The sequence below is a fragment of the Pullulanibacillus camelliae genome (assembly GCF_014642655.1).
Classification (GTDB): domain Bacteria; phylum Bacillota; class Bacilli; order Bacillales; family Sporolactobacillaceae; genus Pullulanibacillus; species Pullulanibacillus camelliae.
The window spans coordinates 57,672-115,342 of record NZ_BMIR01000004.1 but is presented as its reverse complement, the minus strand read 5'-3'; the positions used below and the strand labels follow the sequence as shown (position 1 = coordinate 115,342).

Annotated in this window: 54 protein-coding genes, 3 pseudogenes and 1 riboswitch (1 of these 58 only partly in view); of the genes and pseudogenes, 42 read left to right on the top strand and 15 right to left on the bottom strand. The window is 39.6% G+C overall.

From position 1 onward, the window contains the following. Positions 1-187 precede the first annotated feature (187 nt). On the bottom strand, positions 188-1,084 hold the full coding sequence (locus IEW82_RS06130) for a LysR family transcriptional regulator (RefSeq protein ID WP_188690818.1): 897 nt from the start codon (positions 1,082-1,084) through the stop codon (positions 188-190). Positions 1,085-1,318: 234 nt separating this feature from the next. Here IEW82_RS06130 and IEW82_RS06125 point away from each other — a divergent pair, with 234 nt between their 5' ends. Continuing rightward, positions 1,319-2,494 (top strand): MFS transporter, encoded by a 1,176-nt coding sequence (locus IEW82_RS06125; RefSeq protein ID WP_188690815.1) that lies wholly within the window; start codon positions 1,319-1,321, stop codon positions 2,492-2,494. A 365-nt stretch (positions 2,495-2,859) separates the two neighbouring features. Next, positions 2,860-2,960: riboswitch (guanidine-I (ykkC/yxkD leader) on the top strand. A gap of 379 nt (positions 2,961-3,339) precedes the next feature. Here IEW82_RS06125 and IEW82_RS06120 read toward each other — a convergent pair. Continuing rightward, on the bottom strand, positions 3,340-3,759 hold the full coding sequence (locus IEW82_RS06120; protein ID WP_188690812.1) for a hypothetical protein: 420 nt from the start codon (positions 3,757-3,759) through the stop codon (positions 3,340-3,342). 45 nt (positions 3,760-3,804) lie between these two features. After that, positions 3,805-4,298, bottom strand: a pseudogene (locus IEW82_RS20555) (YycP family beta-propeller protein). Between the two features lie 554 nt (positions 4,299-4,852). Between IEW82_RS20555 and hprK the strand changes: the two are divergent. The 9 genes from hprK to IEW82_RS06075 all read left to right on the top strand — a co-directional run bounded on the left by hprK (position 4,853) and on the right by IEW82_RS06075 (position 14,447). After that, entirely contained in the window at positions 4,853-5,767 is a 915-nt protein-coding gene (gene hprK, locus IEW82_RS06115) for an HPr(Ser) kinase/phosphatase (RefSeq protein WP_188690810.1), read from the top strand. Positions 5,768-6,327: 560 nt separating this feature from the next. Continuing rightward, complete coding sequence (locus IEW82_RS06110) at positions 6,328-7,113, top strand: enoyl-CoA hydratase/isomerase family protein (protein ID WP_188690807.1); 786 nt, start codon at positions 6,328-6,330, stop codon at positions 7,111-7,113. A 549-nt stretch (positions 7,114-7,662) separates the two neighbouring features. Further along, a complete protein-coding gene (gene katG, locus IEW82_RS06105) occupies positions 7,663-9,882 on the top strand; it encodes a catalase/peroxidase HPI (protein ID WP_373285701.1) in 2,220 nt (739 codons plus the stop codon). A gap of 457 nt (positions 9,883-10,339) precedes the next feature. Continuing rightward, complete coding sequence (locus IEW82_RS06100) at positions 10,340-10,555, top strand: aldehyde dehydrogenase family protein (RefSeq protein ID WP_308422133.1); 216 nt, start codon at positions 10,340-10,342, stop codon at positions 10,553-10,555. 281 nt (positions 10,556-10,836) lie between these two features. Continuing rightward, positions 10,837-11,691, top strand: coding sequence for an ABC transporter ATP-binding protein (locus tag IEW82_RS06095; RefSeq protein ID WP_188690801.1), 855 nt, complete (start codon positions 10,837-10,839; stop codon positions 11,689-11,691). Further along, positions 11,684-12,337, top strand: a complete 654-nt coding sequence (locus tag IEW82_RS06090) for an ABC-2 transporter permease (RefSeq protein WP_188690798.1) — start codon at positions 11,684-11,686, stop codon at positions 12,335-12,337. Before IEW82_RS06095 ends, IEW82_RS06090 begins: the two co-directional genes overlap by 8 nt. Beyond that, positions 12,337-12,708: a GntR family transcriptional regulator gene (locus IEW82_RS06085; protein WP_188690795.1), complete on the top strand. Its 372-nt coding sequence runs from the start codon at positions 12,337-12,339 to the stop codon at positions 12,706-12,708. The genes IEW82_RS06090 and IEW82_RS06085 overlap by 1 nt, the downstream gene beginning before the upstream one ends. 220 nt (positions 12,709-12,928) lie before the next feature. Next, positions 12,929-13,477 carry a TetR/AcrR family transcriptional regulator gene (locus tag IEW82_RS06080; protein WP_229672381.1) on the top strand — a complete coding sequence of 183 codons (549 nt, stop codon included), beginning with the start codon at positions 12,929-12,931 and terminating at the stop codon, positions 13,475-13,477. Positions 13,478-13,601: 124 nt separating this feature from the next. Next, the gene (locus tag IEW82_RS06075; RefSeq protein WP_188690792.1) at positions 13,602-14,447 is read left to right on the top strand and encodes an oxidoreductase; all 846 of its coding nucleotides are present in this window, start codon (positions 13,602-13,604) and stop codon (positions 14,445-14,447) included. A 258-nt stretch (positions 14,448-14,705) separates the two neighbouring features. Here IEW82_RS06075 and IEW82_RS06070 read toward each other — a convergent pair whose 3' ends face one another. The 5 genes from IEW82_RS06070 to IEW82_RS06050 all read right to left on the bottom strand — a co-directional run bounded on the left by IEW82_RS06070 (position 14,706) and on the right by IEW82_RS06050 (position 18,355). Further along, positions 14,706-14,861, bottom strand: coding sequence for a hypothetical protein (locus tag IEW82_RS06070; RefSeq protein ID WP_188690789.1), 156 nt, complete (start codon positions 14,859-14,861; stop codon positions 14,706-14,708). 130 nt (positions 14,862-14,991) lie between these two features. Then, complete coding sequence (locus tag IEW82_RS06065; RefSeq protein ID WP_188690785.1) at positions 14,992-15,540, bottom strand: MarR family winged helix-turn-helix transcriptional regulator; 549 nt, start codon at positions 15,538-15,540, stop codon at positions 14,992-14,994. A 294-nt stretch (positions 15,541-15,834) separates the two neighbouring features. Further along, positions 15,835-16,497, bottom strand: a complete 663-nt coding sequence (locus IEW82_RS06060) for a hypothetical protein (RefSeq protein ID WP_188690769.1) — start codon at positions 16,495-16,497, stop codon at positions 15,835-15,837. Positions 16,498-16,512: 15 nt separating this feature from the next. Continuing rightward, a complete protein-coding gene (locus IEW82_RS06055; protein ID WP_188690766.1) occupies positions 16,513-17,133 on the bottom strand; it encodes a hypothetical protein in 621 nt (206 codons plus the stop codon). Between the two features lie 469 nt (positions 17,134-17,602). Next, positions 17,603-18,355 carry an acyl-[acyl-carrier-protein] thioesterase gene (locus IEW82_RS06050; protein WP_188690761.1) on the bottom strand — a complete coding sequence of 251 codons (753 nt, stop codon included), beginning with the start codon at positions 18,353-18,355 and terminating at the stop codon, positions 17,603-17,605. Between the two features lie 212 nt (positions 18,356-18,567). Between IEW82_RS06050 and IEW82_RS06045 the strand changes: the two genes are divergently transcribed. The 9 genes from IEW82_RS06045 to IEW82_RS06005 all read left to right on the top strand — a co-directional run bounded on the left by IEW82_RS06045 (position 18,568) and on the right by IEW82_RS06005 (position 24,892). After that, the gene (locus IEW82_RS06045; protein ID WP_188690758.1) at positions 18,568-18,792 is read left to right on the top strand and encodes a hypothetical protein; all 225 of its coding nucleotides are present in this window, start codon (positions 18,568-18,570) and stop codon (positions 18,790-18,792) included. Between the two features lie 80 nt (positions 18,793-18,872). After that, positions 18,873-19,670, top strand: coding sequence for an aminoglycoside adenylyltransferase domain-containing protein (locus tag IEW82_RS06040; protein ID WP_188690754.1), 798 nt, complete (start codon positions 18,873-18,875; stop codon positions 19,668-19,670). A gap of 13 nt (positions 19,671-19,683) precedes the next feature. Beyond that, a complete protein-coding gene (locus IEW82_RS06035; RefSeq protein WP_188690749.1) occupies positions 19,684-20,145 on the top strand; it encodes an NUDIX hydrolase in 462 nt (153 codons plus the stop codon). Between the two features lie 258 nt (positions 20,146-20,403). Then, positions 20,404-20,826, top strand: a complete 423-nt coding sequence (locus IEW82_RS06030) for a VOC family protein (RefSeq protein ID WP_188690746.1) — start codon at positions 20,404-20,406, stop codon at positions 20,824-20,826. A gap of 272 nt (positions 20,827-21,098) precedes the next feature. Further along, positions 21,099-21,887: a hypothetical protein gene (locus IEW82_RS06025; RefSeq protein ID WP_188690744.1), complete on the top strand. Its 789-nt coding sequence runs from the start codon at positions 21,099-21,101 to the stop codon at positions 21,885-21,887. A gap of 5 nt (positions 21,888-21,892) precedes the next feature. Then, positions 21,893-22,351: a hypothetical protein gene (locus tag IEW82_RS06020; RefSeq protein ID WP_188691107.1), complete on the top strand. Its 459-nt coding sequence runs from the start codon at positions 21,893-21,895 to the stop codon at positions 22,349-22,351. A 623-nt stretch (positions 22,352-22,974) separates the two neighbouring features. Beyond that, complete coding sequence (locus tag IEW82_RS06015; protein WP_229672392.1) at positions 22,975-23,832, top strand: AraC family transcriptional regulator; 858 nt, start codon at positions 22,975-22,977, stop codon at positions 23,830-23,832. Between the two features lie 32 nt (positions 23,833-23,864). Next, positions 23,865-24,272, top strand: coding sequence for a transcriptional regulator (locus tag IEW82_RS06010; protein ID WP_188690740.1), 408 nt, complete (start codon positions 23,865-23,867; stop codon positions 24,270-24,272). 128 nt (positions 24,273-24,400) lie between these two features. Further along, the gene (locus IEW82_RS06005) at positions 24,401-24,892 is read left to right on the top strand and encodes an NUDIX hydrolase (protein WP_188690738.1); all 492 of its coding nucleotides are present in this window, start codon (positions 24,401-24,403) and stop codon (positions 24,890-24,892) included. A gap of 72 nt (positions 24,893-24,964) precedes the next feature. On the opposite strand, the gene IEW82_RS06000 is transcribed toward IEW82_RS06005, so the two are convergent. Then, positions 24,965-25,726 (bottom strand): SDR family oxidoreductase, encoded by a 762-nt coding sequence (locus tag IEW82_RS06000; protein WP_188690736.1) that lies wholly within the window; start codon positions 25,724-25,726, stop codon positions 24,965-24,967. Positions 25,727-25,963: 237 nt separating this feature from the next. Here IEW82_RS06000 and IEW82_RS05995 point away from each other — a divergent pair, with 237 nt between their 5' ends. The 3 genes from IEW82_RS05995 (at position 25,964) to IEW82_RS05985 (ending at position 29,360) form a co-directional block, all read left to right on the top strand. Then, entirely contained in the window at positions 25,964-26,206 is a 243-nt protein-coding gene (locus tag IEW82_RS05995; RefSeq protein WP_188690734.1) for a hypothetical protein, read from the top strand. Positions 26,207-26,829: 623 nt separating this feature from the next. Then, positions 26,830-27,966, top strand: a complete 1,137-nt coding sequence (locus IEW82_RS05990; RefSeq protein ID WP_188690731.1) for a 5-methyltetrahydropteroyltriglutamate--homocysteine S-methyltransferase — start codon at positions 26,830-26,832, stop codon at positions 27,964-27,966. A 992-nt stretch (positions 27,967-28,958) separates the two neighbouring features. Continuing rightward, positions 28,959-29,360 carry a hypothetical protein gene (locus IEW82_RS05985; protein WP_188690728.1) on the top strand — a complete coding sequence of 134 codons (402 nt, stop codon included), beginning with the start codon at positions 28,959-28,961 and terminating at the stop codon, positions 29,358-29,360. Positions 29,361-29,838: 478 nt separating this feature from the next. Here the strand turns inward: IEW82_RS05985 and IEW82_RS05980 are convergent, their stop codons facing one another. After that, on the bottom strand, positions 29,839-30,861 hold the full coding sequence (locus IEW82_RS05980; RefSeq protein WP_188690725.1) for a DUF3231 family protein: 1,023 nt from the start codon (positions 30,859-30,861) through the stop codon (positions 29,839-29,841). Positions 30,862-31,206: 345 nt separating this feature from the next. Here IEW82_RS05980 and IEW82_RS05975 point away from each other — a divergent pair, with 345 nt between their 5' ends. From IEW82_RS05975 to IEW82_RS05940, 9 genes and pseudogenes are all read left to right on the top strand, one after another. After that, the gene (locus IEW82_RS05975) at positions 31,207-32,202 is read left to right on the top strand and encodes a LacI family DNA-binding transcriptional regulator (RefSeq protein WP_188690722.1); all 996 of its coding nucleotides are present in this window, start codon (positions 31,207-31,209) and stop codon (positions 32,200-32,202) included. Between the two features lie 250 nt (positions 32,203-32,452). Beyond that, positions 32,453-32,683: pseudogene (locus IEW82_RS05970) on the top strand (transposase); the annotation flags it as partial. Further along, positions 32,676-32,859: pseudogene (locus IEW82_RS20395) on the top strand (transposase); the annotation flags it as partial. The pseudogenes IEW82_RS05970 and IEW82_RS20395, both read left to right, overlap by 8 nt. A 719-nt stretch (positions 32,860-33,578) precedes the next feature. After that, positions 33,579-34,940 (top strand): adenylosuccinate lyase, encoded by a 1,362-nt coding sequence (gene purB / locus IEW82_RS05965; RefSeq protein WP_188690719.1) that lies wholly within the window; start codon positions 33,579-33,581, stop codon positions 34,938-34,940. A gap of 50 nt (positions 34,941-34,990) precedes the next feature. Beyond that, the gene (locus IEW82_RS05960) at positions 34,991-36,160 is read left to right on the top strand and encodes a mandelate racemase/muconate lactonizing enzyme family protein (RefSeq protein WP_188690716.1); all 1,170 of its coding nucleotides are present in this window, start codon (positions 34,991-34,993) and stop codon (positions 36,158-36,160) included. 176 nt (positions 36,161-36,336) lie between these two features. Next, on the top strand, positions 36,337-37,662 hold the full coding sequence (locus IEW82_RS05955; protein WP_188690713.1) for a cation:dicarboxylate symporter family transporter: 1,326 nt from the start codon (positions 36,337-36,339) through the stop codon (positions 37,660-37,662). 282 nt (positions 37,663-37,944) lie between these two features. Next, positions 37,945-38,337, top strand: coding sequence for a VOC family protein (locus tag IEW82_RS05950; RefSeq protein WP_188690710.1), 393 nt, complete (start codon positions 37,945-37,947; stop codon positions 38,335-38,337). A gap of 72 nt (positions 38,338-38,409) precedes the next feature. Next, positions 38,410-39,213, top strand: a complete 804-nt coding sequence (locus tag IEW82_RS05945) for a fumarylacetoacetate hydrolase family protein (RefSeq protein ID WP_188690707.1) — start codon at positions 38,410-38,412, stop codon at positions 39,211-39,213. 658 nt (positions 39,214-39,871) lie between these two features. Then, entirely contained in the window at positions 39,872-40,774 is a 903-nt protein-coding gene (locus IEW82_RS05940) for a DMT family transporter (RefSeq protein WP_188690705.1), read from the top strand. A gap of 391 nt (positions 40,775-41,165) precedes the next feature. Here the strand turns inward: IEW82_RS05940 and IEW82_RS05935 are convergent, their stop codons facing one another. Then, positions 41,166-41,792 carry a cysteine hydrolase family protein gene (locus tag IEW82_RS05935; RefSeq protein WP_188690703.1) on the bottom strand — a complete coding sequence of 209 codons (627 nt, stop codon included), beginning with the start codon at positions 41,790-41,792 and terminating at the stop codon, positions 41,166-41,168. A gap of 267 nt (positions 41,793-42,059) precedes the next feature. Between IEW82_RS05935 and IEW82_RS05930 the strand changes: the two genes are divergently transcribed. The 5 genes from IEW82_RS05930 to IEW82_RS05910 all read left to right on the top strand — a co-directional run bounded on the left by IEW82_RS05930 (position 42,060) and on the right by IEW82_RS05910 (position 47,659). Next, the gene (locus IEW82_RS05930; RefSeq protein ID WP_188690701.1) at positions 42,060-43,109 is read left to right on the top strand and encodes a hypothetical protein; all 1,050 of its coding nucleotides are present in this window, start codon (positions 42,060-42,062) and stop codon (positions 43,107-43,109) included. A gap of 462 nt (positions 43,110-43,571) precedes the next feature. Next, positions 43,572-45,035 (top strand): FTR1 family iron permease, encoded by a 1,464-nt coding sequence (locus tag IEW82_RS05925; RefSeq protein WP_188690699.1) that lies wholly within the window; start codon positions 43,572-43,574, stop codon positions 45,033-45,035. A 2-nt stretch (positions 45,036-45,037) separates the two neighbouring features. Further along, on the top strand, positions 45,038-46,201 hold the full coding sequence (gene efeO / locus IEW82_RS05920; RefSeq protein WP_229672380.1) for an iron uptake system protein EfeO: 1,164 nt from the start codon (positions 45,038-45,040) through the stop codon (positions 46,199-46,201). A 27-nt stretch (positions 46,202-46,228) separates the two neighbouring features. Next, a complete protein-coding gene (gene efeB / locus IEW82_RS05915) occupies positions 46,229-47,452 on the top strand; it encodes an iron uptake transporter deferrochelatase/peroxidase subunit (protein ID WP_188690697.1) in 1,224 nt (407 codons plus the stop codon). 27 nt (positions 47,453-47,479) lie between these two features. Continuing rightward, on the top strand, positions 47,480-47,659 hold the full coding sequence (locus IEW82_RS05910) for a twin-arginine translocase TatA/TatE family subunit (RefSeq protein ID WP_188690695.1): 180 nt from the start codon (positions 47,480-47,482) through the stop codon (positions 47,657-47,659). A 914-nt stretch (positions 47,660-48,573) separates the two neighbouring features. Here IEW82_RS05910 and IEW82_RS05905 read toward each other — a convergent pair. Next, the gene (locus IEW82_RS05905; protein WP_188690693.1) at positions 48,574-49,494 is read right to left on the bottom strand and encodes a carotenoid biosynthesis protein; all 921 of its coding nucleotides are present in this window, start codon (positions 49,492-49,494) and stop codon (positions 48,574-48,576) included. A gap of 144 nt (positions 49,495-49,638) precedes the next feature. Between IEW82_RS05905 and IEW82_RS05900 the strand changes: the two genes are divergently transcribed. Next, positions 49,639-50,259, top strand: coding sequence for a TetR/AcrR family transcriptional regulator (locus IEW82_RS05900; protein WP_188690690.1), 621 nt, complete (start codon positions 49,639-49,641; stop codon positions 50,257-50,259). A gap of 35 nt (positions 50,260-50,294) precedes the next feature. Here IEW82_RS05900 and IEW82_RS05895 read toward each other — a convergent pair whose 3' ends face one another. Together IEW82_RS05895 and IEW82_RS05890 are read right to left on the bottom strand one after the other, a co-directional pair. Continuing rightward, positions 50,295-51,116 (bottom strand): class I SAM-dependent methyltransferase, encoded by an 822-nt coding sequence (locus IEW82_RS05895; protein ID WP_188690688.1) that lies wholly within the window; start codon positions 51,114-51,116, stop codon positions 50,295-50,297. A gap of 31 nt (positions 51,117-51,147) precedes the next feature. Next, positions 51,148-51,585: a MarR family winged helix-turn-helix transcriptional regulator gene (locus IEW82_RS05890; RefSeq protein WP_188690685.1), complete on the bottom strand. Its 438-nt coding sequence runs from the start codon at positions 51,583-51,585 to the stop codon at positions 51,148-51,150. Positions 51,586-51,726: 141 nt separating this feature from the next. Between IEW82_RS05890 and IEW82_RS05885 the strand changes: the two genes are divergently transcribed. The 5 genes from IEW82_RS05885 (at position 51,727) to IEW82_RS05865 (ending at position 57,059) form a co-directional block, all read left to right on the top strand. Next, entirely contained in the window at positions 51,727-51,975 is a 249-nt protein-coding gene (locus IEW82_RS05885) for a hypothetical protein (protein WP_188690682.1), read from the top strand. 619 nt (positions 51,976-52,594) lie between these two features. Continuing rightward, positions 52,595-53,314 carry a response regulator transcription factor gene (locus tag IEW82_RS05880; RefSeq protein WP_188690679.1) on the top strand — a complete coding sequence of 240 codons (720 nt, stop codon included), beginning with the start codon at positions 52,595-52,597 and terminating at the stop codon, positions 53,312-53,314. Further along, positions 53,298-54,302, top strand: coding sequence for a sensor histidine kinase (locus IEW82_RS05875; protein WP_188690676.1), 1,005 nt, complete (start codon positions 53,298-53,300; stop codon positions 54,300-54,302). Before IEW82_RS05880 ends, IEW82_RS05875 begins: the two co-directional genes overlap by 17 nt. An 86-nt stretch (positions 54,303-54,388) precedes the next feature. Further along, complete coding sequence (locus IEW82_RS05870; RefSeq protein ID WP_308422127.1) at positions 54,389-55,156, top strand: ABC transporter ATP-binding protein; 768 nt, start codon at positions 54,389-54,391, stop codon at positions 55,154-55,156. Next, positions 55,128-57,059 (top strand): FtsX-like permease family protein, encoded by a 1,932-nt coding sequence (locus IEW82_RS05865; protein ID WP_188690670.1) that lies wholly within the window; start codon positions 55,128-55,130, stop codon positions 57,057-57,059. The genes IEW82_RS05870 and IEW82_RS05865 overlap by 29 nt, the downstream gene beginning before the upstream one ends. A gap of 408 nt (positions 57,060-57,467) precedes the next feature. On the opposite strand, the gene IEW82_RS05860 is transcribed toward IEW82_RS05865, so the two are convergent. Next, positions 57,468-57,671: the end of a sulfite exporter TauE/SafE family protein gene (locus tag IEW82_RS05860; protein ID WP_188690667.1), read on the bottom strand. It continues 666 nt past the right edge of the window; the window shows 204 of its 870 coding nt (coding positions 667-870); the start codon falls outside the window, past its right edge; its stop codon occupies positions 57,468-57,470.

The window sequence follows — 57,671 nt, the reverse complement described above, 5'->3', positions numbered from 1 at the left end:
TAATATCTTACCTTTAATTTTCTTTTTTCTGCGCACCTAAAAATAACATTTTCTATTAAATAAACCATTCAATTTGGTTCCTTGATTTTATTAAAACACCCTTCACTAATTTTCAAACACCCTTATTTGACTTAAGCGGAGGAATGCATCCTGAGGGAGCGATTGGGAAGAGATTGGTTCTTGCCTTTTATTTTGTTGCTGAGTTATTTCCCTTTATTTGCTCCTCAACAAAATGAATGAATGCTTGGGCGGCATGACTTAGATATCTATCAGATCTATAGATAAGGCTCATTTCCCTTATAGGAGGATGGTCATGTATTGGAATAAAACAAAGGTTTAGATTTTCAATGGATTCAAGAAGTGATTGGGCTTGAATGGCTACCGCTATGTTTTCTCTTACAAAATTAAAAAGGGAAGGGTTTGAACTCGTTTCAACTACAACATTCAGATGAATGCCATGTTGATGACAATAGTTTTCCAAAAAATCTCTTGCCCAGAATCCTTTTGGATACGTCACAATAGGCATTCCTTGTAGCTCGTGTAAGGCAATGGATTTTTTGCTAGAGAGTTCATTGTTTTTCGAGACAACGATTCCATATGCCTCCTTGACCAATGGGCGTATGACTAATCGTGAATCAAAGAGCGGTTTAGCTGAAATACCAATATCAATCTCATTACTTAGGACCAGTTCAGTTAACTTTACTTCTGAAAAGATTCTCAGCTTTATATTCGGATATTTCTTACAAAAGTCAATAAACATCGGTGTCAGACGAAAATCAAGTTCGGATGGCAGTGCACCAACTCCAAGACTTCCTCCTCGTTGATGACGAAGGTCATCCATTTCAAGGCGGGCATTGTGAAGGGTTTGAAAGATGTCATGGGCATGCTTCAGTAAGACATGTCCCGCCTCAGTTATGGCAATTCTTTTTCCAATACGGTCCAATAAAGGGGTTCCGATTTCTTCTTCCAGCGCTTTAATTTGTAAGCTTAAGTTTGGCTGAGATATCCCCATTTTGTCAGCTGCTTTAGTAAAATGTAATTCCTCGCATATCGCGATAAAATATTCCAGTTGTCTAAGTTCCATACATTCAACTCCTGTCTATAGGATGTAGTTGTTCCTTATTATTTATAAAACAAATCATTATTATAATTTTAATATAATTGATAAATCATTAGTTCTCAACTATGATTGTTGAGGCAACACATGAAAGGTAAAAAAATGAGAGTCAAGAATTAGGAGCTTGACCGGTGATAGGAGACTTTCCCTTAAAAAGGGTGTAGAAGAGACTCCTAATATATTTATGGAGAGGAAAATAATATGAAGAAAAATGTATTGCTCATTATAGCTTTATTTATCGCAGCACTTAATTTGCGTCCAGCCATTAACTCCATCTCACCATTACTGGGGAATATAAGTATAGATCTAGGGATGAGCGCAGCTGTAGCCAGTTTGCTTACTTCCATTCCGGTATTGTGCATGGGGATTTTCTCACCGGTTGCCGTAAAAGCAGGAGGAAAATGGGGAATCGAACGAATGATAGGTCTGTCATTACTCATCATTGGAATGGGGACGGTTATTCGTTTATTTACTCATTCGGTTACCCTCATGCTTATTACTGCTATGATTGCCGGGATTGGCATTGCATTCATTGGCCCCTTATTCTCAGGATTTATCAAAAGGCATTTTCCTAAGCATGTCCCATCAATGATAGCCGTGTATACAGTGGCATTGACTTTGGGAGCCGCTCTCAGCTCCATGCTATCGGCTCCATTGCAGAGAAGCTTTCAATCCTGGCAGAGTTCCCTTGCCTGTTGGGCCATAATTGCTTTTGTTGCTGCTATTATCTGGTTCTTCTTTGTTAATATACAAGTAAGGAAACCTTCTCAGAATTCTTTAGAAGAAATCAAAGCCAAGTTGCCCTGGGGAAACGCGAACGCTTGGGCGCTTACCTTTTCCTTTGGCTTGATGACTATGCTATTTTTTTCAATGACCGCATGGCTTCCTCAGATCGTTCAAGGAATGGGCTATACAAAATCTTACGCGGCAACCTCTTTAACTGTATTCGTAGTTATTCAAATTCCTGTAAGTCTTGTACTCCCTATTTTACTAAAGCACTTTCCGTCTCGACGCTTGTGGTTATTTACAGAATCTTTATTCGAGCTTATAGGTTTAGCTTTACTTATGTTGCACATTGAACCGATCATTGCTTCAGCATTTATTGGTATCGGGGCAGCGGGATTGTTTTCTTTAAACCTTCTCTTACCCATTGATGAGACAAACAATGCTCATGCTGCCGCATCTTGGTCAGCCATGACACAATCGGTTGGCTATGTTATTGGGGCTTTGGGTCCAATTATCATCGGATGGACGCATGATGCTTCCAATAGTTTTACTGCTGCTATTATTGGAATGATCATAATCAATGTATTGATGATCTTTGTTCAACTTGAATCTACAACAAGGAGGAACAAACAGGAAAGTGGTAGTCAATAAATAGAAGGGGAAAGACGGTAGGGTTATGAACATATATGCTTCAAGCTTTATGGACAATTTTCCTATGACACTAGGACAATGAATATCATTTAACGACATTCTTAAAACTTATCAGTCCTGAAAGGAGACATGTTAGGATTTTCATAGAGTGGGTGACAAGGTCTGTTCGCATGGGACAAGGGGATAGGTTCATTAAGATTAATTTGGTTAAGCAGAGTAGAGGAGGATACGTTCTTTTATAATGTCTCACAGAAAAAGAGGATGTTTGAAGTTAATCCAATGATTTTCAGACATTTATTGAAAATAAATGACGAGGTATTGGCTCCTATGAATGGACTAAGGAAAAAGTGTTGGTTATCATAAACAATATTGTTTTATAGGGTTCCGTGATGATGAATCAGACTGGTCCGAGAGAAAAAGCACTGCGTTTATCGTAGTGAACACGGAGGGATAAAAGCCGGGAGAGATATCAATTGATGTCTTTCTCGGGCTTTTTTTATACTATCAGAGTTTGTAACTTCGCTGACGCTCATAAAGAAAGATAGTATAAGTGTAGCTTTGACTTTCGCCACCTGAGGCTTGGAGATAAGCCAAGTCTTCTAACAACATCAGGAGTCCACAACAGGATAAAAACCAGAAATATGTCCTGTTAGGAGGCAGCATGCGCTAAATAATAGGTTGTAAATTTCATAAATGGAAAAAATGCAAAATCTAGAAATTGCAGCATAAGGGGTGGGGGCGGTATCCACAATAAATAAGCAAAATTAATAATACGCACAAAAGCTTATGGTATATCCTTTTGTGGGGAACTATGCGACAAATGATAAAAATCACCAAGTGATCACTCAAGATTTGGGACGGTTTGAAGTCGCGTTACTGATTGTGTTCTGACCCAATTTTGAACGTATAGCATAGAAAACTGATGAGGTAATGATTATCATGGTGACAACCCATAGCCATCCAAGGACCTCGACCGGATTACCTAATGTCGTAGAAACGAGAGCAATAATCAAACAACCATATAGGGCCCCTAATAGAGTAAATGCCCAAAATCCTCTCCACCAGGTGCTGAATGTCTTCAGTTTAAGCAAAATTTCCCCAAATAAAGCTCCGATGAGAATGAAGAAAAAAGAGGCGGGTACAAAATAGGCAAGTGCTGGACCAAGGCCGGGACTTGCCGATGACAAGAATGTTACCAAAAGGATAACGAGAAGACTTACTAAAAACGCTCCAATAAGTGATGTGAGAAAATATATAAACCGCAATAGTGTCCCTCCTTTAGGTTCTTTGTTGAGCAGAGATAAAGGATTTCATTTTAAGATGACAAAATCATAGGTAAACAAGTCTCGATTTTTACGAATGATTTCATCTGTTTCTTTGACCTTAATTGATTTAATTTTTTTGCCTGATTTTATATCATAGCTATCTATTGCTGACTGTTTTGAACCTGTCGTATATTGATAGAAAACATATAATTGATCCTTGTTCCACTCAGTAAGGACAAAGTCTCCATTTCGAGCCTCTTTTCAATTTGAAACACCTTTATTGTATGTCCTGTTAAGATGTTTGTCTTATACACTTGCCCGTTCCCGTCTACAAAATAAAAGTCATTTTTATTGAGAAAAATGCACTTTTGTGGATCAAGGGGCATAGCTTCATCGTGTTTGTTATCACTTATGTATGAAGTGACCAAAGCATCACTTGTTTTTTTATTTTTTAAATTTAAATTGACTAATTTAATAAATTCACCATCACTTTGTCGATCACCTTCTTCAAGGTAGTAGGCATGATCATTAAAATAAATGCCTCACAAAAGTAAACAATTCCAATCTAAACACTTGATTTTATTATATAATTTTCAATTTTTCTACTTATATAAAGCTACAGCAGTAATCCCTTGTTCAGTGATGCCATCAAAAAAACTTACATATTGTCAGCTTTGTGTCGATACAGATAAAAGTATAGGTACCCGTATTTTTTTTATTGTTATAAGGCTATACCTATTCGTGTTTTTTGGGTATCGTATTACAAAAAGGCTAGTTCAATGGGTACAGAGAAAATTCATCGTTCGTTGAAAGAAGTTCTCCCCATGCGTAGAGTGTAAGCCATCCTCAAATAAAAATTGAGTTTAGTGATTACAAAGTAAACTGCATAATCCGAATTCTTCTGCAGGGAACCCTACTAAATTTGTAATGTCTATCAAAAAGCGTTGGCTGAAAAAAGTACTAGGGGATTAGTGTCCTCAGGAACTAAGAAATGAAGCGAATAGTAGTGCCTAGTTTACTTGGGCATGACGATTTCACTATTTTCTAGTATAATTTAAATTTATAAATAATATTAATGGCGGTGATTATGAGCGTGAAGGAAATAAGAGTTGAAGACTTGGTCCGGCAGTTTTCGTTGAAAGTATTGGCTGGTGAGGATCATTTACAGAAGGCAATCACACAACCGCGCGTCCACCGTCCAGGCTTAGAATTTGTGGGACATTTTGATTTTTTTCCAACGGAACGCATTCAAATTTTGGGAAGAAAAGAAATTAACTTTTTACATAAGCAAACTAAAGAGGAACGCAAAATCCGTATTGGTAATATTGTTCATTATCATCCGCCATGTTTTATCGTTACGACCGGTGAAAAGGGGCTCACCTATTTAAGGCATCATTGTAATGAAGAGGGGATTCCGCTGCTAGTCACTGAGATCCCCGAAACCACATCAGAATATATTACAAAATTAGATGCCTATTTAGTTAAGAAGTTAGCTGAAGAAACCTATATCCATGGCGTTTGTATTAATGTGTTTGGCATGGGGATCCTCCTGCGAGGAGATTCTGGGGTAGGAAAAAGTGAAACCGCTCATACACTTATTGGTCGCGGGCATCGACTCGTTGCCGATGATATTGTTGTTCTCAAGAAACTTAGCCCACAAACACTTCTAGGGACCCATGATGAAAAATCGAAGGAGTTTTTGGCGCTCCGAAGCATCGGATTAATCAATGTTGTCCGCTCATACGGATTGAAGGCCTTTCAAAATGAAACACGTATTTCACTGGATATTGAATTAACTCGATGGCAAAAGGATACGTTAAACAATGAATTAGAACAGCGGCCTGAATTCAAAGAATATCTCGGTGTTAAAGTTCCTTCAATAGAAATACAGCTTCAGCCTGGTCGGGACGTCGCAGGATTAATAGAAGCAGCCGCAAACAATTGGTATTTAAGGCAGCAAGGCTACAGCGCTGCATCGGATTTTATGCATCGATTAGAGGAAGAATAATAAATTTTGCAGGATGAGGGAAAAGATTCATTCCTTCCCATAAAAATATTTGTGATTTCGTGAAAAAGGTTTGGGTTTTAAAGCCTTGTTCAGAAGTTGAATAAAGCCAGCAGAGTATTTTCTGTTGGTTTTTTGTATAGTTGCTTTAATAGCTGTAAAGCCGTAACATGACCTTGAGCAAATGGAGACGTGTGTTGTGGGGATTACGAAATATACTGCTATCCGTAAGCTAACAGATAATTACAGAGATCGTCTTCTAGCCGAAAAAATGTGACATGATTTTTGTCTTTAATGGATGGTTAAGGACAAGCGAGTGTGACGCGGAAACAGCCGGATCACAATCAATGGAGATTTTTTCAGGAGAAATGATGGAATAAAGCGAAGGGTTGACAATCGAGCAAACGCAACGCCGCAAATGAAGATGGAGTGAAAAGTATGCTAGAATAAATAATAACCTATATGTGAAACGCATGTTGTAGACGTTAAAAATGTTGCATAGTCATTTAATAACCTATTCTTTAGATATCTATGGATTAGGATTACATCAAAGGTGGAGAAGCATGAAAAGAGATGGCGTCATTCTCGAAAAAAACGGTAAAGTTGCAACTATAACCTTGGATATGCCTGAAACCAGAAATGCGCTTAGCTTGTCTATCATTGAATACATAGACAAACAGGTTGATGAGGTTATAAAAGATAAAGATATACAATGTCTGATCATAACAGGAGGCACAGGAAAGTTCTTTGTTTCGGGTGCGAATATAGAAAATCTAGAAGTCATGACACCTAGTAATGCAAAGGACTTCATAGAAGCTGGACATAAACTTTTTACGAAAATAGAAACACTGGATATTCCCACAATTGCTGCCATTAACGGATATTGTCTAGGCGGCGGCCTTGAATTGAGCATGTGCTGTGACATTCGTATATGTACCAGGAGAGCATGGTTGGGGTTGCCAGAGATCAAAATCGGAATGATTCCCGGATGGGGAGGAGCACTTCGTTTACAAAAGCTAATTGGTCAGAGTCGGGCGAAATACATGATTCTACGTGGCCATATGATCTCTTCTCAAAAAGCATTGGACTTTGGATTAGTATCGGAAGTTTACGGAGATATAAAAACAATGAGAGAGAAGGCTAATGAGTTGGCTGACGAACTTGCTGGTTATGCACCGATAACGATGAAAATGATTAAGAGACAATTCTATGATGCAGCTAATAAACAGACCAGCGATATTGCTGAAACAGATGCCTTGGCATTAGCCTTTTTACAAACCACTGAAGATGCCAAAGAGGGTTTAAGAGCTTATTTACAAAAGAGGCAGCCGACATATAAAGGAAGGTAGGAATGTTGGAAGGCTCGCTAAATAGGGAGAGCTGCTATTTCTCTTTATTCTCTCTAGCTTTCAATGCTCTTCCCTTGAAAAGGCTGCTTTCTTTACTTTATGATGAAAGAAAGCAAGATTCTCGAATATTATTGGAAATTTCAGATTAATAGGTATGTTTGATACGAATGGCTAAGTATTTCTATTCCCCCTATTGAGAACGCACGTCATCTAGATGCAAAACAGGCGATCCTTGCATGAAACCTCTTGGTAGAAATACTAATCTTTTGATACGCGTTTTACTCTTCATGAGCCCTCACCTTAATAGTATTTTTTAGATTTTGGTCGATATATTGGACTGCCACATCCTACACGCGGTATGCATGAGATAAAAGCGGATGGGAGTCATCATCCGTATTCAATCTAGAATTTGTCATAGTTAATCCTTTCAATTTAACTAGGAATTTATTATAATGATTATATAATAATAATTATTATTTATTGTTTATTCGTCAATGCACTGGTGACATCGCAATATATTCTTTTATTTTTAGAGGGGAGAGAAATGGATTGGACAATAAAGACACGACGAACGTTGGCAAATGCCCTGTTCCTCATGGAGAGGCTAATATTGAAAAATGCCCTGTATTTCATGGAGGTGCTACAAGTCAAAAATCTAGTGGTACGACCAATCATGACTGGTGGCCAAATCAGTTAAACTTAAGCATTCTACATCAGCATGACAAGAAATCCAACCCTATGGAGGAAGATTTTGATTATGCTGAGGAATTTAAGAAGCTGGATTACCAAGCTCTTAAGCAGGATATTCGTGACCTCATGACAAAGAGTCAGGAGTGGTGGCCGGCTGATTATGGACACTACGGTCCTATGTTTATCCGTATGGCTTGGCACTCTGCAGGGACTTATCGTATAGGTGACGGACGCGGTGGTGGTGGAACGGGCTCACAACGTTTTGCGCCACTTAACAGCTGGGCTGATAATGCTAACACAGATAAAGCCCGTCGACTGCTATGGCCCATTAAGCAAAAGTATGGGAACAAAATCTCTTGGGCCGACTTAATTCTTCTAACCGGTAATGTTGCACTCGAATCAATGGGTGTCAAAACCTTTGGCTTTGGAGCTGGCCGTCCAGATATTTGGCATCCAGAAGAAGATATCTACTGGGGTACTGAAACAGAAATGCTAGGTAACAATCGTTATACAGGTGATCGTGAGCTTGAAAATCCACTGGCTGCCGTGCAAATGGGACTTATTTATGTAAATCCGGAAGGTCCAGATGGTAAACCCGATCCGCTGGGAAGCGCTCGTGACATTCGCGAAACCTTTGGACGCATGGGAATGAATGATGAGGAAACCTTTGCCTTAATTGCTGGGGGGCATACCTTTGGAAAGGCGCATGGTGCCGGTGATGCAGCTAAAGTAGGTCCGGAACCAGAAGCAGCCCCCATCGAGGCGCAAGGTTTAGGATGGCTAAGCTCATATGGTTCTGGAAAAGGTCGCGATACCATCACAGCTGGTCTTGAAGGGGCTTGGACGCCTAATCCTATAAAATGGGATAATAGTTATCTTGGCTTGCTGTTTGGCTACGAATGGGAGCTGACAAAGAGTCCAGCAGGAGCCTACCAATGGAAAGCTGTCAATCCTAAAGAAGAGGACTTTGCACCAGATGTTGAGGATGCTTCCGTCCGCGTCCCAACAATGATGTTTACCTCGGACATTGCCTTGCGTGAGGATCCGATATATGAGAAAATCGGTCGCCGTTTCCTTGAAAATCCAGAAGAGTTCCAAGAAGTTTTTGCACGTGCTTGGTTCAAACTCTTGCACCGCGATATGGGACCTCGTTCAAGATATCTCGGTCCAGAAGTGCCTGAAGAAGAACTCATCTGGCAGGATCCCGTGCCAACAGTTGAGTATACTTTAACAGATGAAGAAGTTGAAAAGATTAAAGTATTGATCTTAGACTCCGGGCTTACAATCAGCGAGCTTGTTACAACAGCTTGGGCTTCAGCTAGTACATTCCGTGGCTCCGATAAACGCGGGGGTGCGAATGGTGCGCGTATCCGTCTTGCTCCACAAAAGGATTGGGAAGTGAACCAACCAGAACAGCTTTCAAAAGTGCTCAATGTACTAGAAGAGATACAGAATCACCTTGATAAAAAAATCAGCCTTGCTGACTTGATTGTACTAGGCGGTAGCGCCGCCATTGAAAAAGCAGCACAAGAGGCTGGCTTTGATGTCAAAGTTCCATTTGCTCCTGGCCGTGGTGATGCGACACAGGAACAAACAGATGTTGAAAATTTTGAAGTCCTAGAGCCATTCGCTGATGGCTTCCGCAACTATCAAAAGGAAGAGTATAGTGTAGGTCCAGAAGAGCTTCTTGTAGATAAAGCTCAGCTTCTTGGTCTCACAGCACCAGAAATGACTGTACTTATTGGCGGCATGCGTGTTCTAGGAACAAATTACGCGGGCACAAAACACGGTGTGTTCACTGATCGTGTCGGTACACTAACAAATGACTTCTTTGTTAATTTGCTCGATATGGGAGTAGAATGGAAGCCTGTAGATGGTGGCGTTTATGAAGGACGTGACCGTAGCACGGGTGACGTTTTGCGCACGGCTACTCGAGTTGACCTCATTTTCGGTTCCAACTCACAGCTTCGTGCCTTAGCAGAGGTTTATGCTCAAGACGATAACAAAGAAAAGTTTGTTAATGACTTTATTACCGCTTGGGTCAAGGTCATGAATGCGGATCGTTTCGATCTTAAATAACAGCGAGTCTATCCCCCTTGAGAGGTGTCGTTTTAAAAATCAGCGGCTTCTTGCAAGGGGGTTTTTACTATAATTGATAATCCTTCCTGCTGTTCTTTAAGAAAGATAGTCAAGTACACTCTCGCAGTTAACAAATAGAGAACAAAATGAGGGGACAAGCTTCCAAATCAGGAAACGAGCGTAACAAAAGGGAGGGGCAAGAGAACAAGATCCACCCACAAAATAACAAAATATCCAATGCAAAAAAACTAACTTAAAAAGCAGTCGCCCCTTTTGACCAGTTTTTCGTAAATGAGGATTAACATGCTATACGCGTTGCATAAAGGTGCGAATGTCAAGCAGACATAAAATATTAGGGAGATTCGCACCAAAAAAAGCCCTTTTAAAACCCTTTTATTTCCTTTTGAGGATTGTTATAGATGATTTAAAAGTTATTTTTAAGTAAAAATGTGAATTTATTAGGAATATTCCCGCTAGCTTTGGCGTCGCAAGACAGATTGAAAGTGGTATGGCTCATGTCAATGATCAAACCGTTAATGAAGAAGCGAATATGCCATTTGGCGGTGAGAAAGGTTCTGGTGTTGGTCGATTTGGCGGCGATTGGGCATTTGAAGAATTCACTACAGTCCAGTGGGTGTCCGTACAAGAAAAGCCCAGAGACTATTCATTCTAAGCACGGTACTGACAAGCACAAGGGGATTCCCCGCGTGCTTTTGTCATCTATTGGGGGAACTGCCTATATTAGCGCAAGGCAGTTAAATAGGATTTCTCATTTGAAAGGTTGAGCGCTTATATTTAGACCCATTATTGAAAGGCATTCCATAGCTGCTTGCTTTCTTTTAGGAGCAAAATACTTTTGTAAAAATGAGTCATTATAAAAAATTAAGTTGACTTAATAAAACTCCTGGTGTATATTGTGTATATACGATATATACAATTATAAGGAGGTTCAGTATGCTGGCCTTAGATATTAGACATTTAAATAAAAAATATCCAACTTTCGAGTTAAGAGATGTATCGTTTCAACTGGAAAAGGGTTATATTATGGGCTTTATTGGTGCTAATGGTGCAGGGAAAACAACCACCATCAAATCCATCTTAAACATGCTTCATCTTGATAGTGGTGAGGTACACATTTTGGGTAAAAACATTGCTGAACATGAGATCGAATTAAAACAAGAAATCGGATACGCATTTGGTGACATCGATTTTTATACTCGAAGCAAAATGAAAAAGTTGACTGATGTGATCAAGAAATTCTACACGAATTGGGATGATGAAATCTATTACAATTATTTACGAAGATTCAAGCTGGATGAAAACAAAAAAATCGTGGAATTGTCGACGGGAATGAAAGTGAAGTATAGCTTGGCCCTTGCTTTGTCCCATGGGGCGAAGCTCCTCATCCTCGATGAACCGACAAGTGGGCTTGATCCAGTGGCACGAGACGATCTACTCGATATTTTTCAAGACCTTGTAGTAGATGGTGAGATCAGCATTCTTTTCTCGACTCATATTACATCTGATCTGGAGAAGTGCGCTGACTTTATTACGTTTATCGAAAACGGTCAAATCATCCATAGTTCTGAAAAAGATGATTTTATTGCATCATATCGGTTGCTGAATGGGAGTGAAAGCCAGTTGAATCAGGTGAAAGAGCAGCTTATCTCTTACAAAGTAAATTCGTTCGGCTTTACGGGCTTGGTGCGCTCCCAGGACTACGATCCCTCTTCTGGTATTAGCGCAACGATGCCAAGTCTTGAGGAAATCATGATTTATTTTGCTAAAAAGGAGGATATGTATGTATAACTTAGTGATGAAGGATTTAAAGTTGGGCGTCCATCCTATGTTCTTTGTTTTTCCTTTTTTAATAGGCGCATTAATGCTTATTCCCGGATGGATCTATTTCATTGTCCCTCTGTATTTTTGCTGGATCACTATACCGAATATGTTTTCCAATTATAGAAGTCAGAACGATTTGCTGTTTACTACGATGATGCCTGTGACTAAGAAGGACATGGTGAGAGCTAGGGTAACCGTTATTGTCATGCTCGAATTATTGCATATTGTGATTGCCATGATCTATGGCGTGATAATGCTTTGGTTATTCCCAAATGTAAACTATTATTTCTTTGCGCCGCATATGGGCTTTTGGGGACTATGTTTTGTCATGCTTGCCATTTACAACATTATTTTCTTTACGATGTATTACAAAACAGCATATAAACATGGTCAGGCAGCGATCACATCTATTACAGTCGCTATGCTTTTTGCAGGCGTTATACAATGGATCGGAATCCAAAATTCTTTTGTGTCTAACCTCTTCAATGGAAGTGGGGCTCACAATGTAGGACTTCAAACCTCTATTCTGATTGCAGGAATCGTGATATTTATTGCATTTACCCTTGCTGCTTGTCAAATGGCATATAAGCGATTCTTAAAAGTGGAGATCTAATGAACATAGCGATTTCCAATGCATCTGAAAAACCAATTTACCAACAGCTATTTGAACAGATCAGCGCCCAAATATTAAAAGGTGAATTAGAAGGTGGCTACAGTTTGCCACCCATCCGACAAGCGGCCAAGGAACTTCGGGTTAGCATTATTACTGTAAAGAAAGCCTGGGAAGAACTCGAACGATGCGGTTTAATAAATACGATAACGGGTAAAGGCTGTTTTGTAGCTGAGTTCTTATCTGAAGAGATGGGGCGAATACGTGAGGAAATGGTCTTAAAGCAAATGGTTAACGATGTGTCTTATTACAAGTCATTTGGCCTCACCATTGAAGAAGTCATTGAGCTTTTAAAGAAGGCTTATACTGTTTGATTGAGCAGTATAAGCCTAATTCGTTTTTTAGGCTATTTGAGGATGAAAGTATAAGTTCAAGCTACCCCTTTCATTACTTGAGGCTTGCGCAGACAACTTTAATGTGTGATCCAAAAAATCAAGAAATAAGGGGAAGTTTTAAATTAATTCAACGTAAATAGTTGACAGTTAATAAATGAATGTTTATTCTTTTATTATGAGACATAGAGATGATAACAAAGTGGAGGCTATCTTCCAGGCAACAGTGCAGTTAGTGAATGAGATCGGCTTTGCTGATACGACTATTTCTAAAATTGCCAAACGCGCCAAGGTATCAGTGGCAACGATTTATATTTATTATGAGAATAAGGAGGATATGCTTCTTAAAACCTATTTAAAAGTAAAAGAAGCGATGAGTCACATCATGTTTGAAGGTTTTGACCCAGCAGCTTCGATTAAAGAGCGACTGGATACTGTCATTCGGAATTACACAAGGTTCATTCAGTCGAATAAAGATTACTTCTTATTTTTAGAACAAATTATGAATTCACCACTGCCGCATTTATGGTGCCTAGATGAAACCGAAGCAATGTTTAAACCCATTTATAATTTATTTGAAGAAGGACAGAAGCAGCAGCTCTTAAAACCAGTTGATGTGTCCATTCTCATTGCCTATGCTATATACCCAGTAGCCCGACTGATAAAGCAGTTTTTGGAGAGCAGCGGAAGCATCACAGAAAAAGAGATGGAAACATTGTTGCAAATGAGTTGGGATGCTGTAAAAGCATAGTCCTTCCATGAAAATTATTATTCATTTCTCAAACGGAGGAAGGAATAATAATTTTTCCCAAATTATAAGTGAACATTCATTTATTTATGCCTCGTATTTAAATTTCTTAAAAGGAGTTTTTAGTATGACGAAGCAAAAGGTATGGTTTATCACAGGGAGTTCCCGTGGGTTAGGTCGTCACATTGTGGAGGCAGCTTTAGAAAAAGGAGATTTTGTTATGGCAACGGCGCGTAAGGAAGAAGCATTGTCTGATTTAGTAAGGCAATATGGAAGCCGTATTCGAACATTTTCATTAGATGTAACGAATGAACAGGAAGTAGTGACAACAGTTAAGAAAGCCGCAGCTTTATATGGCCGCCTAGATGTTGTGGTCAACAATGCAGGGTATGGAGATATAGCGGCTGTTGAAGATGTCACCATGGAGGACTTCCGTGCACAGATCGACACGAACTTCTATGGAGCTGTCTATGTTTCAAAAGCAGTTACCCCTATACTCCGTCAGCAAGCTTCTGGTCATATTATTCAAATCTCAAGTTTAGGGGGACGCATTGCCTCGCCTGGATTAGCAGCGTATCAAAGTGCAAAATGGGCATTGGGTGGCTTTTCTGAAGCATTGGCACAAGAAGTGGCTCCATTTGGTGTTAAAGTAACAATTATTGAACCGGGTGGGATGCGTACAGATTGGGCTGGATCGTCAATGACCATTCCACCAATTAGTGCCCCCTATGAAGAAACAGTTGGGGTCTTTGCAAAAATGGTGCGGAAAGGATCAGGGCACCAGCCAAGTGATCCAGCTAAAATTGCTAGGCTGATTGTTCAATTAACAGAGAGTGATGAGGTGCCACTGCGGTTACTTATCGGTAAAGATGCTGTACAATACGCAGCAGCTAGTGCACAACAGCGCGTCAAAGAAGACAATCAATGGCGACACTTAAGTGAATCCGTAGCATTCGATACAGAAGAATCGTAAAGGCATTTTCTTCTGTGAAGAGGATTCTCTTGGGCCGCTCCCATTCACTTGGACGTTGCAATGAAGCCTTTTCCATATATGATGATGCTCTATGCCTAGACAAGGACCGGGCATGCTTTTAAGCCCGGTTTTGATTGTACTATCAGAATGTATAAATAAAGGAAGAGAGTATAAGTGCAACTCTGACTTTCGCCACCTGAGGCTTGGCGATAAGCCGAGTTTTCCAATCAGAAAGTACCCTTCTCTCCCTCCTGCTTTTTAATCATCTTTTTTTATCGTAAAGGCGGAAGCTAAGCCGATAGCAAGTGTGAGAGCCAGCAGGATAAAAGCGAGTGGGAAACTTCCTGTTTTCATAAAAGCGATAGATCGTCCTGGAGCAACGCTTGTTCCGGCAAATAGAATCACCGTATACATAGAGATGGCAATCCCACTAACTTGGAATAGCTTTCTCCCTAAATGAGATCACTCCTTATTATTTGATAAACTAATAGTTATATTCTAATTAAATGGCTAAAAGGATTAAACTGTACGTTCCTCGTACAGTTTAACGCTCCACTCCCAGTTTTTGCTGTAAAGAATGGTTGAGCTTATTGACGATTTTCTCAAAAACCTGACGCTCTTCAGGCTCCAAATCAGTCAATATGGAAGCACAGAAGGACCAATAGGTGGGTAAAGCCTTATCAACGAAAGTACGACCTTCTTCTGTAATACTGACAAAGACTTTTCTGCGATCTTGAGCGCTATGGTTTCGAATGACGAGCCTTCTTTTCTCCAACCAATCGATCAAGGATGTTGCTGAGGCTCTTGTAATGCCTAAGCGTTTAGCTATTGCTGAGGGTGTCGCACGTTTGTCGCCATGTAAAGTGAGTAAGATTAACAGGTCTAATTTACTTTCTGTAATGCCAAATGGGGCAAGCTCCACATCGATGGCATCTAAAAAGTAATCACTTAGCCAAAGCAGCATTAATCCTCTTTTTGCATCATCTATGGGGGTATCTGCCCTAGCGGACCTTTTAATAAGCTCTGCATAGGGCTCTAGTCCTAATTTAGGCAGTGAATCCTCGTTGATGGGATCTCTTTCAACCTTTGACATGTTATCACCTTTTGATTAGATTATCTAACTATAAAGCATTCTAACAACAAAACAAAAATGATGCAAGGGGGGATATTTTCCAATGTGTTCGAGATATAGAGATTCTGATATCAAAGCAATAAAACATCAAGAGCGGAGAGAATGCCCATGAAAGCTTGCATGTAATAAACTAAAAAAAGACTCCACAAAAGGAGTCCTGCTTTCTTACTTGCTGAGAAACCTGTTTTCAACAGAGCTTTAGAGCAATAAATAAAGGTAGGGTATTAGGGCATTAAAATTATTAGGAACAATGATTTAAAATTGAACCTTCGTCACTTGGGGTTCACTTAGCTCTGTCCCGTCCTCATCATTACTCCAGGTATCACTGGTTACGATTTTGATCCACTTAACCTCATTAATATTGACATCATCAGGAAGTATAAAGCCACAGTAGCCTTTTTGCTTGGCTTGACCATAGAAGGTATCATCTGTTGAGGCATCCAAGTAATCATTATTTTCCATACTGATTTGTTGTCCTGTACTCAAAATGACTTTATCAATCGGAGGGTACATATTCACTGTGTCTTTAGATGTATTTTGCACTTCATAGGAGAGTTGTAAGCCATTAAAGTGATCAGAATGGAGGCCATATGATTCTTGCATATCTGTGTCTAAGTGCGTAAATGCAAGGAATTTGATAGATCCAATCGTGAGTTTTATAGGTTTCACATCAACGCTTTGCTTGACATCATAAATACGCTTCAATGTCGTTGTGGAATCATTGGTTTTGTAGGTCTCACCAACTCTTGTTAAAGTTGGGTCATTCCCATCTGGATCATTGGACACCTTTTTTTTCTTTACAACATGCGCTTTTTTAGCATCTGATTGTTCTTTTGTTCCTTGATCACTATTATTAGCACAAGCAGCTAAAACAACGAGCAGCAGTATTGATAGAATAATTGCTATATATTTTTTCATCCTAAAGTCCCCTTATTAGTTCGGTTGTTGCGTTTGACTTAATTGATCTAATTTACTGGCATTGGCTTCAACAGTGTTTTCTAAAGCCTTATCAGAAACGAGCTTCCAATCGCCGTGTTTATCTTTCTTTAAAGACAAGGTCTCAGTTCGAGTAGACATTTTTGCATCCTTAGCATTGAGGTTCTTTAAGAATTCTTTTTCCATGAACGCTTGATTGTCTTTGTCTGCTTGCTTTTGATCTTCACTAAAGGCATTAGCAAATGCATTTTTGAATGACGCTTCCATTGCTTTACCCATTGCAGTCGCTACATCGACAGACGTAATCTTGACTTTAACCTTGGCTGTATCTCCATTTTGTGAGACCAATGTGGGTTTCTCGAAAGTATAGCCTTTTGTTATCGCCTTAAATAACGTGTTGGCATCTATAGCGTCCTTTGAATCTTTGCTATCGGTGAATGAATTCAATACGTCATCCTTAGAGTGTTGAACCAATGTGCTGGCGCCTTTGAGATCACTTTTCTGGACATCCTTCAAAAATTTGCTGACTGTATCTGTTGGCTTTGGACCAAATGTACACCCTGTTAAAACAAATATGGATATAGCTCCAATTAATAAACCCTTGACGACCTTATTCATTTAACTTCCCCCAAAAATTAATATATTTAGTGACTCTCTAGTTCATAAGTCCTGAATCATCATAATACTGAAGAGATGTGAAAACAACCCTACGGGCAATAGACAGAACACTTTGTATTTTGCTATTTTAGCGTCAGTATTCATCCCAGTTTGTTCGATTTAAAACGGTTTAGGAAATTTGCAGGAGACAGACTTTGCTTATTTTATTAGAGGTGTTGCGATTACCTAAGGAGTGTGAAGAGGTCTATTCAAGGGGAGAGGGGAATATAAATAGAGTCTAATCTCTCAATTATTGGACCTTTTATTAGAAGAAAAACTTTTTTGGTTTGGGGCACTGCTTTATTAGTGTGAAAAAATATACGACAAATATGTTACGTCGAGCAAAACAACCAGCGGATCTCCCTTCGTAAGAGAGCGCTGGTTGTTTATAGTTTTAATAACAGCAAGTTAGAGTGGAGGGTACGCGCTTCTAATGTATCTTGAGCAAGGATTGAAAGACCATGTGGTTGTCGGTTTGATTGATCCCTTCAATGTAGAGCACCTTTTCATCCAGCCTAGAATGGTCTTGATAGAGAGTGAGTGTGTCTCCAGGTAAGGCTTCTTGGTGAAAGTTAAGGTCGATAGATTGGATAGGATGATCTGTATGGTCCTCTAAATTAAAACAATCCATGATGTAATCGATGTATCTGGCATTGTTCAAATGTCCATTAAAATCGATATCACTATATCCAATCACTTTATTATATACTGGCTCTAGCTTACCACTGCTTTTTAATTTTCCAAGCTTCTCTGCGATCGCCCGTTCTGTCCGCTTTTCCGGGTAGCGAATCCCAATCATATCACCGCGCTTTATTTTTCTGTTCTTTACATCCATGATCACCCATTTAGAGGTAGCGCGTATGAGAATATGACCTTCAGTATCCCTTACCAAGAAATCACGATCAAATTCTATTTTTCCAGGTTCGAGGGGCCAAGTTTCAATAGTGACCTCCTCATCCCATTGCGGTCTTCGTAGAATGTCGACACGGATGCGTGTTAAGATCCAAGCTACACCAAATTTCTTCTCTATTGTTTCGATCCCAAAGCCAAGCTCTTCTGAGGCCAGACTGGCAATCTCTTGGAATAAGCTGAACAAGGTGCTTATCCTTAATTGTTTTGTGAAATCAACATCTCTAAGCTCGACATGGTAGGTTCTTTTAAAAAGTGATGACTGAGCGTCCATTTTTGTAACTCCCTTACCCTACAGTTTTATGCTTTTATTGTATCATGCTTACATGCCAACTAGCAGTATTTTACTTTTTTCAGCTTTTTTGCAATGGATTTGAAGGGGTTTTTCGTGGTTTAGCGAAGGTATTAAGAGATGGCTGTCTTACTAAGGAAATTCAAGGATAGCTTTAGTCTATTATTTGAACAATAGGCATTTTGGAGGTATTTATGAGAAAAGTCTTTGATTATATGACGAAAGAGGAAAAACAGAAGGCTGTTGCTTTGTTTGCCCAAGATATTGCTGAATTAGAAAAGGAGCAAGAATTAGAGGACGAAAAAGGATACCCTCGGGTTATAAAAGATGCCATCGAAGAAACCATTCAAAGGTATAAAAGGGATGTGGAATACTTAAAAAATGAGTTGAAAAAACAAGGTACAGAAACAGAATCTTAACCTTTATTGATGAATAAGTAAATGCCATTGCTGTGAAGGTTATTATGCATCTTAAAGAGAATTCAAAAGGGGAAGTATTGGTGACTTATCAATGGAGAACATGCCCATCTGATGTTAAGCATTTTGTTGCGCATCTACAAAGAGGGATTTCTGAAATTTTATATAATGAGTATGTGGGTTTCTATCTTCATGGTTCTTTGGCGATGGGAGGATTTAATCCGCTCAGCAGCGATATCGATGTATTGGTCGTTACCAAAACGTCTCTGGTGGTTGCCATCAAAAGGGAGCTCGCAAAATTCTTTTTAGTCTGCTCTCACTCCCCGTTTCCAGTTGAAATTAGCTTTTTGAATGAAGAGCAATTAAACAACTGGCAGCATCCCTGTCCATTTGATTTTCATTTTAGTGAGTTCTGGAGAGCATCGTATGAAAAGGATCTAGCAAACGGAACGTATCATGTTTTAAATGATGCCAGAAAAACGGATGCAGACTTGGCGGCTCATATAACGGTCACTCGTCATAGAGGAATAGGTTTAAAAGGCAAACCGATTGATCAGGTATTTCCTGTCATTCCTCGCGCAGATTATGTCGCCTCTATAGTCAATGATTATCAGGAGTGTTTAGAGCGAATTGAAGAAGATCCCATTTATTGTTCGCTCAATTTAATCCGTGTGTTTTGGTATTTAAAAGAAGGGGTGATTGCTTCAAAGCAAGAGGCGGGGAACTGGGGCTTATTAACTTTTCCGGAAGAGATGCAAAGAACAGTTAAGAAAGTTGTTGCCTGTTATACAAAAGAAAGAGAGGCTTATAGCTTTGAGAAAGATGAGCTGATGGCGTTGAAAAATTATATTTCGAATCATATACAGAGCTTAAACGAATAGGGGCATTATAAAAATGAATCCAAAAAGCATTGTATTAGTTGCTAGCGTCTCAATATTTAAGGATGATCATGTATTCATCATCAAAGAGAGCAAACCAACGGCTGTTCATCAATGGAATTTTCCAAGCGGGCATATCGAATATGGTGAAAATATCCTCAGTGCAGCGTTGCGAGAAGTAAAAGAAGAAACGGGGTATGAAGTGAAGCTGACGCATACAACAGGTGTTTATAATTTTAATAGCAGTATGGATAACCAAGTGATATTATTTCATTTTACTGCTGAGATTTCTGGTGGTGCTTTACGTCTTGAGGAAGAAGGAATCATCGATAGTCAGTGGATAAAGTTAAAGGAACTTGCCTTACTAGAAGATGGAGAGCTACGAGAGGTGGGCGTTCTAAGGCCAATCATTCGTCAACTACAAAAGAGAGCGTTCTATCCTATCCAAGTTTTTAATGAAACATTAGGTATAAGATAGTTTTATAGGAAAGCAGAGGAATGCCATAGAAGATCATGCTTATTGGCTTAGGGATGTGAACATTCATTTTAGTAAGGCGATTAGAAAAGGTTGAACATAACATTTATCATCTTGACGCCTTATTCTGGAAGCCTTATTGGGGAGATGCTCTAAGGTTAGATAGGTGAAGCTTCAACGAGAATGAGTTAACGTCCTTTTTAGATAGGTAGTAAGGCTTTGGTATAAACCAAATTGGGAATATGGAGGCGTGATGATTTTATGAAACCACGAGTGACAGTAATGACATTAGGTGTAGATGATTTGGAAAGAGCCTTGAGCTTTTATCGTGATGGATTGGGACTGCCAACAGAAGGCATCGTCGGCAAAGAGTTTGAACATGGAGCGGTTGCCTTTTTTGATTTGCAATCGGGTCTAAAACTTGCTCTTTTTAATCGTAAAGATATTGCCTATGATGCGAAAATGAATCAAACCGCGCCCAATCCCACAGAATTCACAATTGGTCACAATGTGGGGAGCAAAGAAGAGGTGGATCAGGTAATAGAGCAAGCCGAGAAGGCAGGGGCTTTTATAGCAGTTCCGCCACATGATACGTTTTGGGGCGGGTACTCAGGATACTTTCAAGATCCAGATGGTCATCTATGGGAAGTCGTTTGGAATCCGGAGTGGGAGATCAAGGATTAACCTTGAGGTGCTGGGAAAAGTGGCCTAAGCGTTGAATAGTGAAAAGTGAATTTTTCCTCTTAATGAAACTCTCCGCGCTGCATCTATTTTCCATATCTCATCATTTCTTTTAATGTTAAAAGACTTATTTCCAATTTCGGTTCTTTTTGTTTTTCATCTCTACACAGGTGAATATATGATAACTGGCCCTGTTTTATAAGGAATAGCTGATTAAAAAGACGGCTTTTTGGGAAGAGATGAGTGAAAACAAAACATTTTTCATGAGGTATGAGATGAACAATTACTCCAATGATAATACGGCGAGGCGCTATAAAGCGCATGTGAGTCCTCTCGGAACGACCCAGCTTCATTTACGGAATCCCTACATCATCGCTTGGTGGTCGGCTGCCTTTCCAGGCTTTGGACATTTGCTTTTATCAAAATATCTTAGAGGCTATGCCTTATTTATGTGGGAAGTCATTGTGAATTTAAATGCGCACGTTAACCTGGCAATGATTGATTCCTTTCAAGGGAATATAGACTCAGCAAAAGAGGTTTTAGATTCAAGATGGCTTCTCATGTATATTCCCGTTTATCTTTTTGGCATTTGGGATAGCTATCGAACAACGGTTGATATGAATAGAGTGTATCTATTAGCAGAACGAGAGAATCATCCTTTTAACTCCTTCGCACTAGGTGCAGTGGAAATCAACTACTTAGATAAAAGGAATCCTGTTTTATCCTTAATGTGGTCACTCTTTATTCCAGGACTCGGGCAGCTGTATATCCACAGGATTTTAACTGCCTTCTTCATAATAGTCAGCCTAGTCACTTTTTATTATTATTCACATGTTCAAGAAGCGGTCTTACTTTTATTTTTAGGTAAGGTTAAAGAAGCAACTTCTGTACTGAAACCGGAATGGCTGCTCTTTCTCCCTTCGCATTATGGTTTTGCATTATATGATTCCTACGTTAATACGGTTGAAAATAACAAGCTTTTTGAAAAGGAGCTAAGAGGTTATTTACAAGAAAATTATCAAGCCAAGGGTTTCCAAATCTTAAAAGGTCAAAAAGTGAAGTGATCATGATGCAATTATTTTCAACTTTTGAAAGCAATCAAAATTTAGAAATGGTCCTAGCGACAGTTGAGAAAAAGGGAATTAAAAAGGAAAATATTTTTGCAGTTCCATTAGATAATCGTAGCGATGAGCGAAAGGTATTTGACACCCTTCATCGTTCAGACGGTGTATCCTTTATCGACATAGGGGCTGCATTAAGTACTGCCTTCGCAGTTATTGGAGCAAGTATCGGATTTGAATTGGCATGGGGGCCAATATATTGGGGACTTATTGGCGCTGGCGTTGGCTTCCTCTTAGGGTTCGCTATCAGGCTCTTTATTGAATTGGGATTAAAGAAGACAAAGAGGATTTCAAGAGGCAAATACTCTGAGATTATCCTCATTATAGATTGTGAAGCATCACAAGCAGAGTTAATCGAAAATATTCTATGGGAACATTTTGCTTTAGGCGTCGCAAAAATAAAATAATCTTAAGGGGTGGTGGCTAAAGGTGAGTATTAGAAACAGTATTGACTGAAAAAGTTTGAATAAAATACAAAGGAAATTAATAATGGAGATTCGATCCGATAGAGAACGTATGTTGCCTATCGGTTTTTTATACTATCAGAATGTATAATTTTGCTGACGCTTTCAAAGGAAGATAGTATAAGTGTAACTTTGCCTTTCACTATTAAAGCTTGCGGGCAACCTAAGTGTGTGATTTGCAAAAATCACATCAGGAGTACCAGCGAAGTGTTGGAAGCCGGATTTTCTAATTACTTCAATGGAGCGTATAAGTTCGGGCTGTGATGTCCTCCGTTAGGCGCTTGTAGAAACCTTTAGTGTATGATTTAAAATACATCAGGAGTGCTAAATAATAAAAATCAAATTTGCTAATTCCCGTTCCTTATCTTAGTATTTTTTAAAAACATAAATTACAGCCACAATAGTAGGGGGGAGCTTATTGCAGAGAGGTGAATGTGTCATAAGTCAGAAAAAAATACCACATAATGGTGCACGAAATGTCGGATGGATTGACTTATATTTTGTTAATCTTTTTCTAAGGAGGTCATGAGAATGGCATTGCTTAATGTGAACATTGCCTTAAGTATATTGAGGATAATCTTACGCATGACATTGATTATAAAGAAGTGGCCAAGCGGGCTTGCTGCTCAGAATATCATTTTAAAAGAATGTTTTCTTTTCTTGCAGGTATTCCACTCTCTGAATATATTCGTCGGAGACGACTTACTCTTGCAGCCTTTGAACTTAGGAGGAATAACAGAGTTATCGATGTTGCCGTTAAATATGGATATAACTCAGCGGATTCCTTTTCTAGGGCATTTCAAACACTGCATGGTATCACGTCATCAGAAGCAAGAGGAACCTCGAAGCCACTTAAAGCCTTTCCACCAATGGCCTTCCAATTAACGATTAAAGGAGTGGAGGAAATGAATTATCGCATTGTAGAAAAAGAGGCTTTTCGAATTGTTGGTTTGAAAAAAAGGGTGCCCCTTGTTTTCCATGGAGAAAATCCAGAAATTGCTGCCTTGTGGAAGCGTATGGATGAGAAAACCAAAAGGCAACTGAACGCCCTTTCCAATACTGAACCCTGGGGATTGATCAATGCCTCTACTAACTTTTCAGAGGGGCGGATGGAGGAAAGAGGGGAATTAGATCATTATATTGGGACAGCGACGACCGATGAATGTCCGAAGAACTTGACATCTCTCGAGGTTGCAGCGTCGACGTGGGCAGTATTTGAGGCGGTTGGAGTATTTCCAAATGCGTTGCAAAAGATATGGGGCCGTATTTATTCAGAATGGTTTCCTTCTTCAAATTTTGAACAAGCGGAAGGTCCTGAAATACTGTGGAATGCGCACAATGATATAGCTTCACCTACATTTAAAAGTGAAATATGGATACCAGTAAAGATAGCCAGTGGAGAGCATGAAAGCGATGCGCGATAACTATAAAATTTTTAAGGAGGATGAAACATAAAATGGAAACTATAATGATAAATGAAGACATCCAAGGTGTTTGTATACCTGCTAAGTCTTTTCCAGAGGGGATTCAAGAGGCTCATGATCGACTCCATACCCTTATTCCCTTTTCAGAAGAGCGAAGATATTTTGGCTTATCTAGACCGGAAAGGGGCGTGATTGTTTACAAAGCCGCTGCAGAAGTTTTGGAAAATGAAACGTACAATGGTCCGTCATGCATTATTGAAAAGGGGGAATACAGGTGCATTACTCTATTGAATTATAAAAATGATTTGCAAAGGATTAGCCAGGCATTCGAGACACTCCTTTCGTTTCCTGACATTGCCCCTGACGGCTATTGTGTTGAATGGTATCATCATGGTGAAGATATGACGTGTATGGTAAGACTAAGAACAAAAGAGCAATAAGGTGAGAGCTTATTAAAAAACTCAAATGCGTCTATTCTAAGCGTGCTTCACTTGGCTAGAGGTGTTTCTCCTGAGGATATACAAAGAGGTGGAATAGGACTATAAATTAGGGAAAGGATGAGGGGAGCTTGACCACAAAATATATGCAATGGGGGAATGGGAAAGTCAAGTTAACTTGGAAACCAGATAGACAGTTGCCAGAGAGAAAGCGAATCACAAGTGTCCATGGGCTTTGTTTTAAGGAGGATCAACTGCTATTAGTCCTTTTAAACGATAGAGGATGGGATTTCCCTGGAGGGCATATTGAAAACGAAGAAGCGCCAGAAGAATGTTTTAAACGTGAGGCCTATGAAGAGGGCTATGTTTCTGGAAAGTGCCTGCCTTTAGGTTATATTGTTGTGGATCATCATGAAAATCCCAATTGGGATGAGAAGGGGCCATATCCAAAGGTAGGGTATCAAGTGTTTTACCGAATGGCTATTGAAGACTTACATGAGTTTAAAGCAGAGTATGAGTCGGGAGAGAGGATGTTCATCGAGCCAAGTAAGATCACAAAGTATTATCACGATTGGAATGAGCTCTACCAAGAAATACTTGACGAGGCATTAAAGCAGCAATAAGCGTTCTTCAATAATGGAGAATAAAGAAACCCGCCAGTAGGAGCTTTGGCGGATTTTCCTTTTTATTTCATGCTATTCAAACATATGTTTTGACGCTTGATACATCTTTTCTGTGTACTCATCAATTTCATCTCGTGACATGCGTAAGCGATCTACAGAAGAGCCATAGCCGATTTCAATTTTACCTTCTTCTAATCCTTTGAAAATACCATCTGCAAAGGCATCTAACGGTTCTCCGGTCGTATGCAAGCCTACTCCACCTAAATCCGTATTGACTGCTGGAGGGGCAACGTCAATAACTTCTATAGATGTATCAGACAATTGGTGTCTTAGACTCATGGTAAAGGAATGAAACGCCGCTTTTGTTGCTGAATATATCGGAGCAAACACGAAGGGTGTAAAGGCCAACCCAGAGGTCACGTTAATGAGTGTTGCCGCTTCCTTTTTTGCAAAAAATGGAGCGAACAGCATAGAAAGATGGAAGGGTGCTTCAATATTGGTGATGATTTCTTTATTAAAATAACTCCAATCATTCCTTGCGTCTGCTTTTAACACGTTAAACCGTTGTTGAATCCCTGCGTTGTTAATGAGTACATTCACATCGGGATAGGTTGTTGTGACCCAATCAAATAATGCGATCCGCTCAGCTTCAATAGACAAATCACATACGCGGGTAATCAGATTGGGAAATTTCCCTTTGGCGTCTTGCAGTACATTTTCGCGCCGACCACATACGATCACTTCATTTCCAGCTTTTAAAAAGCGTTCTGCAAAAGCTAATCCGATCCCAGCGCCACCGCCTGTAATGAGTATTGTATTTCCTGAAAGCTTCATTAGCGTCCCTCTTTCCAATTTTCTATTTTATTTAATAAAAACATATATTAGTGCTATATGAAAGTTTTTTCACTCAATGATGAAGCCTAAAGCTGGTTGTGTATAACGATCAACTTTGAAGATGAATGTCTTTTAGAGGGTGTCCATCATTAATGCCATTTCAGTCTCATTGTAAATGGAACATTTTGAAACTTTTCTAAGTGAGCATCGTAGAGAGAATTAAAAGGAGGGGGCGAATTGAAAAAATACTTAGTGTTTGTAGGGAGTTTTAGCGCAGCCTTTCTGTTACTACAAATCCTATCAGGGCTACTATTAACGCTATTTTATACATCGAGCATGCCTTGGGGGAAACTCTCAGCTTTATCGTCTCAGGTTGAATTTGGGAGGGCAACTGTCATTCCACCCCTTGTTATCGCTTTATTAGCATTAGGGATTGCCTTTGGTGTTACGACATTATTCAGTAAACGAGCTTCTCGGTAATAGGAAACTTGGCGTGTCGCCAAGTTTTCTTTTTTTAAAGATTAGAAAGTATAAAATTTTTGGCCATGAGGAGGACGGTGCACGATGCTGCTCTCAGGCCGCTCGCTTTCCGCGGGGGAGTGGTAAGCCTCCTCGCGCCTTCGCACTGCTAAGGGCTTACCGATCTCCCACTTTCCGTAGGAGTCTAGTCTCCCGCATCATGAGTCAGTGGCGCCCGAGGAACACACGATTTTAGAGTGTTCCGAATCTCGCGCCTTGCGCTCCCATCCACTTGACCAAGCAATGAAGCCTCTTTCATATTGGCTAAGCTCTATACTAAGGACAAGAACCGGGCATGCTTTTCTTAGTACTATCAGAATTATAACTTCGCTGCCGCGCATAAAGGAAGAGAGTATAAGGCGGGCTTTGACTTTCGCCACCTGAGGCTTGCGGGCACCCTAAGTGTGTGATGTGCAAAAATCACATCAGGAGTACCAGCAAAGTGATGCAAGCCAAGTTTTCTAACAATCAACATTATAGTATTACCCTCATCACTTTTCAGTGGTATACTAACCTTTATATAAAGAATTATTTGAGTTATTCACTTTTTGTGATTTTTTAATACGGAGGGAGAATGGAGAAACATGGCAAGCACGTTACCTTTGAAGGCGGACCATGTCGGGAGTCTTCTTAGAACAGCACCTGTTAAAGAGGCAAGAGCCGCTTATGCGAATCAGACAATCGATAAAGCTGCTTTAAAAGAAATAGAAGATAGAGAAATTGAAAAGATTGTGCAAAAGCAGATTGAGGTTGGGTTAAAGGCGATCACTGATGGTGAGTTCCGGCGCATTGTTTGGCATCACGATTTCTTTTCTGGATTTGAAGGGATTGAATTAGTTCAGAATGAAAGAAAGGCGACATTTGGTGGTGGGAATAAACCTAAACCGATTACCTCGATCATTACAGGTAAGATTAGAAATCATCACCATTATATGCTGGAGCACTTTGAGTTTTTAAAACAGGCTGTAGAGAAGTATGGGGATGGCACACAAGTAGCGAAATTTGCTATACCCGCGCCGAGTGTTATTATGTACCGTTCGATTGAAGAAAAGGAAAAAGCGATTTATCCGAATGCAGTTGATCTATTTCATGATTTAGGTGTGGCCTATCGAGAAGTCGTCAATGACTTGTATGAAGCAGGATGCCGCTATATCCAATTTGATGATACAACGTTTACCGGCTTTAATGATGCCACGTTTACCAATCGGATGGTAGAGGCTACAGGAATGAGTAGGGATGATATTTTAGAGTGTATTATTGAAACGACAAACTATGCTTTACAAGATAAACCAGAAGATTTAATAACGACCGTACATATGTGTCGTGGAAATTTCCGTTCGAAGCATCTGCATTCAGACGGGGGTTATGATTATGTTGCACCTATCTTTGATAGGTTAAATTATGATGCCTTCTTTTTAGAATATGATAATGAGCGCAGCGGCAGCTTCGAGCCATTACAAGCAGTCAAACGCCGTGATGTAGAAATCGTACTCGGATTAGTCACGTCTAAATTGCCTGCTTTAGAGGATCCTGAAGTGATTCGAGAAAGAATTAAAGAGGCAAGTCACTATGTCCCTTTAGAAAATCTAGCAATCAGTCCACAATGCGGTTTTGCGAGCTCTGAGGAAGGCAATCTATTGACGGAAGCGGAACAATGGAACAAGCTCGAGCATGTCATCAAAATCGCTGAAAGTGTATGGGATAAAGCCCCTACGATTTAAGGATGCCATTCGATCGGTCAGATTCTTTAACCCTATGATTAAATGGTGATTCCCTTAATATCTGTTATACTGGTAAGTCTCCAAATCATAGCTTGAACGCAGCTAAAAGAGGGGGGGGAATAAAAGCTCCCCCAAATCTAGCAAAAGAGAAGATTATTTTAATAAATAACCATCCAACTTAACAAAAAGTGAACAAGTCAGGATATAATTTTCTAAATTATGGATTGGATATAGCAAAAGCTTCTCTCAAACAAAAGATAAAGTTATTTTTACAAAATATTTTATAAAATACAAAAGGACACCACAAAATACAATACAAGTTGCTTCGCCCCTTTTATAAATCCTCTAATCCACAAGGACCGAGCGGACTTTACTCAGCCTTTCTCATACCATTAGAAATTATCACTTCGCTGACGTTTTCAAAGGATGATAGTATAAGTCAGGCTTTGATTTTCGACACATGAGGCTTGGTGTTATTACTATATTATTTATGCAACGCTAGTGATTTTTTATAAAAATATTAAAGCTTCTTTCCTCTTTAAATTCAAGAGGATTATGATCAACTGCATTCGATTGTTGATCCTGAACTCGAATCCATATATGTCAATAAATTAGTAGACACCATGCGGAAGGAGCATGCACTATCAAAACAATATACACGATTAGGATTGAATCCGGGAATCAAGGGGTAACAGTGGAGTGATCTTTCCCTTTTCGGGAGCTTCCAACATTTTTAGAGTAGGAAAGTTAGAACATAGGTAGAGGGTTATGTGCTCAGTCCTATGAGTTGTTGTACCCCTCTCATCTTCTTTGGCGGTGCTGTTTCGTGATATCTTTCTCTAGTCTGCGTGCGACTGCAGCTAACCCTACTTTTAATCTAGCATCTCCAAATAAAGTTTTTTTACCACTCGTATAATGATCGTCTTGTTTATCTTATTTTAAATTTGCTTTAGAATAAAAGGAGTTTGATGATAAGGAGGATTGAGAAAACAATGAGTGATTCTACGTCGTCTTGGCGCAATCAAGATCCCTTAGAGCTTAATGAAAGGGATTGGTTAATGTTGCTAAATGATCAAAACATTTTTGATAAGACAGCTTGGCGAATGATTAACTTTGTATATGACCAACTGAATTGTCAGTCGAGTGCTACTGAGATAGGTGAGGCGTTGGGGGGTGTATCACAACAGCAAGTTACTGCTTGGAATCGGAAAATTTCTAAAAAAATATATACTAAGCTTAATAAGGAGCCGCCCAATAACAGTAGGGGTGGACAGCGTTACTGGAATGTATTATTTGATGGAGATGATCAACAGGAAACAGATGAGTCTGGCTTCTTTATTTGGAGATTAAGACCAGATCTTGTTTCAGCTCTCCGAAAGCTGGATAATAGATAATTGAAATTGAATCTCTTTTTTACTGAAAAATAAGGCGAAACATTAAGAAAGAATGCTTTTTTGTTATGGATAAACGTCTAGTTACATCACTTATTTAAGGAAGGATATTAAAAAGGTTCATAGTATGCTTCCCCGTAAAGTGTTCACCTGTAGCAAAAGTCAACACAATATTATTCGAATTTTAGCATAACAATTCTATTGTGAAGCTGATTAATCCCTTCTCAAAATATAAAAATGATTTAAGAAAATGAGAAAATGAGTTGCTGTGCTGACAATAGCTTTAAATAATGAAAAAAGGAGAAAAGCTCATGGTGATACCGAGTCTTTTCTCCTTACTTTTTATGGAGAGCATTCTAGTATTGTGTACTCTTATCGTGTCCTGTTTTTGTTAAACCTTTATGCAAATTTGTAGGTGTTTCTCACTGTATGTATATAAAATGAGTTGTCATTTTTGTGACTAAGTGCTGCCTATAGCTTCTCAGCTTTTCGAATCCTTTGCGAGGGCATCCCTGTCAATGACTTCGGGTTGGTTTTCTAGCCAGCCATGCTTTACCATAATTTCAAAACAAAGTGCGCCAGCCTCCATGGCATGATTAGATACTTTCTTATAGTTCAGGACCATATCTGATCTTAAGCTGGACCCTATAGCCGCGCCATAATAGGAAATGGCGGCATTAACTAAAAACGCAGCGTGAAACATCATGAGTTTGTCGGAGAACGGGCTTACAGTTGAATCAGTGATCTCGTTATCCCATCGTTCGGGTATAGGTAAGTGATCTTGTTTTAATAAGCTGTCAAAGCTATCAGCGTCTTTTCCGGCTAGCTTAACATTTTTTGACATGAATTTTCGAACGTCTTCATGCTCTGCTACTTGACTGAAGGCTAAACTTAATGACCGAATAAATCCAGTTTTCTTGGAATTGAAAAACAGATTACTGACTTCTGAACTATTGAGTGGTCTTTTGTCTCCAATTAAATTTTCAAGCACGCCAGTGGACGTCATAAAATTTACTTCATGTGGGGAAGGAATTGTGGGAACGCTTGAGAATTTTGGCTGAGATTTTGCTAAACGTATTGTGCCTTGAAATAATTCCTTTGATGTTTCCATACATTCAAAAAAATAGTCTTGTAGATCCCGACGCTCAGAATTTGTGAGCGCTAGGCTATAGGCTGTTAAGCCGTGCATTGTCATCATATTTGTGTAGAATAATAGGAACTCATCGGAAAATAGACGCGGGGCATTAAGATTCACGTCGCCTTTTGTAAAGCCCATAGGCACTTGGAAATTTGCCTTTTTAAGAAATTGGGTAATCTTGTTAATATGCTCTTTAGAGGATTGGAGCGCGAATTTTAAAGTGGATCTTATGTCATTATTTTCCACTATTTTAAGAAAATATGCGTAAACACATATTGCCATACTATCACCCATATATTGCAGCCAAAGAGCGGACACTTCCGCTGCCGTTAAGGTATTTTTCTTTGCTTTTTTTAAGATTCCCAAAAGAATACCTCCAGTTATCAAAAAACATTTTTATTAGTATGACAAAATCCATGAAGTTTTATGAAAGTTTATGAGCGCGATATTTAAAGGAAGAGCGGAGAAGCACGGCGAATAAACGCAATGAAACACATTTGGGATAGTATAGTACGCCTCTTGCCAATTATTCATCCTTTTCTTAATATAAAGGTGAACGGATTGCAATTAGTGGTAAAGGATGCTTTAAATAAACAATAAAGGAAATTCCCTTTGTAAGAGGAATCAGAGTTTGAGTTGTGGAGTCATTTGATATGAGGGTGTAGGAGTCTGATTAGATAAAAAGGGACTTAAGGGATAGGGGAATGTTAGGTGGCAACATTAAAACAAGTAGCAAAATTAGCAGGCGTTGATTCTTCTACAGTTTCAAGGGTAGTAAATAATGATCCTTCCTTAAGCATTAAGTTAGAGACGAGGGAGCGTATACTAAAAGCTATTGAGGAATTGAACTATAGTCCTAATTTGGCGGCACGAAATTTAAAAAAAAAGGAAACGAAAATATTGGGATTAGCCATTAATAATTTTTTTAATCCCGTAATGGCTAGCATTATCCATGGAGCGGAGCTGCGTGCAAATAAAGAAGGGTATAACCTTCTTGTCTATAGTTCAGAACACAGTCAGTCAAAGATAATTAATTCTCTTGTTGATAGGCATATCGATGGACTATTGATATCCAGCCTTACATTTGAAGAAGAAGATATTCTAAAATTAAATGATAAAAATTTACCTATAGTATCTGTTAACCGTAAAGTATTGGGAATGAAAAATTATGTCGTAGTCAATGATATGCAAGGAGCAAAATTAGGGGTAAAACATTTAATTGAGTTTGGTCATAAAAAAATAGCACATATATCCGGACCGTTATATACTTCAACGGCTGTAGAACGATTAATGGGATACAGAACGGCATTAAATGAAGGGGACATAAAATTTATATCAGAGTATGTGCAAGAAAGTGAGAATTCCATTGATGATGGATATATTGCAATGGAGCATCTATTATCACTATCCAATCGCCCGACAGCTGTTTTTGCTTCAAGTATTTTAATTGCATTGGGAGCAATGAAGGCGATTCAGGAAGAAGGATTAACGATTCCAAATGATATATCCCTTGTTGGCTTTCATGATGTTTATTTTGCAGAGGCGATTTTTCCTAGGCTAACCACAGTTAAGATGCCACTTGAGGAAATGGGGGATAAAGCCATTGGAAAATTAATCGATATTATAAATAAAAAGGATAACGGCGAAGGAATTATAATTCCGGGTGAAAGAATTATAAGCAGAGATAGTGTAAAAAGGTTGGTATAGAACAAATAAGTAAAACGTTTGTTAATATAAATTTATCCATTTGCACCTATTAAATCTTAATTTTAAGGTTTTAAATAGGTGTTTTTAAATGTATACCTAGATTAGTCATAGAAGTTCCTAAAACACAGTAAAAAGGCTTATCTATCAAGTGATTTATTCTGAATTTCAACGTATCAACTAAATGAAAAAAGAATCCGTTTCTGATAAGGTTAAAACGACGAAGAAATAACCATCAGAAAGGCTTCTTATAATGGCTCCTTTACCGCAAATAACGCTTGATTTCACTCGTCAAATGATGGAGAATCTCTTTCCTCCGATACAGGTGAATTCATATTTCGAGAATTCGACGGAAAAGTGGGTTTCTCCCAAACTTTGATTCATCAACACCTAAAACTAAAGGATGAAAGGCGTTACTTTGTTCATTCGCCAAAAGCTCTATCAAATGATCGCCGGATATTCCGAAGATGACGCGGCTGATCAATCCAGAGGGACAAAAGACGATGCCAATCCAAACCATACGGACGAAGATGATTAAAGTCGCCAGTAAATTAGTGAGATCCGGGCGATCTTTGTCCTTCAAATGATCTTCCAGCTTCGTGAATCAAGCATTTTTTTTGGGAAATACTACAGCGCATCCAAAGGCTAAAACTCGAGTGATTGGAGCGGAAGGTGCGAGACTCCAACGGGAACAGGGCCAGCGTTACGTCACGAATACACTTCGAGTTGTTCCGAGAAAGCTGACTTCGAAGCCATACGCGTAGACGCAGGAACAGGGGACTTTTAATTACAAATACTTGGGAAAACAGATTGTCCATTCCCAAGTGAGCTGAGGCCGTGCCCGTGGAAAGCGAGCATCCTGGAGCGGAAATCACTTCCCCTTGCCATACACATTTCAACATTTATTTTCGCGCCAAGGGAGAAGTATGCCCAAAAACAGATAACTTTTTAGTTCGCGATCCTTATATAGTTTGGTCTTGACCTGAAATCTTATTTTTTTGAAGTATGAATAAATCAGGGTATAGTATATGATGTGTATTATAATTGTTATTAATGAATGGGGGATTAGACAAACGAAGAACGATTGACATGAAAACGTTAACAGTATATTATTAATTAAACAAACGATTGTTTAATGGGGATACCCTTAAAAAGTATTATTTTTGGATTAGAGAAGACTCCTTCTGTATAAAAAATACGCTTATAATATATGGAACTTATATTATGAAGTGTAATGTTTAAATTTATTAGTGAGGAGATGGTCAATAGATTCCTTTAGACAAACGTTTGTCTAAAGGGAATAAATTGAAAAATTAATTATTTATAAAACCAAAGACTTTATTTAAAGTGAATAACAATTTATGAATAGGGGGGTTAGAATGGCGTCAAGCGTAATCGATTCAGAATTGTATAGAGGGATTTATGTATCAGAAGAAATGCGTAAGGTCTTTTCAGATGAATCACTTTTGCAAAAGTGGCTTGACTGTTGGGTCGCCTTAGCTGAAGCAGAGGCGGAAGTGGGTTTGATTCCGGAGGAGGTCGCACAAGAAATAGCCAATAAGGCAAATTATAGAAGCATTGATATGGAAGTCATTCGCAAAGGTATAGTCGATACAACACACCCGTTAATCGTTCAAATTCGGGAATTCACAAAGGTGGTTGGGGGCAAGGCAGGCCAATTTATTCACTGGGGTGCAACGACTCAGGATATTATGGATACCACAGTTGTCTTGCAAATCAAAGAGGCGCAAGATGTTCTCTTATCTCAATTACGTAAATTTCTGGATACCTTGCTTAATCTCGCTCAGGAGCACAAGAATACTGTTATGCCAGGTAGAACACATGGACAACATGCTTTACCAGTAACATTGGGCTATAAAATGGCAATTTGGGTGGATGAAATTGGTAAACACATTGAAAGATTAGAAGAAGGAAAGAAGCGGTACTTATTGGGTTCCTTTAGTGGAGCTGCGGGTACACTTGCTTCAATAAGTGAAAATGGATTAGCTGTACAGGAGCTTTATTGCAAGAATTTAGGACTTGGACAACCGACTATTACTTGGCATACACAAAGAGATGGATTTGCAGAGTTTGCTAGTATTATAGCCATGATTTCTGGAACAATAGGGAAAATTGCAAATGAAATCATTAACCTTCAGAAATCTGAAATAGGTGAAATAGAAGAAGGATTTAAAATGGGTCAAGTGGGTAGCAGTACAATGCCTCATAAACGAAACCCAATGCTATGTGAATATGTGGTGGGGCTTACTCGAATTGTTCAGAGGAATGCTTCATTAGGATTTGACGCAATGATACAAGAGCATGAGAGAGACATGACGTTTTGGACAACTGAATGGTCATATATTCCACAAATTTGTATGTTAACGAGTGGTGGTATAGAACAAATGCAGGGTGTTTTAGAGAGATTTATTGTACATAAAGAACATATGGAAAGAAATCTAAATCTACTCAAAGGCTTGATTGTGTCTGAAAACCTCATGCTGACTCTAGGAAAGTATGTAGGTCGACAAAACGCTCACGATATGATTTACAAGGTTTCCATGCAGGCATTTGAAGAAAATAGATCACTGCTTGAAGTGACACTTGAGGATAAAGATATTATGTCTCATATGAGCGAACAAGAGGTGAAAGAGCATCTGCGTCCTAAAAATTATATTGGTTTGTGCACGGAGCTCATTGATCGTGTAGATAAAAAGTGGCGATCGTTTTGTAGAACTTAACTCTCATTAGGAAAAACAAATACGTAGAAAATCTGAAAGGAAATTATGGTATGAGAATATTAGAAATTCGTGAACAAAATGTTCCTTTGCAATCAAATATTCGTAATTCAGTGGTTGATTTTAGCCAAATGACGTGTAGTGTCATTGCGATTATTACCGATGTCATTCGAGAGGGTAAGCCAGTAATAGGGTATGGTTTTAATTCTATTGGCCGTTATGCGGTAAGCAGTACTTTAAGAGACCGCTTGATACCACGTATTATGCAAGCAGATCCAGAAAGTCTACTCGACAGCGGTGGGAAAAACTTAGATCCATTTAAAATTTGGGACATCACGATGAAAAATGAAAAGCAAGGTGGGAATGGAGATAGAGCGCACGCTGTAGGTGCCGTCGATATGGCTGTGTGGGATACCGTTGCCAAAGTTGAGGGAGTGCCTCTGTGGAAATTGCTCTCAGATCGTTTCAACAATGGTCAATATGATGAGCAGGTATTTACCTATGCTGCGGGAGGATATTATTATCCGGGTAAAGGTTTGGAGGCTTTAAAAAATGAAATGAAGTCCTACCTAGATCGAGGGTATACGGCTGTAAAAATAAAAATAGGTGGAGCAACGTTGGATGAGGACCTTAAACGAATCGAAGCTGTAATGGAGGTTGTAGGGTCCGGAAACACTTTAGCGGTTGATGCAAATGGTCGTTTTGACCTAGAGAAAGCGTTAGCTTACGGAAAAGCACTCTCCCCTTATCATTTGATGTGGTACGAAGAAGCCGGGGATCCACTCGACTATCAACTGTATGCAACGTTATCCGAACATTACACGGGTCCAATGGCAACAGGAGAAAACCTCTTCTCTTTACAAGAGGCTAGAAACCTCATTCGTTATGGAGGAATGAGGCCAGATAGAGATTTTCTTCAGTTCGATTGTGGACTAAGCTATGGTTTGGTCGAATATCTCCGCATTCTTGATATGCTGGAAAGGCACGGCTGGAGTCGAAGAAGATGCATTCCTCATGGAGGTCACCAAATGTGTTTAAATATTGCAGCGGGACTCCAAATAGGGGGGAATGAGTGTTATCCTGATGTATTGAAGCCTTTTGGTGGCTTTGCAGACCATATTCCTGTTGATAATGGCTATATTCGCCTCCCAGATATTCCGGGAATTGGTTTTGAAGCTAAAAATGATGTTTATGCCGTATTAAAACAAGTGGCTGGCCAATAAGTCAGTAAAATTTAATGTTTAGATTTTTTAAACCGGAGTGTTTGCGTGCTCCGTTCAAAAGAAGTCAGTTGGGGGATTTTAAAAAAATAAAACAAAATATTAGTTAACGTTCCTCTGTGAAGGTTTGTTATGTCAACACTATACAGGACAATTTTCATAATTAAGGAGGGAAAAACATGTCAAAAAAGTCGGAAGAAACTAACACTGGACAGGAGCAAAAGTCTTCAAAAAAACCATTCTATACGGGATTGGGCTTTCAGGTTTTAGCAGGAATAATATTGGGGCTGGCATTAGGGTTTATAGTACCAAAATTGGCTGTTGATATGAAGGTGCTTGGTGATATTTTCTTGCGTCTTATTAAGGTTGTAGTTGCTCCTTTGGTGTTTTTAAGTGTTGTACACGGTATCACTTCAGCAGGAGACATGAAAAGTGTTGGGCGAATCGGTTTACGGGCTATTATTTATTTCGAAATTGTATCAACGATCGTCCTGATTATTAGTATGGTCATTGCTAACTTTGCTGGCCTTGGAACGTCAATGCATTTAACCCAATCAGCTGCAGAAAGGGCGGCTGCTAAAGCTCAATACGGCCAAAGCGGTGGTGAAATGACGCTTAACCATTTTGTTCAAACTATTGTTCCAGATAATTTCATAGGTGCATTTACTACAGGTGGATTACTTCAGGTTTTAACTCTTTCAATCTGTTTTGGGGCCGCAGTTTTGATGCTGAAACCAGAGCAACGAAGTCAAGTTGAAAAAGGGCTATCCCAATTATCGGATACTTTTTTCAAATTTGTTGATGTTATTATGAAGTTTTCACCATTTGGCGCTTTTGGTGCCATTGCCTATGCCATTGGAAGCAACGGTATGACAGCAGTAATCTCATTAAGCTACTTATTAATTGTGATGTATGTTTTGCTCGCATTCGTCATCATCGCTATTTTTGGAACCATCATGCGTATCTTTGGCTTAAATCATTTTCAACTTTTGCGTTATCTTAAGGAAGAAATCGCAATCCTGTTTGCTACGGCCTCATCTGAAAGCGTTTTACCTAGGCTTATGCAAAAATTGAAAAAAATAGGCTGTTCACAGCAAGCGGTTAGCTTGGTAGTTCCAGCTGGCTATGCCTTTAACCTGGATGGCACCTCTGTATACATGCCGCTGTGTATGCTGTTCCTTGCAAATGCCTATGGCATTCATCTTGATATTAAACAACAAATCATGCTTGTTTTGATTATGATGCTAACTTCAAAGGGGGCAGCAACTGTCTCCGGTGGAACATTTATAGTGTTTGCTGCGACTGTCACGGCATCTGGAATCCTTCCACTTGAAGGGTTGCCATTGTTGTTTGGTATTAATCGTTTTACATCTCAGGCTGTATGTATCTGTAATGCAGTAGGTAACTCTGTAGCAACAATGATCGTCTCAAAAATTTCTGGTGAGTTTGATTCTGATATGCAGAAATCTGAGTTTAAAAAAGCATTTGGAAAAATTGCGGGGTGACGACACACACGCTTTTTCCCCAATTGCTTGAGGATATAGGGCACAAAATTGAATGGTGGTCATCAAGAGAATTTGGAGGAGAGGTTATAGTCGCTTCAAGGGCGAGTAGGGGAGCTGGAATAAAGCTGGGAAGGGATAGGAAGAAATTAATAATATATTCTAGTTTTTATCTGCTTCAGATTAAAAAAAGGGGGGCACAGCTGCGGTCCCCATATTTAAGCCTTCACTGCCACTATAAAAAGTAGAAATAAAAATGACAGCAGATATAATGGAGAGGGTATTGTGATCAAAAAAGTAGAACACGTAGCATTCATTGTGACAGATATGGAAAAGACAATTTCTTATTATTCGAATATGTTTGGTTTTTCCCTTAGAAAACGCAGGCAGAATAAAGTGAGAGATTTGGCATTTTTAATGCATGATCAGCAACCTGGATTTGAAATTGAACTCATTCGAGACCTTGTCCCACAAGGTGGCTATTCTGATAAGGGGATTGTTAATCATCTTGCTTTTACTGTTGAAAAAATAGAAGCGGCTATTCAGTTTTATAAGGAGAAAGGGATAAACTTTCTTTCAGAAACATATGACACAGCTAATGATGGAACAAAAACAATCTTTTTTTATGGTCCCAATCGGGAATTATTGCAGCTTGTAGAACGTGAGGAATCGGAGTAATTGTATGCTATCTTATTTTTTTTGAAGGAGTTGTCACTATTTAACTATTGGGATAAGGAGTTGATAGATGACATGGGGACACAACTACTACAAAAAACAAAAAAGATCGTTCGCTATCAGAAGCATAACGGTAAAATAAGCTATGGAATCGTTGAAGATGATGAAATTCTACAATTATCTAATAATTTTACTGAAATTCCCAGTGGGAATTTTAAATATGAGGATGTGAAAGTAAAATTTCGTGATGTGAAAATTTTGGAGCCTGTAGTCCCTTCAAAAGTGATTAATTTTGGCTGGACATATGCTGAGCATGCCAGAGAGACAGGTGGGAAGACCGATCTTAAAGAGCCTTTTTTGTTTTTAAAACCAACCTCTTCCTTGATTCCGAATGAAGCGAATATCATACTTCCGCCAAGTGATTTAACGAAACAGGTAGAGATGGAGGGAGAAGTAGCACTTGTCATTGGGAAACGTGGCAAAAATATAAAAGAAGAAGAGGCCTTGGATTATGTTTTTGGCTGTACTATTTTTAATGATGTAACAGCAAGAGATCTGACAAAAGTGGATCCCCAGTTTACACGGGGCAAAGGGTTTGACACTTTTGGCCCAATAGGACCGTGGATTGTCACCGGGATAGATCCAACCCATTTGCGAATAGAGACCACTTTAAACGGCAAAGTCGTACAGGTGGGGAATACCAATCAAATGTCCCTTTCCATTCCTTTTCTGATCAGTTGGATATCACGTGTTATGACACTGGAACCGGGGGATATTTTAGCTACTGGGTCCCCTTCTGGCAGTTGTCCGATGAAGTCAGGCGACGTCGTAACTGTAGAGGTGGATAATATCGGTAAATTATGTAATGGTGTAATATAGCGGATGGAAAAATCACTATTAATATAGGAAAGTCGGATAGTCCTTTTCTGCAAGTAGGCATCCGGCTTTTTTATGTTGTTAAGGCCAATCGTCGAAAGCGACATTTAGGAGTTCCAAACTTTTAAAGTATAAATAAAGACCTGCGCGTGAAATGCCTGTAGAGCTTGTTTCTGAAGATAGTCCGCTGGAAAGAGGGGCCGGCAATGGGCAATCGATGAAGAAGCGGCGGAAAGGCTGTGGACAGTTAGCGAGGCAATGCTTCACATACCTCATGGAGAAATTCCCTTTTCAACACTTTAAGGATGTATAAACGAAGCCATTGGTTGGATATGAAAGAGGTCTTGAAGGACGATAAGGGCCTTCGTGTGTAGAGGATAAAGGAGAATCATTTTCTCGTTTGGGCCCTAATGTCGTAGAAAGAGGAGAGTCAGCCTGCCATCACTAAGGCCTTTTAAAAGGATACGAGAGTTGAATAGAAGTTTCTTCTACCGACATCATTTTGTCTTAAGCTTTACTTTCCTACAGGTTTAATTCTTTGCAAATTTTAGGGAACGGGCGTATTCTTTTAAAGTACTAATTTTAACTAATTTTTTTTAGGACATCATGATATATCCAACGGTTTGATTCTCAAACGGATTGGATTAAGGAAGAGGGTATTATGAAAGTTAAATGGTTTTTAATGATGGCGGGATTGATTATTATTTGGGGCGTATCCTGGCCGATTTATAAGCTGGCATTGGATTATACACCTCCTTTGCTTTTTTCAGGGATGAGATGTTTATTTGGAGGTATCCTTTTAGCATTAGTCATTTGGAAAACAAGGGCCCGTATCCAGTGGCGCAAGAATTGGCAGATTTATGTGGTGACCGCTATTTTAAATATTACGCTGTTCTATGGACTGCAAACGGAAGGTCTTAGATTGGTGCCTTCAGGATTATTCTCAGTCATTGTCTACTTTCAACCGATATTAGTTGGACTATTCGCTTGGTTATGGTTGGGTGAATCGATGACAGTAACAAAAGTGATTGGACTTATATTAGGTTTTCTTGGCGTTATTTCAGTCAGTGCTGAAGGATTTACAGGACATGTTTCCGTGGCAGGCGTTATCCTGGGCTTGCTTACAGCGATTTCATGGGCACTCGGGACGGTTTATACGAAAAGAAAGGGTCATTCAGTGGACTCGCTTTGGTTGGTGGCCTTTCAATGTTTAATCGGAGGCGTTATCCTAATGATTGCCGGCTTTTCAACCGAAAAGTGGACAAGCATCGTCTGGAATGGCACTTATTTCCTTGGCCTCGCCTTTGGGACGATACTTGGCATTGCTGTTTCATGGATTCTCTATGTGGTTCTTGTTAAAACGGGGGATGCGAGTGTGGTGGCTACCTCTACATTTTTAGTTCCCATGCTTGCTGTGGTCATCGGTACGGTATTTATGCATGAACCTTTCACAGTATTATTGTTCTTAGGTATTCTCCTCATTGTGGCCAGCATCTATCTTGTGAATAGAAAGCCGAAACGCTTGAAGGAGCAAGTGACGGTTCAAGGAAAAATGGGCGCTTAATTATCTGGGACGGTTCTTCTGAACATATTGCTTAGGCGATATGAGTCGAAAGAGCTGTCCTTTTTTATCGCTCAAATAGTTACCTTAAGATGATTCTGAGGTTGTCGCAGACATTGAGCCCTCGGACAAATAGCGAAGCGGCTTGATCAATGTCCATAGGCCTCGTCATGCCGATTTCCGAGGGATCACTCATGATATGTATCTTATGGACATTGTAAAAAGATACCGCGGTTGGTTGGAAGAAAGCTTTGTAAAAGCCCCTCATTGCATAGCGCCATAAATTCTCGATTTATCCACATTTTTAAAAGGCATTATATGACACGGGGATTAGCGCTAGAGGTTCTTTCCCTTCGCAGGCTTAAAGCGAGGCTGTAAATCTCTTCGATAAGGGTTATAACTGGGAAAGTGCCTCTTGTGTTGACCATGTTGCACTGCTAAAGGCCTGATAATTCGTGACAGCAGCCTGAAAGTCGCGTTCGCTTATAGTGGCTGTCGCGTCGTACACGACAGCAGTTTGAAAACCATTTTCGATCAAATCTCTCATGTGGGATTCCACGCAGACATTGGAGAGAACACCTGCTAAAATCACATTTTCTTTCTTTTGCTGGCGCAATTGATAGACGAGGTCATTCGTCTGGGGACTAGCGACTTTATGGTCTGTTGCAATAATGGTGCGGTTATGAAGAATATAAGGTGCTAGAGAGGGTACCCAATCGCCTCCTGGTGTAGGAGGGGTATACGCGTCCTTTTTTTGATAAACACCAAGCTTTAGTAACATATTTTGTTCGGTCCCCGTCATTTGCCACTGATAATCATGTGGATATATATAATGGGGAGAGATAAAAAGCTGGTAGCCTTTATACAGAGCTGTACGCATAAGTAATTCTAGATTTTCCAGTGTATTATAGCGCTTGATCACCCCCTCAGTGAGCCGATAGCCTTTACCTTCAGGAGAGAGAAAGTCATTTTGCGGGTCCGTTATAACGATAGCTGTATAGCTCGGATGAACATGAAACATGAGATTTCCCCCATTCATGCTTTATATAAAGCATCCGTTAGTACTCATTCTTAAATATATCGTTTGTCGCTTGGTCATATTCCATTATTTATTAACGCAGCCTTAAGAAAATCCAGAGCAAATACTTCTGAGAAGGCGGAGACTGTCTAAACTTTTTGGAACAGAGGTCGAAAAATAGAGATAAGGGAATTAGATAATAAATGGAAATATTAATAAAACGATTAATCTCAACTGATTGTAAAAAAATTATTTTGAGAGGAAGTACAAATGAAGAAAAATTGGATGTTTAAGTCATTAATTGTCGCGGTGATGATTGGTTTAAGTTTGTGGGGAATAAAGGGAAATAGTGCAAATGCAGCTGAATTAAAGCATGGAAAGTGTTCAATGACTATTGATTCTAGTGTTAATACTTTCAGTCATCAAGCAGATGCTACTGGGATATGTAAGGGTCTTGAAACTGGTTATTATCAAAAGGACCAAGATAGTTTTTATATTATGGGACTTTCTACACATCCAGTTTCCAAGAATGGCCAGACTTTCGTAATATATATACCAAAATCAAGTGAATATATCGATGCAACGATGACAGTTTATACGGTGAAAAAGGCGGAACCAACAAAACCAACGAAACCTACAACTGGTACAGGAGATAATGACAATAGTGGTGGCAGTTCAAATGATAGTGGAGGTTCAAAAGATGGAGGGGGATCAACCGGAGGTACCAAACCGAGTAAGCCCAATACAGGGTCAACTGGTGGCGATACAACCAATAAGCCAAGCACTGGCACAAGTAACCATACGAGTACCAGTAAAACAAACTCGGGCACTAGCAATCATACTAGCACGAGCAAATCAGCTTCTGGGACAAGCAATCATACAAGTACCAGTAAGGCTAGTACAAGTTCTAGCGGTAGTACGAGCCATTCCTCTTCAAGTGTAAGCAAATCCAGCACAGGTGATCGTGGGGCTGGTTCAGGTCAATCAAGTTCAAATCATAAAGCAAGTAAGGGTCAAAAGACTCCTTCCTCTAAATCAGATTCAAAAAGTGAGGCTGCTGGAAAAAAATCAAATCATAAAGTATCGGCTGATAATAAACAGACAAAAGCAAATGATTCAAATAAGGATGCAGAAAAGGATTCAACATTATCTGATTACGGTACAGATAAGGAGACAAGCAAGGTTGCTGATAGTACTATAAGCAATCCATCGAAACACGTCTCCAATCACCATCCATGGCTCATTTCAATTAGTGTCGTATTTGTATTAGCTTTAGGTGGGGGAGTCTTTTGGTGGATAAAATTCAGAAGAAGGACTTGATGATCTTTTATTTCTTTTATTCGGAAGGTAAATGACAATTATGATCGGCGTGGTTGGCAAAATAATTTTGTTTTTTAATAAATGATCAATCATTTATAATACGTGGACAAAATTGAAACAGGGTATGGGTTTTAGAGAGGATGATTGCATGTTGCTCTGGACATTTAGAACTAATAGAATAATCATTTTATTATAGGGTATATAGTGTTCAGATAATAGCGAATATCTGCGAGATAAGGAGAAAGGACGGGGCTTCTATCCTCGTCTCTTTTTTTGTGTAATTTCATCCCCGTTATATGTGCTAGTGTGGATTGTCTTATAACTATGAGCAGCTTGTTACATGATAAATTGTTTCAAAAATAAATAAAAAGGTCCATTGACGCTCTAGAAGTTATAATCTATAATGATAATCATTATCAGTGATAATGATTATCATTTTCTTTGGAAGGAAGGGAGAGTTGGATGAGGCGCAGTTTCGGTTTGCTTATTTTTATAAGCCTAGTGTTTTTTGGCTTTAGCAATCCTATCGTTCAAGCCAAAGCCGATAAGGTTAAACTGGCAAATGCCCTCACGCTTGTCAATCATGTTACAGACGATTTGAAAGCCAAGCAGACAGTGCAAGCCAAACAGGATTTTGATCAATTTAAAGCCTGGTGGTTACAAAATAAAAATACGGTCAGGAAGATGTCATTAGATGCCTATATGGCTATCGATCAAGATGTTGGGACACTTTCACTTGATCTATTAAATGATGAAGGAGATCAGGCACTTTCTGACTCACAGGGATTGAAAAAGGATATACAGGATTTTAAAGATAACCCGAATCCTAACAGTAAGAAGAAAGAATCCTTATCTACATATATCGAGGAACTCAAGCAAACGAAGACGTTACTTCAGAATAAAGAGTGGACGCAAGCACAAGCAAAAATTAAGACCCTTCAGTCCAATTGGTTAACTGTAGAAGGGGATGTTGTGAGTCAATCACAAACCGTTTATACCAAATCTGAGGAGGATTTGGTACTTTTAGATGCTTACGTTGCTAGTCCAAGTGAACGTCACAAAACATTAGATCTCATCAATGAAATGATTTTTTCGCTGCAGCCCCTTGCGGACTCTGACTACAATATGTGGGTTGCGGCTTTAATTCCAATACGCGAAGGGCTTGAAGCCTTGCTCGTTGTGGGCGCCCTCTTAACCTTTAGCAAAAAGGCTGAATCGAAGGAAGCAACAAGATGGGTATGGGGGGGCTCGATTAGCGGTATTCTTGTTTGTATGGTTGTCGGTGGGATTGTCACATTCCTATTATCCTCGCAAGCATTCGGTAATAATAACTCTTTAATTAATGGTTATTCGGGGGTTATTGCTAGCGTCATGCTGCTTTATGTCAGCTATTGGTTACACAGAAATGCAGATATCAAGCGCTGGAATCAATTTATTCGCTCGCATACAGAGAAGGCTATGACGAGTGGACGTATGCTGTCCTTTGCTATCATCGCTTTTCTGGCCATATTACGCGAAGGCATGGAAACGGTCATTTTTTTAATTGGGATGGCCAATCGCATGCCAGTCAGTCAATTAGTCCTTGGTATCGTTGTTGGTTTCGGTGTTCTCGTCATCATCGGTGTGCTCATGCTGAAGATTGGTATTAAGTTACCATTAAAACCATTTTTCCTTATTTCTAGTTTCATAGTCTTTTATTTATGCTTTAAATTTATGGGATCAGGCATTCACAGCCTGCAAATGGCAGGGGTATTGCCGTCGACTGTTCCAGGGTATTTGCCCTCGGTCAACGCCTTGAGCATTTTCCCATCATGGTATAGCACATTGCCGCAGCTTGTCTTCCTCATCATTGCGATCGTCATTGTGCTTGTCAATCAATTAAAAAAATACAAAGGCTCACATCAACATAATCAGGAGGCAATGTAAACATGGTTAACACTAAAAAAATGTTAGTCGGAGTGGTTTCCACATTACTCTTTGTTCCGATGCTGGCAGCATGCGGGAACAATAGTGACTCAAGTCAATCCACAGCAAAGGCTACGACAAAACAGACAGCAGTACAAAAAGGAACACAAAAGCTAGAAAATATTGTGACTGATCTACAAGCAGCACTTAAAAAGCAAGATACAGATAAGGTCAAGAAGCTAGGAAAATCCGTCAATGATCAGTGGTTAGCCTATGAAAATGGTGTTCGTGATAAATTCCCATTATTGTATGCACAAGTTGAAAAATATGAACAGCCAATCTATGCGCAATCCAATATGAACCAACCTGACGTTGAGGCGATGAAGGAAGATGCCGGACATCTCCAAAATACTTTGAAGCAGTTAATGACGGCGAAAGCCACCCAGGAAAAAGAATCTAAAGTGTTAAACCAAGCGGTTGCTAATTATAAAAAGTATGTCACAGCACAGGTGGATAAATTGGTCACCACGACAGAAGCCTTTGCTCAGGCTGTAGACCAAGGGAATATTACTGAGGCGAAAAAGCGCTATGTTGCTACGCGCCCCTATTATGAACGCGTCGAACCGATCGCAGAAAGCTTTGGCGACCTTGATCCGCGTATTGATGCCCGAATCAATGATGTGGATAATGTGAAAAACTGGACAGGATTCCATGAAATTGAAAGAGCGTTGTATCAAAAGAATACATTAGATGGACAGAAGCAATACGCTGATCAATTAGTGAAGGACGTCAAGGAATTACAGGCTAAGGTCAAGACGGTAAAATTGAAACCAAAAGCCATGGTTGCGGGAGCGATGGATTTATTGAATGAGGCTGCAACGTCGAAGATTACAGGTGAAGAAGAACGCTACTCTCATATCGATCTATTAGATCTTCAAGCGAACGTTGATGGGTCTGAAGCGGTATATCAAGCGGCAATCCCTGCGCTAAACGTCTCACATAAAGCGCTTGGTAACCAAATCGATAAACAATTTCAGGTGGTTGACAACGAACTATTAAACTACCAAAAGCAAGGACAGTTTGAAAGCTATACCGAGTTTGAGAAAAATAAGGATCAAGTTAAAGCGTTGAGTAATGAATTAGAAAAGCTTTCAAAATTAATGGCCCAGTCTGCAGACATCTTTTAAACCAGTCTTCTAGAGGGGGAAAAATCAATGGGTGATCATGATAAGGAAAACCACTACACACGCCGTGAAATGCTAAAAATGACAGTGGCTACGGGTTCTGGTCTGATGATCGGTGCCAGTGGCTTGGGCTTTGTTTCCCATCTGATTGACCCTAAGGTCAAGCCTAAGACGGCAAAAGCCAATCGCAATGAGACTGTGGCCTTTTATGGAAAGCATCAGGCGGGGATAGCTACACCGCAACAAGCCTATCTGTACCTAATCAGCTTTGATCTAGAGACAGAAAGTAAGCATAAGATCATTCAATTATTTAAACAATGGACGAAGCTCAGTGAATTGTTTGCCGTGGGTAATTGGCAGCCTAATGCGGCAAATCAACAGCTGCCGCCAGCTGATACTGGAGAAGCACTGGGCATCTCTCCTGGCTATCTAACCATGACGTATGGGTTAGGACCAACATTTTTTAAAAAGAACGGGAGAGATCGCTTTGGCCTGGCTCATAAAATGCCAAAATTTCTTAAAGAGATCCCTCGTGTGGGGAATCAGAATTTAGACACATCGATTTCTAACGGTGATCTATGCATCCAAGTGTGCTCAGAGATTAAGCAAGTGGCGTTTCATGCCGTCCGCAATTTAATCAATACTGGAATTGGTACAGTGTCAGTAAGATGGATACAAGAAGGCTTTATTAGTGGAGCGAAGGGTGAAACCAAACGGAATTTATTTGGTTTTAAGGACGGTACGGCAAATGTGAAGGAAAAGCTCGACGATACCGTATGGGCTGGAGCTGATGAACCGAGCTGGATGAGAGGTGGGACTTATATGGCCTACCGCAAAATTCAAATGTTCCTTGAAGATTGGGATCAGGACTCCTTGAAGGACCAAGAAGATACATTTGGGAGGATGAAGGAATCAGGCGCGCCATATGGCAAGATTCATGAGCAGGATGCGGTGGATCCGAAGAAAATGCCTAGCGATTCCCATGTGCGGGTAGCGCATACTTATGGCGCGCCCATTTATCGCCGCTCCTACAATTATGCCAGTGGCATCAATAAGCTTGGAAAGCTTGATGCCGGCCTTGCTTTTATCTGTTTCCAGAAGAATCCGGAAAACTCATTTTTACCGAAGCTTAAGGCACTTGGCAAATTAGACGCGCTGAATGAATATACACAACATATTGGTTCAGCAATGTTCGCCATTCCTCGAGGGATGAAGAAAGGTGAATACATCGCTCAAGCATTATTTGAGAGTTAATTTTAATTCAGGTAGAAGGTGAGTAGCATGGGATTAGGTTATGGGAGCCTCATTTTAATTGGTGTTGTCGCACTCATTATCTTTGGCCCTAAAAAGCTTCCAGAGCTAGGGAAAGCAGCGGGGCATACCTTGCGTGAATTTAAGCAGGCGACATCTAAGCTCATGGATGAGAGTGAAGATCAGGAAATGACAAAGGATCAACACTAGTTCTTTATAAAGGTCACTGAAATAAATAGGGCATTAATGAGGCGTTTGCCAGACTTATTCAAAAGGAAGACACGGGATTTCAGATAAAAATCTCGTGTCTTTTTATACTATCAAAATGTACAACTTCGCTGACGCTCATAAAGGAAGATAGTATAAGTGTAACTTTGACTTTCGCCATTAAAGCTTGGCGATAGGCCAAGTTTTCTAATACTATCAAAATGTATAACTTCGCTGATGCTCATAAAGGAAGATAGTATAAGTGTAACTTTGNGCTCATAAAGGAAGATAGTATAAGTGTAACTTTGACTTTCGCCATTAAAGCTTGGCGATAAGCCAAGTTTTCTAATACTATCAAAATGTACAACTTCGCTAACGCTCATAAAGGAAGATAGTATAAGTGTAACTTTGACTTTCGCCATTAAAGCTTGGCGATAAGCCAAGTTTTCTAATACTATCAAAATGTACAACTTCGCTGACGCTCATAAAGGAAGATAGTATAAGTGTAGCTTTGACTTTCGCCATTAAAGCTTGGCGATAGGCCAATTTCTAATGATCTAGGAAAATGATAAATAATCGAGCTGTGGCACTGTTTGTAAAATGCTTAAGAAAAATAGATACACTCCCTACACTTCCTCGGATAGGAAAAGGATCAGGGAGGCGTCAAGAAATCCGAAGTTAGGACATCTTCTAAGACCTTTTATCATGGCAATTGTATTTTTATGAATCAACAGGCCTCAATGGTTGTTTCAATTTTTGTATCCCTTTTAAGGAGGGACATTGCGTTTATAGGTTCATTTATATAGTGATAAAGAGCTTGGAGGTTCCAAGCTCTATTGTGGTTTGAATGGATTTGCTAATTATTTAAGGCTTCGTCCCTCACAAGGAAGATCAGTTTCTCAGTAGGCAAGCTGAGCTCAGGAGGTACGTCTTTGCGTTTCAGAGTTCCCTTGATATTGAGCGTCCTCTTGTCTTTGAGATGCACTCAATGACGGATGATTGGCAATGGTGATAAGTGAGATCAAGGTGACAAACACCATCGTAAAAATGTTTACTAATCCCATTGAACTGTAGATGTCTCTGTGCCCGTGCAAAACTAAGGCGGTTAATAAGAGCGAAAGAGATTGTAGACCGTAAACGGCAACGGCTTCAAACCAGAAGGCTTTTCCCTTGTGAAGGGCACTCTCGCTTTTATCAAACTTAGACAAGTAAAGGGCAAAAAGTTGAAAAAACACATAGACAACAAAGAACCATCCAAGATAATTGGAAATAGGGACTCCAAAATAATGCCCACCATTTCTCCAAATCCAGCTTTTATTTATCGTCGATTGAATGGGGTCCATGACTACATCCCACATTACCATAATAAAGGAAGCGACAAAGGGAACGAGGAAGAGATAGATTCCTTTAAGCTTTCTGCCGAATTGGCCATTAAGAACCTGTGATAGCGTCCAAGCCATATACCCCATGCCAAAATAGGCAGGCATAATGATAAAAGGGACATGCCAAATGTTAAAGCTTTGAACGGTATAATAATAATGGCCGAATGGAAAGCCGGTTTGAATACTCAAACCTTCGAGTCCATTGCTGATCACCCAAGTCATGATTAGAAAGATAATGATGGATTTGAATCCGTAGCGCTCTTTGCCGTGAAGAATGGCAAGGGCAAATACAGACAATGTTGAGATTAAGCTGAAAACCATACCAGTAAGGCCAGGTATGAAATCTGTGGCAATGCTACAGATTATAAATAAAACAATGATGGCCCATCTAAGGGGACTGTATGTGAAACGACCAGGACTATTCTGATGCATCGTATGTGCTGCGGTGTTTGACATAGCTTTAAACCTCCATGGTGTTGTGCAGAGTTTTGGACGCGTCCAAATTATAACTAAATTATAGTGCGGAGAATGAGGTTTGTCAATGGACTGTTGGCCTATGATATAATGAATCTGCCATTTGAGGAAGTAAGGGGTGAAGATATGGCGCCTATTGCGGATAATCATGAGAAGATAAAAAAGGAAATCTTGGATCGTGCCGCTGAGCTGTTTCTCACACAGGGCTATAAAAAAACATCGATTCGGCAAATTGCGGAGGCCGCGGGAATGCTGAAGGGGAATTTATATTATTATTTCAAAAAGAAAGAAGATATTTTACTGTTTTTATTTCGGGACTCTGTCGAAAGTCTTTACAAACAGATTGTCGCGGCTATTGATCATACGGATCCACTGATGCGTTATGCTGTGATGACTAGAACCTATTTACATATATTAGACAAGCATAGGCCGTTGTTAAACATTTACATTGAGGCCTCTGAGGTACAGGCTCTACGTCTAGCCTTTTTTGATATTCTTAACCAAGTGTTTAACACTCTGTTTCAGGAGAGTGCATTGTCATTTACTAAAGATCAGCTCTATATATCAACCTTGGCCTCAGCGTCGGTAGAGACCGAGATGCTTTCCCACTTCGAAAGAGGGGATATTGATATCGAAACTGTTATTACTACGGTGATTCGTGTCAAGCTGTCTTTGCTTAATTTAGAGCCTAAGACCATTGCGAATGTTATTGAAGCATCAAGAGATATGGATGTTCATATTGACTAAAAGCGTAGAAAAGAGCGCTTGGATTGCTTATACTATCAAAACTCATATAAAAGCACGCGAATCATATTTTTAAAGCTTGGAACAAGCGAAAATAGTCGATAAAGCAGGCGATATTTTATTGGGAGCTTATGTGTGTAGGGAGAGCGAAGTACTGATATACAAGTCTTTCTTGTAAGCTTCGGGTTTAATTGATCAACACGCTGAATTGTGTCGACTGCCCATGTATGCTCTGCTCCTGTGGTCTTTTTTAGGTCTTCTTTTCCAGAAGTAATGGCGAAGCTGTTCATAACATCAAATGCGATTTGGCCCTGTGGGAAATGGGCGGTCAAGCGGTGAAAAAGCGTTTGTACATCTTCTTCTGTTAAATATTCTAAGATGCCCTCTGCGATGACCATGGTAGGTTTGTCATGAGGAATGGCCGCTAACCAATCATTATCGGTTACAGATGAAGGCATCATTTTATAGTTATCTTGATCGGAGTAAAAGTGCCGACGCACATCAATCACTTCTGGAAAATCGACGTCAAACCAGCTAACGCTTGATGGTGGATTGATTCTTGATATTCTTGTGTCGAGCCCACAGCCAAGATTGAGTACAACGGCTTCTGAATGCCTTTTAAGGAATGCTTCAAGCCATGTATCTAATTGTTTGGCACGTATTACCATAAGGTGGTTGCTTCCAGAATGATTTAGTTTTTCAAAGTTATACTCAATCCTATTAGTGATTGCTTTTGCCTTTATGTCATTCAGAATCGGCTGTTTTAAGTGTGTGTCCAAAGCTTTGGCATAAAGAGTGATCAGGAGTGTTTCTTTTTCCTTATCAAGATGAATGGGATGCATCGCTTTTGGTTTTGGCATCGTGAACCTTCTCCTTCAAAATATTTTGGCGTTAATAAGATTCGTCGAGCTTTTTTAATAAATGATTCACTTTATGAAGGGCGAATTTGAGATCAAGCTGTTCCTCCTCACTGAGTTTGGTGACTTTTTCACTAATATTATGGTAAAGTGTGGTCCATTTCTTATCCAAAATGCGCTTTCCTTCTTCTGTTAGTGAGACTAAAACCGCTCTTCTATCCCTCGTATCTGGTAGTTTTGTTACGTAGCCCTCCATTTCTAAATCTCTGATAAGTGGAGTTAACTGTTGCTTGGCAATATCTAAGCCCACACAAATCTCCTTAAGATTTAAAGGCCTTTGTTGCATATATATGAATTCAATAACGTGATGCTGGAGATGAGAGAGTTTAACAGTATTCTTATTTAATTCACTAAAACTGCTAAATAAATTAGGGATTAATGCGATATATTCCTTGGTAATGTCAGCGATCATTTACTTTTCCTCCACTGCTGCTTTTAGTAAATATATTATTACTAAATAGAATGGAAATCAATTATTTATTTCGATATTAGTAAAAAATAATTTACAATAGTGCATGTGTATCTATAAAGAAAAATAATTAAGAAAATCCAAATGGGTATAAAGGATAATGATCACTTAAGCCGAATTTATTTAAGGAAGTATGCAATAATTCATCACAGCGTCATTGATTTCTATACAAGTGATCTCAAAGGGTTTTATGCGTACTTGAAGGAGTATAACGTTGAAGTAGGCTCTTATAATGTCAATCCAGATGATCCTGCAGGCTATGGTGGATTGGGTTTTCGAGACTTAGATGGCAATGATTTAAGTGCCTGCAATATTAATCATGACCTGCTATGAGAAGAAAACTGGCTTACATGGCATTGCTTCGTACTCCTGATAGGATTATTCAAATCACCCATTAAGAGTATCGCCACAAACCTTAATAACGTTTATGAGGGTTTACACTTTCTGAGGTGCGAAATATGAAAATAGTTAAAAAATAAAAAAATGGTACCTTTTCAATAAGTAAATGATAAAGAACGTTGTTTAAGCTAATTACTACGTCTCGGATTTGAAGTGAAATGAACCCTTGCTTCAATTCAACAGAAAGTGCATTCTGACAAGAGGACAAGTTAAATTTAACGGTGCTTTTCGCAATTGCAGCGCGAGGTAGATAATGCTGACATCTGAGGGCTTAAGCACCTCTAGAATTTTTCTGATCTCACCCTCGACCCCAGAAGTAACGGTCACAGCTTCAAGGATTTAATTTCAGATGGGACCAGCTTAGAAGAAGTGAGTGGATGATATAAAAATTAGCTCCGAGATGCGTTTTATAACAAACACAGATACCGTTGGGCACCATAAAAGGTCGGGGGATTCCCTGGCTTTTTGCATTATAGGCGATCTTTTTGTAATCTGAACAAAAGACAATCGGTTTTCGTATTAAGAGGGGAAGCGAAGGATGGGAGAATTAAGCGTGACGACAGTACTAATTATTGAGGATGACAATAAAATCGCGGAATTATTGCAAAAACATCTTGAAAAGTATGGGTATTGCGTGAAAAGAGTCGTGGATTTTAGTCGGGTGATGGAGAGCTTTCAACAGGCTCAGCCTAAGCTTGTTTTGTTAGACGTTAATCTGCCGAAGTATGACGGCTATTATTGGTGCAGACAAATTCGCAAAGAATCGCTTTGTCCTATTTTATTTATTTCAGCGCGGTCGGAACAAATGGATCAAGTGATGGCCTTAGAAAATGGGGCGGATGACTATATCACAAAGCCTTTTAATTATGAGGTGGTCACAGCTAAAATTAGAAGTCAGCTGAGAAGGGTTTATGGAGATTATGCACAAACGGCGAATGAGCGTGTGTTGGATCTCCAGGGGCTAAAGCTCTACATAGAGAGAATGGAAGTCAGTTATGGTGAAAATAAGACGATGGTATCGAAGAAGGAGGCTATTCTTTTAGAGGCGTTGATGAAGCATTTTCCAAAAGTGGTTGGACGGGACGATCTTCTAGAAAAACTCTGGGATGATGAAACCTTTGTCGATGAAAATACCTTAAATGTCAACGTGACAAGGGTGAGAAAGCGATTAAAAGAGATCGGAATTGAAAATGGGATTGAAACTGTTCGCGGGGCAGGGTACCGCATGACGCCTCGTTGGGGAGGTGCGGGTGACAATGAGACTCTATATTAAAGACCATTTTTCCCTCATCCTCTTAAATTGCCTCCAGCTCTTTTTACTCTTCCTTATTTATTGGCTACAAGGGAATGAGCATCCGTTAATTGCTCTCTATGGCACCCTTTTAGGGTTATTCTTACTTGCTTTATTTCTTGTAGGACGCTATCTGAATAATCATTTTTTCTATCAACACTTACAAAAAGAGGAAGCCGATCTAGAAGAGACGATGAATGTCGAAGCCAACAGCTCACTGACCAAGGCTTTTAAAGCGCTACTCATGCGTCAGTACCAGCTTTATCAAGGGCGTATTGAAAAGTTTTATAACCAGCAGCGAGACTATTATCGTTTTGTCAATCAATGGATCCATGAGATGAAGACACCACTTTCTGTGATTGAACTTATTCTTCAGGATGAGGAAGATCCGAGAAATGGTGACATTAAAATTGAATTGGATCGGCTTTCGAAAGGACTTGAAACGGCTTTATATGTGGCGCGATTAGAAGATTTTCGCCAGGATTTTAGAGTGGAACGTCTGCAATTATATGGAGTGGCCCATCACATTGTTCAAGAGAATAAACGCTTCTTTATTCGTCATCATGTTTATCCTGTGATTGATATTCCCCAGGATTTGACGGCGGCCTCTGACGCCAAATGGTTACCGTTCTTACTCGGACAATTGATAACTAATGCGGTGAAATATTCAGGGGGAGGGGATAAGAAAGTAGTGATTAAAGGGTATCGAAGCGACAGTAGGAGCGTTGCCTTAGAAGTAACAGACCAAGGGATAGGCATTCCTAAAGAGGATAGACGCCGGGTCTTTCAGCCCTTTTATACGGGAGAAAACGGCAGGAAATTTCAGGGCGCTACCGGGATGGGATTATATCTTGTTAAGGAAATTTGTCATCGGCTTAATCATGAGCTAGAGCTCATCTCCGAAGTGGGGAAAGGCACGACCGTAAAGCTCATAATGAAGGATTCAATTGATAACCTTACAAAAGTGTAAGCTTCATGAAAGGTAACCCGATAGTTAGAGAGTGCCACTCGCTGTACACTAAAACTATCGATAATAAGAGATAGGGAGTGTTCAAGGTGCTCAGTGTAAAAGAACTGACGAAGGTGTACGAAGGGAAAATAGCCCACCGTGCACTTGAGAATATAAGTTTCGAAGTAAGTGAAGGAGAATTTATCGGAATTATGGGTCCTTCAGGGAGTGGAAAAACGACACTTCTTAATATGATTGCAACCATTGACCGACCAACAGCTGGGGAGATTCTCATTGACAGGAAGAATCCTTTTGAGCTGAAGAAAAATGATTTAGCAACGTTTAGAAGAAGAGAGCTTGGCTTCGTGTTTCAAGATTTTAATCTCTTAGAAACCTTGACTGTTGAAGAAAATATTGTTTTACCGCTGACTTTAGAGAGAGTAAGTGTCAAGATCATGAAAGAAAAGGTCAAGACCGTTGCTAAGAAGTTAGGAATCGAGTCGATTTTGAATAAAAGAACCTATGAAGTCTCAGGAGGGCAAGCCCAACGGACAGCCATTGCTCGGGCAATTATTCATTCTCCAAAGCTGCTTCTTGCAGATGAACCGACAGGAAATTTAGATTCAAAAGCATCTAAAGATGTCATGCAGACACTGAGTAATATCAATAAGGAGTTTGCGACAACGCAATTAATGGTGACCCATGATCCACAAGCGGCAAGTTATTGTCAGCGCGTGATTTTTATTAAAGATGGGGCACTTTATAATGAAATCCATCGCGGTGATAATCAAAAAACGTATTATCAAAGCATCTTAGATGTGCTTTCATTGTTGGGAGGGGAATCGGGTGACCTTTCGACAATTCGCGATCTATAATGTCGTGCGTAATAAGAGAACATATGCCGCTTACTTCTTGAGTAGTGCCTTTTCGGTCTTAGTGTTTTTTGTTTATGCTCTATTTATTTTCCATCCGGGTGTAAATGAAGGTGTGACGAAGCAAATTGCGGTGGAAGGGATGAAGGTTGCGGAGTATATTATCTACGTTTTCTCCTTTCTATTCATTTTGTATTCAGTCAGTGCCTTTCTTAAAACCCGTCATCGGGAATTTGGCATCTTAATGATGCATGGGATGAGTCGGCGCCAATTAAATAGTCTGGTCTTTCTTGAAAATATGCTCATCGGCTTTTCATCGATGGTGGTCGGGATCGGTTTTGGTATTGTATTTGCTAAGGTGTTTCTCATGCTCGGCGCTCACATTATGAACTTTGTTGATTTACCCTTCTACCTCTCATGGAAGCCGCTGATTTTAACACTGGTCGCTTTCTTTGTGTTATTTCTTGTGATTTCAACGATGACGCCTTTATTTATACGGAGCAGTAAACTGATTGATTTACTTAAGGGAACAACGAAACCACGGAAAGAGCCAAAAGCATCAGTCATCGTGTCTCTTTTGACGGCCGCGGCCCTCGTTATGGCTTATTATTTATCAGTGACGACAACAACCAATAATATTGGACAACGCTTGCTTATGGTTGTGCCCTTAACGATTGTCACCACCTATTTTCTGTTTTCACAATTGAGTATTTTTGTGACTCGCCTTTTAAAAAGAAAACAAAACTTTTACTTACGATCAACGAACATGATCACCTTAAGCGATTTAGCCTACAAAATGAAGGATAACGCCCGGATGTTCTTTCTTGTTTCGATTGTCTCAACAGTCGCCTTTTGTGCAATAGGGTCCTTTGCGGCAATGAAGAGTATGGATAAACAATTTGCGAAAGAATTTCCATTCGCCATCAATTATGTTTCAAAGCCAGGTGATCAAGCCTTTCATCAACATGTACAAACCATAGAGCAGGATTTAACAGCGAAGCATCTCTCATATAAAAAGGTGTCCTTAACGACCAAGGTGCAAGACAGTGGAAAAACAAAGATACCAGTCACGCTCATATCCGTAAGAGATTACAACCGTTTTGCCCAAGTGCTTGGATTCAGTCCGCTTGAAGTAAAGGATGATGAGGCATACGTTGTTCCTACCTCAATTGATGGGGCGAAGGAACTGAAAAAACATCCAATACGATCTACCACACTTGAACCGAGTGGAAAGGCGCTAAAAATAGCGGGTGTCGCTAATCTTGTTCTTTATAAATATTTCGATTCCAATAGTCTTGTTGTATCGGATGCTGTCTTTAATCAGCTGCAATCGCATGTTAACAAAGATAATCCTTATCCCACCACACCTGTCACTTATGTTGGATACAAAGTGGAGGATTGGAAAGCGACGGATGGGATCGGTGCAAAACTCTCTAAAAACATTAGGGCGCAATTTAAGAAAGATCCTGAAACATCATTGCCGTACAAGTATACGGCGGCTGGTGAAGAGTATAAGTTATCAGAACAAATGTATAGCATTATGTTTTTTATTGCTCTCTTAATCGGGGCTGTCTTCTTTATTGCAGCGGGAAGCTTCTTATATTTTAGACTTTATGCTGATTTAGAAAGAGATCAGCGCCATTATCACGCGATTACTAAAATTGGATTGACAAATAAAGAATTAAACAAGACTGTAACTATTCAACTATCCTTGCTCTTCTTTGTCCCAATTCTCGTTGCGGTCATCCATAGTGCTTTTGCTTTTGTTGCCTTGCAAAGTCTGTTTGCAGTTTCCATTTTTTCAGCTACGTTGTGGGTGCTGTTGTTTTTTATAGCTGTTCAAATTATTTATTTCTTCCTCATTCGCTTCCTTTATCTTAAGCATTTGAAAGCAGGGATCGTGTAATGAAGATTTTTAAGAAAGCGACGGTTCTTTATGTAGTAGCATTTCTCGGGATATTCAGCGGATTTTGTTACTATTACATTCAACAATTATAAACATACTTTGAAGTATTTTACTCATGGAAAAACCTGAACATTTTATTGGAATGTTCAGGTTTTTTCACAACTAAAATTATGTACTTATAAAGGATAGCTTTTGATAACGTTAGCACACTCACACAGAATAAGATATTTAGTGTGTGTCAGGCTAAAGGATTAGGTTCCTCTCCTTTGCTTTTATGGTGGCGGCAAATTTAAGAATATATGCTTGATGGCTCACTAAATGGCCTCATCAACAGCACTAAAAAAGATTCTGATAATCCAAAAACAATCAATGGAATCTTTTTTACTCTTTTGATGTTCAAGCTACTTATTAACTAAAATACATCCTGACCCCGATAATTACCAGCAGTATTGAGAGCATTTGCATGATGACTTTTCCGGGGATGCGTTGTGATAAGATCACACCGAGCTGTGAACCAGCGATAACCCCGATACCTCCCCAAATGACGGTGCTCCAGTCGATGCTACTATAAAATAACTGTGAAATCACGCCTACTAATGAATATAGGCATAA

What these genes read in the sequence shown, in the direction of transcription:
- IEW82_RS05955 (WP_188690713.1), top strand. Translation starts at nt 36,337, where the DNA reads ATGTCAAAAAAGTCGGAAGAAACTAACACTGGACAGGAGCAAAAGTCT.
- IEW82_RS06090 (WP_188690798.1), top strand. Translation starts at nt 11,684, where the DNA reads ATGTATAACTTAGTGATGAAGGATTTAAAGTTGGGCGTCCATCCTATG.
- IEW82_RS06095 (WP_188690801.1), top strand. Translation starts at nt 10,837, where the DNA reads ATGCTGGCCTTAGATATTAGACATTTAAATAAAAAATATCCAACTTTC.
- IEW82_RS06055 (WP_188690766.1), bottom strand. Translation starts at nt 17,133, where the DNA reads ATGAATAAGGTCGTCAAGGGTTTATTAATTGGAGCTATATCCATATTT.
- IEW82_RS06050 (WP_188690761.1), bottom strand. Translation starts at nt 18,355, where the DNA reads ATGGACGCTCAGTCATCACTTTTTAAAAGAACCTACCATGTCGAGCTT.
- purB (WP_188690719.1), top strand. Translation starts at nt 33,579, where the DNA reads ATGGCGTCAAGCGTAATCGATTCAGAATTGTATAGAGGGATTTATGTA.
- IEW82_RS05985 (WP_188690728.1), top strand. Translation starts at nt 28,959, where the DNA reads ATGAGTGATTCTACGTCGTCTTGGCGCAATCAAGATCCCTTAGAGCTT.
- IEW82_RS06025 (WP_188690744.1), top strand. Translation starts at nt 21,099, where the DNA reads ATGAACAATTACTCCAATGATAATACGGCGAGGCGCTATAAAGCGCAT.
- IEW82_RS06085 (WP_188690795.1), top strand. Translation starts at nt 12,337, where the DNA reads ATGAACATAGCGATTTCCAATGCATCTGAAAAACCAATTTACCAACAG.
- IEW82_RS05940 (WP_188690705.1), top strand. Translation starts at nt 39,872, where the DNA reads ATGAAAGTTAAATGGTTTTTAATGATGGCGGGATTGATTATTATTTGG.
- IEW82_RS06010 (WP_188690740.1), top strand. Translation starts at nt 23,865, where the DNA reads ATGGAAACTATAATGATAAATGAAGACATCCAAGGTGTTTGTATACCT.
- IEW82_RS05935 (WP_188690703.1), bottom strand. Translation starts at nt 41,792, where the DNA reads ATGTTTCATGTTCATCCGAGCTATACAGCTATCGTTATAACGGACCCG.
- IEW82_RS06035 (WP_188690749.1), top strand. Translation starts at nt 19,684, where the DNA reads ATGAATCCAAAAAGCATTGTATTAGTTGCTAGCGTCTCAATATTTAAG.
- efeO (WP_229672380.1), top strand. Translation starts at nt 45,038, where the DNA reads ATGGTTAACACTAAAAAAATGTTAGTCGGAGTGGTTTCCACATTACTC.
- IEW82_RS06020 (WP_188691107.1), top strand. Translation starts at nt 21,893, where the DNA reads ATGCAATTATTTTCAACTTTTGAAAGCAATCAAAATTTAGAAATGGTC.
- IEW82_RS06030 (WP_188690746.1), top strand. Translation starts at nt 20,404, where the DNA reads ATGAAACCACGAGTGACAGTAATGACATTAGGTGTAGATGATTTGGAA.
- IEW82_RS05895 (WP_188690688.1), bottom strand. Translation starts at nt 51,116, where the DNA reads ATGCCAAAACCAAAAGCGATGCATCCCATTCATCTTGATAAGGAAAAA.
- IEW82_RS06075 (WP_188690792.1), top strand. Translation starts at nt 13,602, where the DNA reads ATGACGAAGCAAAAGGTATGGTTTATCACAGGGAGTTCCCGTGGGTTA.
- IEW82_RS06065 (WP_188690785.1), bottom strand. Translation starts at nt 15,540, where the DNA reads ATGTCAAAGGTTGAAAGAGATCCCATCAACGAGGATTCACTGCCTAAA.
- IEW82_RS05990 (WP_188690731.1), top strand. Translation starts at nt 26,830, where the DNA reads ATGGCAAGCACGTTACCTTTGAAGGCGGACCATGTCGGGAGTCTTCTT.
- IEW82_RS06070 (WP_188690789.1), bottom strand. Translation starts at nt 14,861, where the DNA reads ATGTATACGGTGATTCTATTTGCCGGAACAAGCGTTGCTCCAGGACGA.
- IEW82_RS05885 (WP_188690682.1), top strand. Translation starts at nt 51,727, where the DNA reads ATGGGTATAAAGGATAATGATCACTTAAGCCGAATTTATTTAAGGAAG.
- IEW82_RS05905 (WP_188690693.1), bottom strand. Translation starts at nt 49,494, where the DNA reads ATGTCAAACACCGCAGCACATACGATGCATCAGAATAGTCCTGGTCGT.
- IEW82_RS06045 (WP_188690758.1), top strand. Translation starts at nt 18,568, where the DNA reads ATGAGAAAAGTCTTTGATTATATGACGAAAGAGGAAAAACAGAAGGCT.
- IEW82_RS05910 (WP_188690695.1), top strand. Translation starts at nt 47,480, where the DNA reads ATGGGATTAGGTTATGGGAGCCTCATTTTAATTGGTGTTGTCGCACTC.
- IEW82_RS06130 (WP_188690818.1), bottom strand. Translation starts at nt 1,084, where the DNA reads ATGGAACTTAGACAACTGGAATATTTTATCGCGATATGCGAGGAATTA.
- IEW82_RS06000 (WP_188690736.1), bottom strand. Translation starts at nt 25,726, where the DNA reads ATGAAGCTTTCAGGAAATACAATACTCATTACAGGCGGTGGCGCTGGG.
- IEW82_RS05900 (WP_188690690.1), top strand. Translation starts at nt 49,639, where the DNA reads ATGGCGCCTATTGCGGATAATCATGAGAAGATAAAAAAGGAAATCTTG.
- IEW82_RS06060 (WP_188690769.1), bottom strand. Translation starts at nt 16,497, where the DNA reads ATGAAAAAATATATAGCAATTATTCTATCAATACTGCTGCTCGTTGTT.
- IEW82_RS05925 (WP_188690699.1), top strand. Translation starts at nt 43,572, where the DNA reads ATGAGGCGCAGTTTCGGTTTGCTTATTTTTATAAGCCTAGTGTTTTTT.
- IEW82_RS05875 (WP_188690676.1), top strand. Translation starts at nt 53,298, where the DNA reads ATGAGACTCTATATTAAAGACCATTTTTCCCTCATCCTCTTAAATTGC.
- IEW82_RS05945 (WP_188690707.1), top strand. Translation starts at nt 38,410, where the DNA reads ATGGGGACACAACTACTACAAAAAACAAAAAAGATCGTTCGCTATCAG.
- IEW82_RS05960 (WP_188690716.1), top strand. Translation starts at nt 34,991, where the DNA reads ATGAGAATATTAGAAATTCGTGAACAAAATGTTCCTTTGCAATCAAAT.
- IEW82_RS06125 (WP_188690815.1), top strand. Translation starts at nt 1,319, where the DNA reads ATGAAGAAAAATGTATTGCTCATTATAGCTTTATTTATCGCAGCACTT.
- IEW82_RS05930 (WP_188690701.1), top strand. Translation starts at nt 42,060, where the DNA reads ATGAAGAAAAATTGGATGTTTAAGTCATTAATTGTCGCGGTGATGATT.
- efeB (WP_188690697.1), top strand. Translation starts at nt 46,229, where the DNA reads ATGGGTGATCATGATAAGGAAAACCACTACACACGCCGTGAAATGCTA.
- IEW82_RS05890 (WP_188690685.1), bottom strand. Translation starts at nt 51,585, where the DNA reads ATGATCGCTGACATTACCAAGGAATATATCGCATTAATCCCTAATTTA.
- IEW82_RS06110 (WP_188690807.1), top strand. Translation starts at nt 6,328, where the DNA reads ATGAAAAGAGATGGCGTCATTCTCGAAAAAAACGGTAAAGTTGCAACT.